Annotated in this window: 47 protein-coding genes and 1 pseudogene (1 of these 48 only partly in view); 7 read left to right on the top strand and 41 right to left on the bottom strand. The window is 43.1% G+C overall.

Annotated elements, in window-relative coordinates; translation table 11 throughout:
• The 5 genes from AC58QD_RS21130 to AC58QD_RS21110 all read right to left on the bottom strand — a co-directional run.
• Positions 1–787, bottom strand: the 5' end (the start) of a protein-coding gene (locus tag AC58QD_RS21130) for an NACHT domain-containing protein (RefSeq protein WP_497336943.1). Its footprint begins 3,386 nt before the window's first position; 787 of the gene's 4,173 nt are visible here — the first part of the coding sequence; its start codon is at positions 785–787; the stop codon falls past the left edge of the window.
• 43 nt (positions 788–830) lie between these two features.
• Positions 831–2,462, bottom strand: coding sequence for a hypothetical protein (locus tag AC58QD_RS21125; protein WP_497336941.1), 1,632 nt, complete (start codon positions 2,460–2,462; stop codon positions 831–833).
• Positions 2,463–2,969: 507 nt separating this feature from the next.
• Entirely contained in the window at positions 2,970–4,907 is a 1,938-nt protein-coding gene (locus AC58QD_RS21120; RefSeq protein ID WP_497336939.1) for a hypothetical protein, read from the bottom strand.
• 75 nt (positions 4,908–4,982) lie between these two features.
• Positions 4,983–5,732: a riboflavin biosynthesis intermediates N-glycosidase gene (gene ybiA, locus AC58QD_RS21115; protein WP_497336937.1), complete on the bottom strand. Its 750-nt coding sequence runs from the start codon at positions 5,730–5,732 to the stop codon at positions 4,983–4,985.
• Positions 5,733–5,770: 38 nt separating this feature from the next.
• Complete coding sequence (locus AC58QD_RS21110; RefSeq protein ID WP_497336935.1) at positions 5,771–6,022, bottom strand: CDI toxin immunity protein; 252 nt, start codon at positions 6,020–6,022, stop codon at positions 5,771–5,773.
• Between the two features lie 555 nt (positions 6,023–6,577).
• Between AC58QD_RS21110 and AC58QD_RS21105 the strand changes: the two genes are divergently transcribed.
• The 3 genes and pseudogenes from AC58QD_RS21105 (at position 6,578) to AC58QD_RS21095 (ending at position 7,969) form a co-directional block, all read left to right on the top strand.
• Entirely contained in the window at positions 6,578–6,700 is a 123-nt protein-coding gene (locus AC58QD_RS21105; protein ID WP_497337059.1) for a recombinase family protein, read from the top strand.
• Between the two features lie 283 nt (positions 6,701–6,983).
• Positions 6,984–7,358 (top strand): annotated as a pseudogene (locus AC58QD_RS21100) (recombinase family protein).
• A gap of 29 nt (positions 7,359–7,387) precedes the next feature.
• On the top strand, positions 7,388–7,969 hold the full coding sequence (locus AC58QD_RS21095; RefSeq protein WP_497336933.1) for a hypothetical protein: 582 nt from the start codon (positions 7,388–7,390) through the stop codon (positions 7,967–7,969).
• 86 nt (positions 7,970–8,055) lie between these two features.
• On the opposite strand, the gene AC58QD_RS21090 is transcribed toward AC58QD_RS21095, so the two are convergent.
• From AC58QD_RS21090 to AC58QD_RS21030, 13 genes are all read right to left on the bottom strand, one after another.
• Positions 8,056–8,358, bottom strand: coding sequence for a type II toxin-antitoxin system RelE/ParE family toxin (locus AC58QD_RS21090; RefSeq protein ID WP_497336931.1), 303 nt, complete (start codon positions 8,356–8,358; stop codon positions 8,056–8,058).
• Entirely contained in the window at positions 8,345–8,617 is a 273-nt protein-coding gene (locus tag AC58QD_RS21085) for a type II toxin-antitoxin system Phd/YefM family antitoxin (protein WP_497336929.1), read from the bottom strand. Before AC58QD_RS21085 ends, AC58QD_RS21090 begins: the two co-directional genes overlap by 14 nt.
• A 132-nt stretch (positions 8,618–8,749) precedes the next feature.
• Positions 8,750–9,445 (bottom strand): ATP-binding cassette domain-containing protein, encoded by a 696-nt coding sequence (locus tag AC58QD_RS21080; protein WP_497336927.1) that lies wholly within the window; start codon positions 9,443–9,445, stop codon positions 8,750–8,752.
• Positions 9,446–9,468: 23 nt separating this feature from the next.
• Positions 9,469–10,272: a hypothetical protein gene (locus tag AC58QD_RS21075; RefSeq protein WP_497336925.1), complete on the bottom strand. Its 804-nt coding sequence runs from the start codon at positions 10,270–10,272 to the stop codon at positions 9,469–9,471.
• Positions 10,265–10,816 carry an RNA polymerase sigma factor gene (locus tag AC58QD_RS21070; RefSeq protein ID WP_497336923.1) on the bottom strand — a complete coding sequence of 184 codons (552 nt, stop codon included), beginning with the start codon at positions 10,814–10,816 and terminating at the stop codon, positions 10,265–10,267. Before AC58QD_RS21070 ends, AC58QD_RS21075 begins: the two co-directional genes overlap by 8 nt.
• A 19-nt stretch (positions 10,817–10,835) precedes the next feature.
• Complete coding sequence (locus tag AC58QD_RS21065; RefSeq protein WP_497336921.1) at positions 10,836–11,519, bottom strand: hypothetical protein; 684 nt, start codon at positions 11,517–11,519, stop codon at positions 10,836–10,838.
• On the bottom strand, positions 11,516–13,648 hold the full coding sequence (locus AC58QD_RS21060; protein ID WP_497336919.1) for an ABC transporter permease: 2,133 nt from the start codon (positions 13,646–13,648) through the stop codon (positions 11,516–11,518). Before AC58QD_RS21060 ends, AC58QD_RS21065 begins: the two co-directional genes overlap by 4 nt.
• Positions 13,645–14,520: an ABC transporter ATP-binding protein gene (locus AC58QD_RS21055; RefSeq protein ID WP_497336917.1), complete on the bottom strand. Its 876-nt coding sequence runs from the start codon at positions 14,518–14,520 to the stop codon at positions 13,645–13,647. The genes AC58QD_RS21060 and AC58QD_RS21055 overlap by 4 nt, the downstream gene beginning before the upstream one ends.
• 352 nt (positions 14,521–14,872) lie before the next feature.
• On the bottom strand, positions 14,873–15,151 hold the full coding sequence (locus tag AC58QD_RS21050; RefSeq protein ID WP_497336915.1) for a hypothetical protein: 279 nt from the start codon (positions 15,149–15,151) through the stop codon (positions 14,873–14,875).
• 286 nt (positions 15,152–15,437) lie between these two features.
• Positions 15,438–15,851 carry an SDR family NAD(P)-dependent oxidoreductase gene (locus AC58QD_RS21045; RefSeq protein ID WP_497336913.1) on the bottom strand — a complete coding sequence of 138 codons (414 nt, stop codon included), beginning with the start codon at positions 15,849–15,851 and terminating at the stop codon, positions 15,438–15,440.
• Positions 15,848–17,023 (bottom strand): SMP-30/gluconolactonase/LRE family protein, encoded by a 1,176-nt coding sequence (locus tag AC58QD_RS21040; protein WP_497336911.1) that lies wholly within the window; start codon positions 17,021–17,023, stop codon positions 15,848–15,850. The genes AC58QD_RS21045 and AC58QD_RS21040 overlap by 4 nt, the downstream gene beginning before the upstream one ends.
• Before the next feature lie 31 nt (positions 17,024–17,054).
• On the bottom strand, positions 17,055–18,068 hold the full coding sequence (locus AC58QD_RS21035; RefSeq protein WP_497336909.1) for a zinc-dependent alcohol dehydrogenase family protein: 1,014 nt from the start codon (positions 18,066–18,068) through the stop codon (positions 17,055–17,057).
• The gene (locus AC58QD_RS21030; protein WP_497336907.1) at positions 18,065–18,907 is read right to left on the bottom strand and encodes an SDR family NAD(P)-dependent oxidoreductase; all 843 of its coding nucleotides are present in this window, start codon (positions 18,905–18,907) and stop codon (positions 18,065–18,067) included. Before AC58QD_RS21030 ends, AC58QD_RS21035 begins: the two co-directional genes overlap by 4 nt.
• A gap of 281 nt (positions 18,908–19,188) precedes the next feature.
• Between AC58QD_RS21030 and AC58QD_RS21025 the strand changes: the two genes are divergently transcribed.
• The gene (locus tag AC58QD_RS21025; RefSeq protein ID WP_497336905.1) at positions 19,189–19,848 is read left to right on the top strand and encodes a TetR/AcrR family transcriptional regulator; all 660 of its coding nucleotides are present in this window, start codon (positions 19,189–19,191) and stop codon (positions 19,846–19,848) included.
• 93 nt (positions 19,849–19,941) lie between these two features.
• Here AC58QD_RS21025 and AC58QD_RS21020 read toward each other — a convergent pair whose 3' ends face one another.
• From AC58QD_RS21020 to AC58QD_RS20960, 13 genes are all read right to left on the bottom strand, one after another.
• Positions 19,942–20,823, bottom strand: a complete 882-nt coding sequence (locus AC58QD_RS21020; RefSeq protein WP_497336904.1) for a hypothetical protein — start codon at positions 20,821–20,823, stop codon at positions 19,942–19,944.
• 276 nt (positions 20,824–21,099) lie between these two features.
• Positions 21,100–21,750, bottom strand: coding sequence for a formylglycine-generating enzyme family protein (locus AC58QD_RS21015; protein WP_497337058.1), 651 nt, complete (start codon positions 21,748–21,750; stop codon positions 21,100–21,102).
• Positions 21,751–21,809: 59 nt separating this feature from the next.
• Positions 21,810–22,181 (bottom strand): DUF4180 domain-containing protein, encoded by a 372-nt coding sequence (locus AC58QD_RS21010; protein WP_497336902.1) that lies wholly within the window; start codon positions 22,179–22,181, stop codon positions 21,810–21,812.
• Between the two features lie 2 nt (positions 22,182–22,183).
• The gene (locus AC58QD_RS21005; RefSeq protein WP_497336900.1) at positions 22,184–22,843 is read right to left on the bottom strand and encodes a TetR/AcrR family transcriptional regulator; all 660 of its coding nucleotides are present in this window, start codon (positions 22,841–22,843) and stop codon (positions 22,184–22,186) included.
• A gap of 161 nt (positions 22,844–23,004) precedes the next feature.
• Positions 23,005–26,073, bottom strand: a complete 3,069-nt coding sequence (locus AC58QD_RS21000; protein WP_497336898.1) for a peptidase domain-containing ABC transporter — start codon at positions 26,071–26,073, stop codon at positions 23,005–23,007.
• A 26-nt stretch (positions 26,074–26,099) separates the two neighbouring features.
• Positions 26,100–26,879, bottom strand: coding sequence for a peptidylprolyl isomerase (locus AC58QD_RS20995; RefSeq protein ID WP_497336896.1), 780 nt, complete (start codon positions 26,877–26,879; stop codon positions 26,100–26,102).
• A 121-nt stretch (positions 26,880–27,000) separates the two neighbouring features.
• Positions 27,001–27,327 (bottom strand): hypothetical protein, encoded by a 327-nt coding sequence (locus AC58QD_RS20990; protein ID WP_497336894.1) that lies wholly within the window; start codon positions 27,325–27,327, stop codon positions 27,001–27,003.
• A gap of 131 nt (positions 27,328–27,458) precedes the next feature.
• A complete protein-coding gene (locus AC58QD_RS20985) occupies positions 27,459–28,010 on the bottom strand; it encodes a cob(I)yrinic acid a,c-diamide adenosyltransferase (RefSeq protein ID WP_497336892.1) in 552 nt (183 codons plus the stop codon).
• Positions 28,011–28,044: 34 nt separating this feature from the next.
• Entirely contained in the window at positions 28,045–31,323 is a 3,279-nt protein-coding gene (icmF, locus tag AC58QD_RS20980) for a fused isobutyryl-CoA mutase/GTPase IcmF (protein ID WP_497337057.1), read from the bottom strand.
• 41 nt (positions 31,324–31,364) lie between these two features.
• A complete protein-coding gene (locus AC58QD_RS20975) occupies positions 31,365–32,633 on the bottom strand; it encodes a dihydrolipoamide acetyltransferase family protein (RefSeq protein ID WP_497336890.1) in 1,269 nt (422 codons plus the stop codon).
• A gap of 21 nt (positions 32,634–32,654) precedes the next feature.
• Positions 32,655–33,641: an alpha-ketoacid dehydrogenase subunit beta gene (locus tag AC58QD_RS20970; protein WP_497336888.1), complete on the bottom strand. Its 987-nt coding sequence runs from the start codon at positions 33,639–33,641 to the stop codon at positions 32,655–32,657.
• Between the two features lie 12 nt (positions 33,642–33,653).
• Positions 33,654–34,655, bottom strand: coding sequence for a thiamine pyrophosphate-dependent dehydrogenase E1 component subunit alpha (locus tag AC58QD_RS20965; protein ID WP_497336886.1), 1,002 nt, complete (start codon positions 34,653–34,655; stop codon positions 33,654–33,656).
• Between the two features lie 1,175 nt (positions 34,656–35,830).
• Positions 35,831–36,538, bottom strand: a complete 708-nt coding sequence (locus AC58QD_RS20960; protein WP_497336884.1) for a DNA alkylation repair protein — start codon at positions 36,536–36,538, stop codon at positions 35,831–35,833.
• A 263-nt stretch (positions 36,539–36,801) separates the two neighbouring features.
• Here AC58QD_RS20960 and AC58QD_RS20955 point away from each other — a divergent pair, with 263 nt between their 5' ends.
• Entirely contained in the window at positions 36,802–38,943 is a 2,142-nt protein-coding gene (locus tag AC58QD_RS20955) for an ATP-binding cassette domain-containing protein (RefSeq protein ID WP_497336882.1), read from the top strand.
• Here the strand turns inward: AC58QD_RS20955 and AC58QD_RS20950 are convergent.
• Positions 38,907–39,515 carry an SET domain-containing protein gene (locus AC58QD_RS20950; protein ID WP_497336880.1) on the bottom strand — a complete coding sequence of 203 codons (609 nt, stop codon included), beginning with the start codon at positions 39,513–39,515 and terminating at the stop codon, positions 38,907–38,909. The two genes, AC58QD_RS20955 and AC58QD_RS20950, sit on opposite strands and share 37 nt — an antisense overlap.
• A 196-nt stretch (positions 39,516–39,711) precedes the next feature.
• Between AC58QD_RS20950 and AC58QD_RS20945 the strand changes: the two genes are divergently transcribed.
• Complete coding sequence (locus AC58QD_RS20945) at positions 39,712–40,845, top strand: SEC-C metal-binding domain-containing protein (RefSeq protein ID WP_497336878.1); 1,134 nt, start codon at positions 39,712–39,714, stop codon at positions 40,843–40,845.
• A gap of 225 nt (positions 40,846–41,070) precedes the next feature.
• On the opposite strand, the gene AC58QD_RS20940 is transcribed toward AC58QD_RS20945, so the two are convergent.
• The 9 genes from AC58QD_RS20940 to AC58QD_RS20900 form a co-directional block, all read right to left on the bottom strand.
• Positions 41,071–41,808 (bottom strand): glycosyltransferase family 2 protein, encoded by a 738-nt coding sequence (locus AC58QD_RS20940; RefSeq protein WP_497336876.1) that lies wholly within the window; start codon positions 41,806–41,808, stop codon positions 41,071–41,073.
• A 20-nt stretch (positions 41,809–41,828) separates the two neighbouring features.
• Positions 41,829–43,124, bottom strand: coding sequence for a GMC oxidoreductase (locus tag AC58QD_RS20935; protein WP_497336874.1), 1,296 nt, complete (start codon positions 43,122–43,124; stop codon positions 41,829–41,831).
• Between the two features lie 280 nt (positions 43,125–43,404).
• Positions 43,405–49,125: an FIMAH domain-containing protein gene (locus AC58QD_RS20930; RefSeq protein WP_497336872.1), complete on the bottom strand. Its 5,721-nt coding sequence runs from the start codon at positions 49,123–49,125 to the stop codon at positions 43,405–43,407.
• A 1,261-nt stretch (positions 49,126–50,386) separates the two neighbouring features.
• Positions 50,387–51,769 carry a P-loop ATPase, Sll1717 family gene (locus AC58QD_RS20925; RefSeq protein ID WP_497336870.1) on the bottom strand — a complete coding sequence of 461 codons (1,383 nt, stop codon included), beginning with the start codon at positions 51,767–51,769 and terminating at the stop codon, positions 50,387–50,389.
• A gap of 138 nt (positions 51,770–51,907) precedes the next feature.
• Entirely contained in the window at positions 51,908–52,606 is a 699-nt protein-coding gene (locus AC58QD_RS20920) for a hypothetical protein (RefSeq protein WP_497336868.1), read from the bottom strand.
• Positions 52,607–53,691: 1,085 nt separating this feature from the next.
• Positions 53,692–53,982, bottom strand: coding sequence for a hypothetical protein (locus AC58QD_RS20915; RefSeq protein ID WP_497336866.1), 291 nt, complete (start codon positions 53,980–53,982; stop codon positions 53,692–53,694).
• A gap of 32 nt (positions 53,983–54,014) precedes the next feature.
• On the bottom strand, positions 54,015–54,530 hold the full coding sequence (locus tag AC58QD_RS20910; RefSeq protein WP_497336864.1) for a hypothetical protein: 516 nt from the start codon (positions 54,528–54,530) through the stop codon (positions 54,015–54,017).
• A gap of 477 nt (positions 54,531–55,007) precedes the next feature.
• Positions 55,008–55,199, bottom strand: a complete 192-nt coding sequence (locus AC58QD_RS20905; protein WP_497336862.1) for a hypothetical protein — start codon at positions 55,197–55,199, stop codon at positions 55,008–55,010.
• A gap of 178 nt (positions 55,200–55,377) precedes the next feature.
• The gene (locus AC58QD_RS20900; protein ID WP_497336860.1) at positions 55,378–56,580 is read right to left on the bottom strand and encodes a helix-hairpin-helix domain-containing protein; all 1,203 of its coding nucleotides are present in this window, start codon (positions 56,578–56,580) and stop codon (positions 55,378–55,380) included.
• A gap of 456 nt (positions 56,581–57,036) precedes the next feature.
• Between AC58QD_RS20900 and AC58QD_RS20895 the strand changes: the two genes are divergently transcribed.
• Positions 57,037–57,411, top strand: a complete 375-nt coding sequence (locus AC58QD_RS20895; protein WP_497337056.1) for a VOC family protein — start codon at positions 57,037–57,039, stop codon at positions 57,409–57,411.
• Positions 57,412–57,671 lie beyond the last annotated feature (260 nt).

Here is a 57,671-nt window from a genome sequence, read left to right as displayed (position 1 = left end):
ATGCAACTCTGCTCTCATTTGTTTCTTCACAGAGAAGCTCACAGCCCTGCAAATACAGTTCTTTTTGTGTAGATGGAAAGTTACCATATCTTATATAAAGATTAAAAAGAAACTTTAACGTGATCGGCTTAATTGCAAGTGGAATTACTTCTTTCTCCCATATTTCATTCATGAACCTATCAGCATCTATACCTAATTCAACTGCTGCATTATAAACATCCACTCTTCGTAATGGTGCCAACTCCATGATCTGGATGTTATCATTTCCCCATAAATCCGCTAACTCTCGCTCAAGTAGACTCGGCCAGTCGGCTGTTCGACAGGCGATTCTTAGAAAGAGATTCTTTAGGTTTGGGTTGGTTTTATATTTTTCAAACTCTTCTGCCAACAAAACCGCTACATAGTCTATCCGCAGTAAGCATTCATCCAAACTATCCAAAAAAAGATGTAGATGATGCTCTCCTTTCAGGCATGCTTCAAACAAAGGGTTTTCAAAGATATTTCGGACTAAGCGGTCTTCCGTTCCATACGAACGAAGATCAATCTTGAGAGTATGATTTTCTTCCGAATTCTCAATACTTCGTAATGCCTCTGTTTTACCAATCCCCGGTTCCCCTAATAAAATTAAACATGGAACCTCTGATATTTTATCGAAAGGAACAACATGCTCATTATATATATGCCCATACTCAGATTCAGGATTGTAGAGGTAACCGCCATCAGATAAATTGATTGTACCTGTTCGAGGACACCAGAATCTTTTCCAAGAAAAGGTTTTATTGTTCAAGAGAACACCTCCGTTATTCAATACCAGTCCATACTCTACAAAATTAAATACCTAAATAATCACGAAAAACCATGTAGTTATCTAAATCTAGATAGTCGTTGGCAAAACTCCGATATCCAGGTCCTAAATGTGTAGTTACTCCTCCTATTCGCTGGTTAAACAATTCACGATATCTAATGTAATTTCCAAAATGACTGAGTTCATCACCTGATACTGAAAAAACTGAACCAAATAACTCCAGTCGATTTTCAAGAAACCCAATAAAAAATTCAATATTAAAATTGTGCTTGCATTTAAACAGTATTTGCTCCAAAGAAAATATATCAATTGACCAAGGTTCCTTTATTACATCTTCTTTTTTTAGCATTAAATGAATATCCGTACCTAGATTTAGATAAGGAGTAAGAGTGACAGCTATGCTTCTAACGGCAGTAATATTTATTGTTGCTAAATCTAATATTAGTTTTCTTTTTTCCTTATTTTTTGAATTGTAGAATTTCGCCGTACCTTTTTTCATATGTATAGCAATTCTTTCAGACTGTGAATAAGCTTTTTGTAATGAAGGCTTAAAGTTTCTCTGTAATCTTGTTTTCGATTTTTCATTATTGATTAAAATTTCTTTTAATTTAGTTGCTTTGCATTCAATGGATAGAAGATAACCATTATATAAAACAATTATATCTTGGTCATCTCCATTCTCATCGTATAAATTTTTATATACATTCTCTTTTCCAAAAAAATTGCAAATAATCTCATAAGCTCTATTTTCTAGGTAATCTCCTTTTCTTTTATCAATATATAACTCACTATCCTCAATAATATTAAACAAGCGATCCAAAATATAATGATTTCTTGGTAGCAAGATAGATTCATTATGTTTTATTCCAATATAGCTTCTATACCTCTTGTAAATACTGGTAGGGTACTCAAAGGAAATTACATCTTGTTGCTGCACTTTAAAAAACATAGCATCAATAAATGTGTCTGCCGGAATATTGAATTTATTTAGTAACATACGAATGCAATCTGTAGAAAAATGTGTTCGGACCTTTTGGTTAATTTCAGAATCAAATTCTACAGCAACAAAACAATTACTGTCTCTTATTTCTAGCCACTTTTTTTGCATTCTCAGCATTATAGTTTTTTTACATGCCCGTTCGTAATTTAGCACTAATAGGAGACCCCTGATTATCTGATCCCCAGATAACTCAACCATTCTAAAATGGTGTTCTAATATATCAACGTGCTTATAGAAAAAATCCAAGTACTGTCTTATCGAAATATCTGGGAAGTTAAAATGAAAATTCATATACATATTTGAAGCTACGTCTTCATGCAAATAATTAGCATCTGCTCCTTCAGTTGCGTCATTGTAATGACAGTAATAAAGGTCTTCTAGCAAATCTACTATATGATTAAAAGAAGAGTCATACTCACTAATCCTTTTTACTCCGTTGTATGCATTTTCAGCATACAAGAAAGGTAAGTTAACCATCAATTTGGGTGAAATCTTATATCCACTAGAAGTAGCTGCTTCATGGTTTAAACGTATATAGGAATAACCAATTAGTCGAAATACATCATCTATTTTAAACTGCCTGAGATAGTGCAGTAGGTCAACACTGCATTTTTCGATAGTATAATTTTCTGGATGCATTAATGGTTCCACCGACAAGATAATCCCCCCCTTAATCTGAAAAATGTAATTCAATCCTGAACTTCTTTACGCTCGTCGAAGCTGATCTATACCTTCATCCACGATCATCACTTCAAGATCCGTGTTGCAAAGATTTGTACTGAGTTTGAACGTTTCCAAGCCCCATCCCCAAAAGCAACAAAACAATAATTAATAACTAATTTCGTTCGGATACGACAAAGCCCTGTTTTTTTACACGAAAAATAAGCATCAATTGGGTGCTTATTTTAGAATAAATCTATAGTATATTCTTCCCAATGCTACTTTACTTTCAACACTATAACGAACCTGCCAAATCTCATTTCCGAACCATCCATATTACGCACTCCACATGTGTTGAGTATTCAGTGAGAACAACCTAACGAAGTGCTCTCGCCAATAATTAGTTGTTCAAGCAAGAAGATCGCCTAGATTTACTGGACTTTTCAATGGAAAACCCGTTTTAGCGAGCATCACCCATTCAGGTAACCTATTTTAACCACAGACTTACATCTTTCTCATTTCTAAAAATGTACAAAAGTCATCGTTTATCTTGATTACTGAAAGAATAAATAATCGCAAAAATATCATGTAATTCTGGTTGTGAATCTTTTCGTCATCGCCACTTTTGGGTTGTGAATGACTGTATTTGTTTCTTAAGTCTAGTCCATTGTTAAATTGAGACTTATTCAGAGTATAGTTGATATAGTCTTGTTCGGGTCTTGAAAATAAGGTGCTTTCAAGTTCAATTACGTTCTTCTTCTCAAGATCATCTAATATCTTTCTTTCCGACTCCGAGTATTTCCAGTAACTGATTACTTCATTAAAATATAAATCATAAAGGATCATAATAAGAAACACATTGTCAAATATAAGATTCTCTTCTGCATCTATAGATAAATATTTGTTGTCTATAAGCCAATTAATTCTCGGGATATGGTATTCAGGATAGTCTTTTAGTTTTAATTTCTCATTGCGTATCAACTCAAAAAAGTTATCATATGATTTTTCTACATATTCGTTATAACCCAAACTGCTTTGATCTGAAAAAAGAATGAAAGTTGCAGTCTTAAACTCTTCTCCTATACCATAGGCATATTTTCTTATTACTAGTGAAGGAATGTTTCTATATATAAGATGTTCAGAGCGTATCTCAAGCAATTCAAAATCAATATGTCCTTCTTCAACATATAATGAGAATTGTTTAAGAACTGACTCCAATGCAGGCATAATATTTGTGCATTTTTCAAGAAAAGTAGAGTGGGCTGAAGGCATAGTTACTTGGAAGTTACGAGTATCAAATTCGACCGCGAGATAATCTTGAAAAAACCATTCAATTACTTCTTCTAATCGAATACCTAAACTAAATAGTTGATTAGAATAACCTACCATTTGAAGTAATGAGAGGGCATTCTTGTGGTCGAAAGCTACTCCTTTTGTGTAAGCATGTTGAGAGGTTGTAAAAATAAAACGCTCAAACACCCCCATTTCATTATTTTTGTTGACCAATGTACATCTCATTTGAAGGTCAACAAATTCAAATAAATGTATAAAATTATTCAAAAGTGTTGGGTATTCCTGATTCTCTTCAATCCATTTTGCATTATAAGTGGCGGTTATTGAAAGATCGTCTCTAATTAAAGTAACTTCTTCACTCTGAGATTTGGAGAAGATAACTGCTGTTTCCATACTCATCCCAGAATTCTCTGTGAAGAATTTGCTTTCTTGATCTTCAGCCTTTCTTTTTGCTTTCAATAAGGTTCTCGGAGTAATTTCAATTTTATCTTTACTACTTTGTATATTGGCAATAAGTCGTAAATAATTTAAGTTAGGATCTTCACTATCTATGTAATTATTAATAATAATTTCTTTATCAGAGCTACTTAATTCTTTTGGGAAATATATCAGATCTTTTTCGCGAATATGCTTTAGTTCAAATTTATCCAAAAGCAGCTGGGCTGATGAGTTATTATTAAGCATATACTCCCTAATAATCCTACCAAAATGTTCAGTTATATTCTTGAACTTCAGCAAATCGTGTAACGATACTTTTGATGTATTCAACATCTCCCTGAATTTTTCTTCAGTTATTACTTCATATACTTTGAATTTATCGATTAATTCCCAAAAATCACTCTTATAATAAAAAACATCAACATCAAAATAGAGTGCAATAATGTTATCGTCAGTAATTGATTTAAAAAATCTAGCTACAATCCCCAAAAACGTATTCACTTTATTCTGGTAATGGCTTATATCATCAGCAGTCCATTCCATTAGAAAAACTTTATTATCGAAATACTTTTTTACATTATATAGTTCAATTATGTCGTTAATATCCTGTACTTCTTTTCCTGCTTCATTTTCTTTAATGAGTTTTTCGCATTTCTTTAAATTTTGGCCATTTATCATATCGTTTAGTGAATAAAACTTTACTCTATCCATTTTTTCATCTCCAGTGTTGAAAGCCTTACTTTTGTCAGATAACCGCTCATTACCTAATACACGACCAGTAGTATCTTATGTGTTATTTCCATCTTGAAATCTGTTCTTTAGTGCCTCTTTAACTGTGCTAGCCTCAACCCACTCTTCTGGCGGGGGAAAGTTTTCATCATATTCTTTTAAAGCTTCTGGAGACTGTTTTTTTCTCCATTCCCATAAGTACATTAAATAATCTTCACCTGCCCCCATTCTCCAGCCAATGCTGAACGGATGAATATCGGGAAAAGCAATCCATTGGGGCAAGAAAAATTCTGGTGCATATCCTTCTAAGCTGTTTCTTATTTCCATTAGCAATTGCCCTAGCATGTTTTGACCTTGACCGTTGCCACCGTCTCCCCAGTAGGCATCATTGGTCGTATGTTCCACAATCGTACAATCCCCTGTAGACAGAAGGATGGATTTTATACTAGGATATTGTTCAACTTTAGCAACCAGTGCTTCCTGCATGATTTGAACCTTGCAATCTTCCCAATCTTTGCGAAGAGGTTTATTTCTATCCCGCCCTAATCTTGCGGCTTCCATAGGTGAGCTAGCGAGTCGAACTTCTTCCTCATATTCAGTTCCTACAAATTTTTGGGCTTGAAAATAATGCTCTGTAGTTACCCACTCTTTGTCATTTAACATTATCGGATACTTTGCAAAGTTCGAAAAACAACCATATGGTTTATTAGTCTCATAAAACCTAATAAACCGTTCCTCGGGTTTCAGTTCTTTCATTTTCTTTTTATTTTCTTCAATTATTTTTTGTATGTTATCTGGGATATTCAAAATAATCCGACCTCTCTATACCTAACGTAATTTCACCCTCATATTGATAACCGCAGTTTATGTTTATTAACTGTATTATTCCAATCAATTCTTCCCCAAGGTGTGAAAGGATACACAGTAGTTAATTCATTCCTTATTTTTTTCCAGTTTCTTCCGGTATAATGACAAAACCTTCCACCCAATGCCTTAATACACTCTTCAAATAAAAGGCCATATGAAAAGTTCCGTTTAGATTTTTGCCGCCGTAAAAGTTGTTCCAATCTCCATTTTCTAGAACCCTCTTGTTCCATCTTACACCCCACCCAACGAAGCTAATTGTACCATATGTTGGGATTTTCTGTTGCCGTTATCGTAGTGGTGTTTATTGTATATCCGTAGCTTATCTGTGCTGTAATCGGTGTTTTGCTGCATGTTGGTGGGTCAGGAAAACTACATACTAGCCACGCAACACCGAACCATTATTTGAGATTACACGGAGAACGAAGCTTAGTGATTTAAAGATATTGGGACACTTGTTGCATAAGGCTGCGGCAAAAATCAACTAAATCAACTCTGTCAAAAGTTTTTGATTGCTCTAATGTCTGTTGCCCTTAAACCCAATATAATAAGGATATGTGGCGGGGATAAGAGCTATGGACATTCATTCGTGAGGTTATCAGATGTGGAGTTACTATGGGCTTCAAAGTCAATTAAGCCCGCCCGAACAAGTTCAATGATTATTTGTTCTATTGATTCTTGAATCGAGCACTCTCCTACAAACTCATGATTAGTGTTCATTGTTTCGTCCCCCTTCCCACTCAACCTATACGATCAGGTTTGTAAGGAATTAAGAAGGAGGAACATACATTGATGATGGCATTAGCGGTACGACTTTCTTAAAGCGGGAAGCGATTCAAAGATTAATATACGATGCTAAGAAAAAGAAGTTTGATGCTGTTATTGCTAAGTCTGTTTCCCGCTTCGGCTGAAACTCAGTTGAGAGTATGAGGGTTGCCCAAGAACTAGAGGGAAATAATATTCGCCTCATCTTTCCTGAGGACAACTATGACACAGCTACAAGTACTACTAAGTTGATGTTCAGGCTTTAAAGCATTGCTTGCAGAAGAAGAAAGCAGAAAGCTGTCAGAACGCATAAAAATTGGCAGACAGACAGGAGCACGTCTAGGCAAATATCAGACTTCACTAATTGCATTCGGGTATAAGCGTGAGGATGATGGGAAGCTCGCCTTAGATGAGCAATATAGCCCTTTAGTGAGGGAAATATTTGACCAATACCTGTACAAAGGCTGGGGATGGTATAAAATCGCTCGCCATCTAAATAGAGGGAGAGTTCCAACACCTAGAAAAGTATCAGGCGGTAAAAATCAGGGAGTGATGTGGCATGAGAGCAGTATCAGGGTAATCCTATAAAATGTAGTTTACACTGGTACACTTGTTCAGCATCGAGAAGAAACTATTGATTTTATCTCGAAAAGGCGGAAAACTATAGCTCCTGATAAACAGATCGTCGTTAGTAATGCTCACCCCGCCATCATAACTTTAGAAGAACACACTGCCGCCCTAGAGAAAATGAGAACAAAGGGCAAGTATATGAGCAATGGTCAAGAGAGACGTTTGCACATGTAGCTCGTTGTGCTGACTGTGGCAAAGGTACGATGTTTCGGAAAGACCTTCTGAGAAAAGAAGGCGGTGCATATGTTTGCGGGGGATACGTTAAACATACAACATCGTTCTGTTCTTCACACATCGTTGCCAATAGTCAGTTAGTAGATACCGCAGTGGCTGATTTACGAGAACTGATTACGAACAATGTCAGGATGGAGCAACTCTACAGAGTAGTGGGCGGGGAACTTGAATTGCATCAAAGCTCATATTCTAAAGAATTGCAAAGTGTAAACAAACAACTTACTAAGCTTGAGGGCGAGCTCCGTTCCTTTCTTGCCTTATTCCAACAAAAAGCGGTTGGCTTAGAACAGTTTAAGTCGGCTAATGAGAGCATTCAAGCTGAACAAAGTCGATTGACCGCCCGCAAGGTGGAACTTGGAACACTGATTGAATCAAAGAAATATACAGAGCGCTACTTGCAGGACTTCCAACGTCAGGTAAACAAGATAGCAATACTTGACATTGATATTGAGCAAGTTCTACGACACATCATCCATAAGATTGAAGTTTTTTCGGATGGTAGCATTAAGATTCACTATAATATCGCTCGCCCCGTTTCATCTGGGGTATAAAACAAGCGAGGGACTTTAATCCCCCCGCCCATTAAAGTAACACTGACCGACTCCACATGTGTCGAATCTGCCGTTTCGTGCCTGGCTCACAATAACAGATCATAATGTCTTTTTCCGTGCAAAATACGTCTGATCTGCACTACCTCACTCTTGACCACGTAAAATACCAGATATCTATGCACTGCCAAAACGCGATAACCCCTCAACCGAAGTACTGGATTCTTGATCAAAGGATATCGGAACGGCAATTCTGCAAGTGATACAATCTGATCCGAAATATCATCATACAGTCTGAAATCATCAGAGGATGATTGTTCATTAATATAATCGATGATCTCCTGTAGATCCCTCTTCGCGGCAGGAAAAATCAGCACCTTATATTTTCCCACGAATGTTTGACCTCAACTTCCGGGAAACTTCCAAGAAGTCCTCTCCGACAGCGCCGTTCTCAATTTCCGCCTCGGCTTCAGACAGCTTACTGTATAGTTCGAGCAAGGCTTGCTGACGTTCATACTCCTCGATACTCATGACCACCATATCACCTGTACCATTCTTGGTTATGAATACAGGCTCACGTTCTCTATGACAAAATTCAGAAATCTCATTCGCGTTATTACGCAGATCTGAAATGGGTCGAATGGTCGGCATAAACGTTCACTCCTTCGGCTTAATATCTCTTTAGTATTATTTTAGCATAAAAATGAGTAAATTACGCACCATATTATGCGTATTTTTCACAGCAGTGTCGCTGCCATCGATGGCTCTCCATGTAGGATACCATTAAATCTCCTCAAATAATTCCAATATTTTATCAACTTCATCCACTCCGCCATACAAACACAATTTCCCGTTTTCTATATACAAGAGGCTATCCTTTTCCGATTGCTCTATTTCATCAAGTAAATGTGTGCTAATTATGATAATGCTATGAAAAGAAAGCCTATGGATGGTTCGTTTAAAAAATGACTTTTCTTGATTGTCTAATCCTTCGAATGGTTCATCCAGAATACAAATCCGAGGCTGATTTAGGAGAGCTTGAATCAAGCCTACCTTTTGCAATTGCCCCCCTGAGAGAGTCCGCAGCTTTCTCCTTTTGAGTTCATACAAACTGCTCTCCTTCAGCCACTTCTCTATTATAGATTTTACAAGGCTGTGAGGAATTCCTTTGTGAAACGCCATGTAGGTCAAGTACCGTTCGATTGTCATATCCGAATGACCGGTAAAGTGCTGGGGCATGAATCCGATCATGGTTCTAACTTCTTCGACACTTAACTGCTTACGATACATTCCTGCTCTATCTTCACTTATTAATTTTGTATAAGTAACGTTTCCTTTATCCGGGTTAACTGCAGTAGCAACGAGTTTTAAGAGTGAGCTTTTTCCCGCGCCATTTCTTCCGACCACATACGTAATTCCTGTAGTAAACGTACAACTAATATCGTTTATGAGTTTGGCGGCATCTTTCGTATATTCCACGTGGTTCAAAGTAATCCTCAAGCTCATTGTTTGTCCCTCGCTACATAATTCCTTAATAAGAGGCTGCTGAGCAATAAGCTGGAAAGTCCCAGAATGACAACGTTCATTAATAAGAAATGTTCATTCCAAGGTAACTGAAACATAGAGGCTGATCGGAGCTGCTGATCGAATAATACTTGGCCAAACCAGACGAATAGGGTGAGGATCACACCTGCCTTATGTCCCAACCACATTGTACTTATAAACCCGACCACTCCAAAGAAGAAAATAGGCGTAAAGGAACCCGATAAATACAAGAGGGAATATGATTTCCCAAGAATTATAAAGCTTAGTGGCAACATCATCGCTACTTGCAAACCCATTACGATGATAAACCGAGTAAACATTTGGTGAACCAAGGAATAATAGCTTAACTTTTCGAGGATGTCATTCCCTTCATTCCTCGAGCGGAATGCGTAACACATTACAGCAATCATTACGAGTGTAATCCACTTCATCCACGCCATGAAGCCAGTCATTTCATTGTCCGTACTCACGCTGATCATAATGGTCAATAAGAGCATCACGATGCCTGTTAGCAACCAACTGCTAGTACCATAAAAATTCCATTGGGACAGGACCAAATTCACCATTTTTGAAGACGTAGATTGCGCAGCTTGATTGGCTTCGAGCTCAGCCCGTAAATCTACTGGTTTTATATCATGAACCCCTTTAATTTTTTCAATCAAATGGATTGTTTGCTCTCTAGTTGGCTCTGGGGTTGTGAAGCGGTTTAAACGGTTTTTCCACTCGTTTTCCAAACGTGATAGCTCCTGGTCTTCACTCATTTACCCCCACCCCTTTTCTATCATCTTCTTCTATTATTCCTTCCAGATATTTCAATCCGCGCGATATTCGAACTTTTACAGTATTGATTGGAAGATCTAATGTCAAAGCAATCTCGGCATACTTCAAATCCTGATAAAATCGCAAGTAAAGAACAGAGCGATATTCAAATGATAGTTGGTTCAAGGATTCTATCATCCATTTCCGTTCAAGTTGGCGGTCGATGATGTGATGGATTTGCCCTTTTTCTTCTATTTCTTTATCCGTGAAATACTCCCGTTGTGTAGAGGCTTTCTTCCAGTAATCTTTGCAACTATTTGTAGCTATTTTGTACATCCATGGTTTGAACTGATCGGGGACGTAGCCTTTTTTTCCTTGTTGATAAATTTTAAGAAAGGTCTCCTGAACAATGTCTTCTGCTAATTTTTCATCCTGTAGTAACCGGTATACATATCCATACAAGGGTTTATGATACCGGAAAACAAGTGCATCCAGAGCCGAGTCATTGCCGAATGACAGCTGGCTCATATATTCTTCGTCTTGCATTCCTGTACCCTCCCTGTTGTCATACTGATTTTCGATTGAATTGTATAATAGTTAACACAGCTAATAACACTCCGAGGCCGATATACGACAATCTATTATATAAAATCCAGTGATTATCGATTAACAATAAGTGGCTTTTACCGCTCACATATTCAACAACATGGGGGAATTCTAGTAAAACCGGATTTACATACAGCGATAACGCACCACCATTTAATGATATCATCCAAAAAACCAATCCCGCAAAAAGCCCGCCAAGAGAATGATTTCCAATTACCGTAGCCAAGACTACAATCCCACCCAGCCCAATATAAACGGGGATAGAGAACAGAAGGCCTTTCCAAATAAAACTGCCAGCAAAAGGCGTCAACAACATCGTGACGAAGCACAATAAACCGATAAAGATGAGGGATGATACTAGCAATCTTTCAACAATTAGCTTCCATCTTGGAATAGGGTAAGTAATCAATTGGCCATAAAATTTAGAATCGAAATCAATAGAGAAGCACCATTGTAAAATAATCACAAAGATAAGCGTCGCTGTTTGTTCATAGATCATACTTGTTAAGGAACCGATTCTAGCCGATAAAGAACTATAAATGAAATACACGGCAAGCGGAAAGAGCAGCATCACGACAATGGCATGCACGGACGTAAACCAAAGCTTCAACCAAAGTCTTAATCTAATCGACAAGCCGCTCATTGGCTTCTTTCTCCTGTATACATTTTTAGTACAGCTTCCAGGTCATATTCAGCTTTATCTTCTAGTTGATCGTATTGTGTAAAAAGGTATTTAACAACTTGCTGGAATTGTGCTTCACCTTGTTCCTCATAACGATTCAGGATGTCTACTAGAGTAGCTAATTCTATAGGCAATTCAGATTGGGATTGAAGGGATTCTTGAATATACCAGTCCTCAAATCGATCCAATCCAGTCTCAACCTCAAAATGACTGAGTAATATCCATGTCATCGCCCTTTGCAGCAAATGCACATCCTCACCCAATGATGGATGTTCATTGATAAGATCATTAACTAAACGATAGGCCATAACCGTATCATCCACATACCCCTTGTTGTCATAGACGCTCCAAGCTTTAAACTCCCGACTCGGCGTATACTGGGTAAGATACTTATGATCATGATTCAACATATAGATCACTTCTGGCGCTGCTGGAACTTCAAGCCACTCTTCTATATAATTCCACCACTTCAGATACGTCTCAGTCGTAATTCGGGCCCCATTCAGAACATCGGGATGAGCAACTATTCTAGTCTGATCGACCATTATTTCCTTGATATTCCCTCCGATCAGGGACAATCCGTATTGAGAGATTCCTTTAAATAAGCCATCTTGTACTCGAGGTATCGTCAAAGCAATGGGAACTTGATCTTGTCTGTTCAAGATTTCCACGCTGAATTCAGTAGGATGCTCCTCAACAAGTCCTCCATTCCTCAGCTCAAATTGCACATAAGGATTACCGGGTATAAGGTCTGTACTTTTCGCCAAATATCGTTTGCCAATTAACGGATACCAACCAGCCTCTTTGGGAAGGTACATCCGATCGGACTCGATAAAAGAATGCTGCAGCAGGCCATCGAGACGATATTGCTTCATATTCCCATTATAATTCAGGTTTAGGTCGAACTGTTCATGGGGTTCAATCCCGTCTTGAAAGTGAACAACTAGCCAGTCCTTTTCCCGTGAACAAGTAATCTCCCCATCGCTCGAGCAATCCGTTATGTTCAATTGGTGATGTAAGGTGAGATAGACCTCGTTAACCGGTGCATTCCCGTTATACTTAATCGATAAATGGCTATTGACTTCAATCTGATTGTCGAATGGAAACTGGACGTTCAGATTCGTACGATCCATTGAAAAATCATATTGTTTGTAATCGGATTGTGGACCGTAAAGTAGAAACCTGTCCTCCCCTGACAATAAATACTGCTGTCCAGTATGAACGAACTGTTCAAGTGCGCTATTATAGGATGCATACCGAATTCCGCTCAACACGACAGTAGGTATCACTAGAATGATGATCAGAGTAAGCGCAATGCTTTTTTCCACCTTCAACCTGCGATTGGGATGAAACAGCAGGAACGCTGCAAGGATCACAATAATACCTAGCATGATTACGGCCATTTGGTGCAGGATCGCGCCTTCGAACGCAGCATGGATTCCCCATATTCCCTCAAATGGAGAACCGATAAACATAGAATCATAAAGGGATAATAAGCCTACCCTTGGATTGACATAGGCGAACCCGTAATTATTGGATTGAAGCAAGATCATTACGCCCAATAAAGCTGGCATGCACATATAAGCAAGCATATTGGGGATCCAAATCCCGAACACAAATCCGAAGGAAATGAGTAAAAAGAATGCCCCTTCCACTTGAAAAAAGAGGTATACCAGGTGTTGGATCCATTGTTCCAACCCCATACTTCCACTTAAAAACCATCCCCCTTGAATTAGCAACGTAATGATTGTGATAAAAAGTCCATAGGTTTGGGTAACCAACCATTTACCAACTACCCAGTCCATATTACTCACCTTATAGGTCACAACTAGAAGTTCGAATTCACTTTCATGATCTTTTCGAGCCATATAGACGGCAAATAATCCCACCATTAACAGCGTTAACATTAATATCCACACAAAGTTATTATAGAAAACACCCGCAAGCTCTTGATAATGAATAGGTTGAATTTCGTACGAGTAAATAACATAACCCCAACAAATCATTATGATAAGAAGTGGGAGAGCTAAATATTTATTGCGATATAATAGACGCATTTCATTGTGATAAATGAGTTTGATCATGCTCATGTAATCACCCCATTAATCACTGCCATATAGCCATCTTCAATTGTCGGTTGGACGGCCTCGGCATGAACATGCGGAGGTTCTTTCGCAATCACTCGGAAGACTGCAAGGTTCCTTTCCCTTCTACTGGAAATAATCAAGTGTTCCCTTTCAACATGGTCATATTCAGCGTATGGCACTTGAAACTCCCAGATATAATTTACTGCTTTTTGCGCCAAGCCATCGGTCGTTCCTTGATATAGAACTTTGCCGTTATTTAATACCGCCAGCTTTTCACAGCTAGATTCGATATCACTAATAATGTGGGTGGATAGCAGGATGGAATAATCTTTACTCAGCTTCTCGATCACATTACGGAATCGAATTCGTTCGGATGGATCAAGTCCTGCAGTCGGCTCATCCAGAATGATTAACTTGGGCTTTCCGAGTAACGCTTGTGCAATTCCTAGCCGTCTCTTCATTCCTCCAGAGAAGCTTTTTATTTTTTTATCAGCTTGTGGCTGAAGATTGACTTCCTCCAACACACGTTCCACTTGGTTGAGTCTTTCCTGATGATCCGTCAACCCTTTCATCGACCCCACATAATGTAAAAACTCTCTGCCTGTAAATTGTGTTGGAGCATGGAAATGTTGCGGCAAATAACCAAGTAACCCCCGAACCTTATCTCCTTCCTCCGCTAAATCACAATCATATATCGTAACTTTCCCATCTTTATAAGGAAGGATCGTACTAAGGATTTTCATCAAAGTCGTCTTGCCTGCACCATTGGGTCCAAGAAGACCGAATAGGCCTGTTCCAATATGCAGATGAATATCCTCTAACGCTTGAAAGCCTCGATAGGATTTGTTTAATCCTTCTATTTGAATATTGTACATAAGCTTCTCTCTCCCAATAATCATATTTCTAACCTTAACACGAATAGGGGAAAGAAATTGTTTCGTACAGGTTGCGTTATTTTGGTCGTTAGAGGGGTTGTTTGAAAAAAGGCATGAAAAAAGACCGCTCTGTGAAAGAACGGTCTACATAATTTTGCTAGGAATCATTTTATTTCTGTTTCCAGTAAACATTTTCTCGTTTATGCTTAATTCCATCTATCCAGACAATGGCTTCCTCTTCGTTAACCTCAAACACAAGGCGAACGAATCTTGAAAAATCCTTTCCTTCACTTCGGGCGGATAGGCGAGGATACCTGCCAATTCCTCCAAAGCCGACGGTGACCAGTGTACCCTATAAGTTTTGTCCACGCTCAAACTCCTCGACCTTCAAACGCAAATAATCCAATCCTGTTTGTTGGTCGTAAACGCGCCCAACCTTACGGTCTTCACGGCTTTTTTGCACCTGACGAATGAGGTTCTGATCCTCCGAAAGTGCCTTCAGGTCTATTCCTTGTGCGTCTTCGCGCTCCCGCTTCAAGTTCAATTTACCTAAAAAATCAAACACTTCCGCTACATCCTGCTCGGGTATATAGTCAATCATACGTTTCAATTCTTCACGGTTCACGCCCACGAATAACACCGCCTTTCGATTACTGTTACCATTATACCATAAAGGCAATAAAACCTAACGGCTGACTATCGCCTACCGCTATACATCATTTCAAACCTCGTCGTCAATCGGCTTGTTCCAACAAGGCCTTCCGTACTTGTTTGCCCAAAAATTCCTTCAAAGAAAAAGAAAAAACCCATAACGCAAGAAATTGTACACCGCGTTTTCGATCTTCTTCCCATAGAGCCTGTGTAAATGATAATACGAAAGCATTAGTCGCACCATATACGGCCATATTAGGAAGAGGTTAAAATCCTGCTGTTGAAGCTACGTTGATGACAACTCCGCTTTTCCTTTTCAACATTTCTGGTAAAATTAAATGGGTAACTACAACCGCCAATACATTGAGCATTACTTCTTCATGCTGCCTTTGGCCAGACAGTTGTTCAAAAAGCCTATGAGTAGCGAATCCTGCATTATTAATAAGAATATCAACGCTCAGATCACGCTCCACACATTGCTGAAAGAGCCTGTTTGGGGAACCTTCTTGAGATAAGTCAGAAGCAATCACCTGCGTTTGAATACCGTGTTCTATTTGTAGCTTCTCTGCTAAAGCACTCAGTTTGGCTTCCGAGCGAGCGACTAAAATCAAGTGGCTCCCTCTTGCTGCAAATTCATGCGCAAATGCTTCACCTATGCCCGAAGAAGCACCAGTAATCAACGTCCATTTGTTTTCTGTGTTAGAAGCACGCGATGAACGCCCTGGCTGCCTCCAGGTGCCGTTCCTATATATAAATATCCGTTATGGCTTGCAGCCGTAGTTACGCCATATAGTGAGCCTTCCGGATCGTGCCAGCTTTCGACAAGCTCTCCTTGCGGGCTGAACTTCGCAACAAGCCCATGCTTCGCAGGTGCGCTTGCCCCGCTAAGCAGCGACTCCGGCAGTTTGGCCATAATATCGGCCAACCAAGGGCTGCGATGCATTTGATCTACAAAAGAAATGCGAGTCGTGAAGATGCCGACCCAGAATTGACCTTGCTCATCACGCGTAATGTTGTCAGGAAAGCCTGCGAGATTGTCCGCGAAAATATCAGCTGTACCTTTCTTTGGACCCTTGAGCCAGTATCTGGTCAACTGATAATGATACGATTCCGCTACAAGCACAAAATCTTCATCCTCCGACAAGGCAACCCCGTTCGCAAAATAGAGACCTTCTAACAGGACGGTCGTCTGCTTGGTTGTTGGATCATACCTCAGCAACCGTCCATGCGGCTTGTTCTCGGCAATTTCTTTGAAAGTTACGCGGCCGTAGTTCGATGTGTCGGAGAAATAAATCGAGCCATCCCGGGCAATATCATGTTCGTTAGCTAGATAGATCGGCTTGCCGTCCACTTGGTCGGTCAATACCTCTATGTTCCCGGATGGAGTCACAGACAGCAGTCCCCTCTTGATATCAGTTACGATCAAATTGCCATTGGCATCGAATTTAAGCCCATTAGGCGTTCCTTTGGTGTCTGCAAACACTTGGGCCTCTTGCGGGTTGCCCTTTGCATCGAATGGAACCTTGTAAATTTTCCCGTCTGAATCTCCTGTATATAGCTGGCCTTCCTTATCGAATGTTATGAATTCCGGGAATCGAGGGGCATCAGTAACTAGCTGAGCCGAGCTGAGTTTGTTGTTCTGTATCCATGGACCCGATTCCTGAAAAGAGGGGGCTGCCGGCGCGATCCATTTTGTCGGTTCGATAGGTGAAGGTACAAGCAAGAAAACGATTATTCCAAGTAAGAGCACCGCAAGCAGCGATAGCCCCACTCTGCGCACTTTATGCGGTGAACGTTTTGAACGATTCACACCTTCAGTAGATTTGACGGAGCGAATTGATGTATTGGCCATTTGAGTGCCTCCTTGTCATTTAAGCGTGATTTTAGATTTGGATTACGATTTTACCGAAATATTGCTTCCCTTCAGCCAAGAGCGCGAATGCTTCTCCTATTCGATCCAGAGGGAATACACGGTCGATGATGGGATGCAAACAATGATGGGCAATCGCTCGATTCATCTTTTCAAAGTGATCTCGGTTGCCGACTTGACTGCCTCGCACAGTTGCAGCTTTCTGCAAGATGCTGGTGACATCGTATTCCGGAATGGTCAAGCCCGATAAAAACCCGACCATACTCAAGGTCCCTCCAGTGCGAAGCGCATTCATGGATTTCCCCATCGTTGCCGCTCCGCCAACGTCCAGAACATGATCCACACCGCAACCAGTCAACTCTAACGCTGCCTTATCCCAATCAGGCACTTCCGAATAGTTGATCGTTTGCCATGCTCCGAGAGCTTTGGCTCGTTCCAGCTTGGCATTGCTGCTCGAAGTAATGATGGCCCGTGCTCCGGCCATAAGAGAGAACTGAAGCCCAAAAATAGAGACACCCCCTGTTCCTTGCAGCAGTACAGTATCACCCGCTTGCAAACCACCGTATTCAATTAGCATGCTCCAAGCGGTTAATGCTGCGATCGGCAAGGTCGAAGCCTCCTCCCAAGTGAGGTGATCAGGAATAGGGACAATTCCGTCTTCATGCAGGACGACATACTCGGCCGCCACTCCGTTCAACGGACCTCCCAGACTGTCTCTTAACACCTCTGCTCTTGGGCTGCCGGCAATGAATCGCTGTTGCAGATTACACGCTACTCGGTGTCCGACCTGAAACCTTGTTACTCCTTGGCCAACGGCTACAATTTCTCCCGCTCCATCTGATAACGGAATGAAGGGAAATTTGATTTCGATTGGCATTAATCCGCTTAGAATCACTAGATCCCTGTAATTGAGAGAAGCTGCCCTCATGCGGATCAGCACCTCATGAGGACCCGGCGTTGGTATTTCGAGTTCCGCCAAGGCCAGTTGCTCAAAGCCGAAGCCGTTAGTCAGTTGTATCACTTTCATCGAATTGTCCTCCCTGCAAGATCAGATTGATTACCCAGATTCTTATTATTGCCGGATCCTGTACGCGGACGAAGCATGCTTCCAACAAGCCGAAGACCTTGCTTACGTGTAATGAATCGCGATAACTGCGCCCCGAGATAATTCTGCACACCGGGAACGACATACAGTTTCCCATCCTTCAACGCGCGAAGCGCGACTTCTACGACTCTTTCTGGAGTGTCTTTCTTTCCGACGGATGCTTCTTCCGCTCCTACGACATTAAAGAAACTGGTGTCCGTCGAACCGGGACAAAGTGCGAAGAATTTGACACCGCGGTTGCGGTTTTCCCACCATAACGCTTGAGTAAACGACAAGACAAAAGCTTTCGTCGCCCCATATACAGCCATATAGGGAAGCGGTTGAAATCCGGCAGTTGAAGCAACATTGATAACTGCACCTGAGCTTTTGCGCAGCATGTCCGGCAAGAACAAGTGGGTCATATCTACAACAGCGGCGACATTGAGCATAACTTCTTCATGTTGACGCTCACCTGACACTTCCTCAAACAAGCCATGTGTAGCAAATCCTGCATTGTTGACCAACAGTTCAATATCCACTTTCAAAAGTCGACATTGCTGATATAATTCGCTAGGTGCACCCTCCTTCGCAAGATCCATAGAGATAACCTCTGCTTGGATGCCATACATCTTAATAAGCTCTGATGCCAGGCTCTCAAGCTTGCTCTTTGATCGGGCCACGAGTACCAAATGGCTGCCTTGTTTGGCCAGTTGTCTCGCGAATTGCTCTCCAATACCGGAAGATGCTCCCGTGACAAGCGCCCATTTCCCTTGAATTGTCATAGCGCTACTCTCCTTTCAGATACTATGTTATAATTTAGTAACATTGTTACCAAAACATTAAGTAATTACCGATTACCAAGAAAATTTAAAATTACCGTTTTATTTGGTAACACTGTTTCCGATAGGATTCATTGTATTCACTCTTTTTTAGAAAGTCAAATATTATATTTTGAACCTCCAACGTCTCATTGACAACCGTCCAAGAACTATATAGAATTCCTGATAAGAGAGTAAGGAAACCTTGTTTCCTTATGAAAACACGAGAACTGAAGGTGATGATTATGAGTGACCAAGATATCTCCTCTAATGCAAACACACGAATGTTAAAAACGTACCAAGAAGCTCGGTTGCAAAATACTGAAAATCTCCGCAAGCTCGTTGTTGATGCTGCGGCAACGCTCTTGCAAGAAGAAGGCCCGGAAGCTGTTACGGTGCGTAAGGTAGCACAAAAAATGGATTGCTCGACAAAAATCATATATAGCTTGTTTGTCAATAAAGAGGGCTTGGCTCAGCAGCTGTATCTGGACGGCTGTAGACTTCTCGCTAACGAACTCGAGGGGACACCGCAGGCTGCCGATCCAACACAGCATTTGCTGAATATAGGCGAAACCTATTGGCAATTCGGGCAGCGTTACTCCAGCTATTATAAGCTGATGTTCGGAGGGGCCTTCGCCGATTTCAAACCGGACGAGGAAAGCATGCATGGCACGGTAACAGCCATGCGGCAATTATTGACCGTGATCAACAATGTGCAAGAGCAAGGACTTCTCCCCGGCCAGTATGACACGGAATCCGTTGTCCGTATATTCTGGGCCTCGCTGCACGGCGTTATTCATCTCTACATGGGTGGACACTTGGGAGATGTGCAATCAGCCCATGCGGTATACAGGCAAACGTTGTCACTGATTGTCAGCTCGTTGTTGCCAGATCAGAGCAGCTAACGGTAGATTCAGATGCGTGCTCCTCCGCAAACGTCAAATAGCCCCCAACTTTTGAAAGATGGGGGTTATTTGACGTTTGCTGTTCGAATCTACTTATAACGAACTAAGAAATTCATTGTACAAATCTAGCACGTTGGACAAGTTAACCTCACCCTTGCACAACACCTGACGAATCCTTGCACTTTTTTTGTCACCCGCTTGCAAGTTGTCCCCGAATAAATTTTGATAGGTCGCGTTATGTTGCATTATATTATCCTCTGTATCCTTACTTGCATAAGTCACATCGATCGCAAGACAATGATCAGGATCGGTCATCTGAACGACATATTCCTGTTTGCTGGCCATAATAGCAATCGGTCTTCCGTAGCAAGGTCCAATTACATGATGGGCGATCATTCGGCCAGTTCCTGGATCTGCCCACCTGCCGTCCGTTCGGATATGCGCTGCCTGCTGATCACGCGGCAAACAAAAGTAATGGCCTTTAATATATGGGTGATCTTCCATTTTAATTAATCTCATATCGGCATCGTCATTTTTCTCCGGCCAAGAAGAGATAACGGCATAGGGTTCCAATGAGAAATCAAAATAGGAGGATATCGAGACTTCATAACGTTCCAACGGCTTCAGCGCTTCCACGGACAAGGTGAAATCCACGACAAACTCATTGATTGCTTCATAGCTAGCGATCATATTGCAAGGATGAACATCCTGCGGTTCCCATTCCAGGACAAGCCGGTTACCTGCAGAGCTAGTCACCCGAAAGGGTTCGTACCGGGCTACGCCCATCAACTTCCCGGAACTCATCAAACGGTAAACATTAAGTCCGAAATAAGGTTCCCTGATCAATTCACCCGAGGTTTCTTGCGTTCGGAGGGATACGATACCATGACGCTGTTTGTCCGCCCCTAGAATAAGACGAGTTTCTGGAAATTGGAACGTGTACCGATTGTCGTTATTGTCCGGTGTATGCATCATAGACTACATCCCCCTTTTTGCTGGTCTGTTCCGAGCCATGTACCAACGAACCTGGTAACATTAGATTTCTCCTTCATATGCTCTTCCTCCCAAAATTCCATATAGCCTCTCGGCTTTAAACCCTACTATGGTGTATAGTAACTCAGAAAATGGGGGAAAGTCTTTGTCCGTTTGGCTTTACTTTTTGCACTTATGTTAGCTTACGCCGAAAAGACCAACCGTTGGAGGATTGGTCTTCTTTGTTATGTAAGCCTAGGGGGATCGAAGCCACCGTTGTCAGCGATGTGCGTTCCGAGCAAGACGAAAGCCGAGATCATCGATGCGAAAGGTAGGATGACTGCGGCGACGGCACGTCGCTCCACAGCCCCTAGCCTCTTCCGCCCAGCTTCCACCGCGGAAAACTCGGTAGGAGCCGTATACTTTCACATCATATAGATCCCAACACCACTCCCAAACATTGCCTAACATATCGTAGAGCCCCCACGCATTCGGCTCCTTTTTACCCACCTCACGGACCATGCCCTCAGAATTCCCCTGATACCAAGCTATCTCATCAAGCTCACCGTATTGATACCCCGTTGTTCCTGCTTTACACGCATACTGCCATTCCGCTTCCGTAGGAAGACGATAGCCATCCGCTCCCCAATTACAGACGACACTCTCACCATCATCACTTACCGAGTAACATTCCTTTAGACCGGAGTGCTGAGATAGCAAATTACAAAAGAGAATGGCATCCTTCCATGAGACCTCCACAACCGGAACCCGAGGATGGTCATTAGGTCCCACAGTCTTTTGCAATATTGAGAAATATAACTCATTCGTAACAGGAACCGGTGCAAGCCAAAAAGAATTCACCTCTACGGTCCATTTAGTCTTTTTTCGATCATCCCTTAAATCAATTTCACCTGCAGGAATGTTCACCATTGGATACTCAGCCTGACTACGCCGTGCTTCTGACACCTAGCTTCCTCCCGTTCCATCTTCTACTTCAACATGCTTAACTTTTCGATCGCTTGTTGTTCAGTCGGCAAGAAGAAGAAATCGTTGCCGCTATTACATTCATAGATGAAATCTTGAAAGCTTTTACTTCTATACACAGAGAAATCTCCAATAAAAGCAACCTTCGTGCGATAATTAATGAACTTCTGAAGGATTTCGCCTGCAAGGCGTGTTTTCAAATCGAAAAAGCTTTCGCTTAATAGGGATTTGTTTATAACAATACGATCGCAGCCTGCTTCATATTGTACGGTTGCCATGAAATCCAATGCTGTCTGAACATCCACAATTAATATCTCGCTGCTGCTCACGACGGCAATATCTCCCCCACCTACTACTTCTACCTTCGTTATATTCATAATCACCCTCCTAATTTGTTGAACCTTCTGACATAATCCTCACCAATGTATCGGTTATCTTCGCCATTCATTGGCGGAATGTTCGCTACTCTAAAGAAGCTTAGACCTACTACCATCGCTAGCAGCCCATAGGCAGCGCTTTGCGAATCCTTTACAGACATATGTCCCGTCATGTTACCGTAATCGAATATCTTTGCTATGCCATGGAGATCAGCCAGATAACTCTTGGATACTACTTCCTGCAAATTGCGATCCAACACAGCTTTCGAAAAAAACTGTACAAAGAGCTTTGCTTGATCTTCATACGGGATAAACATATTTTCAATTCCATCAAGCTGTGAAACATTAATCTTCTTCTCCGTGTCATCCTGGTATGGCGGTAATATGTGTTTCAAAGTAACGTCAATCATTTCCCCGGGTGTCATTGTGTTTATAATCTCTGATTGTATCTTTAGACCATAGTAGGCCATGAACGACTTGAAGGATTCGATCGTCAGATTATCCTTATTCTTAAAATAATAAGTGACCACTCCCTTTGAGCAGTCCGCATATTCAGCAACCTTATCCAGAGTCATGCCATCAATCCCGTAAACGCTAATACACATTAACGTGGCGTTTATGACATCTGCTCGGCGCTTTGGTTCCATTCCCAGTTTGGGCATTATTTCACCTTGTTCTATTTATTTATACTGAACGGTCAGAATAAATAAAGTGTACCTAATTTTTACCATTTTGTCAAACCCGCCCGGGTTCACTCAACAAGAATCTGCCATACAAATAAACGCAGCCAAATTGGCTGCGTTACTTATTATGGATGGTCGAGCTATTCCAACGGTTGACTAACCAGCATGTGATAAAGCCCTTTAGAGGCCAATAACTGTTCATGAGTACCCGACTCTGCAATAACCCCTTGATCCAGCACGAGAATCCGGTCCGCATGTCGGATGGTACTCAGTCGATGCGCGATGATGAGGGTCGTTCGATCCTTTAGTATCGTGCTCATATTCCGCTGAATCGTCTTCTCGGAATCATTATCGAGCGCGCTCGTCGCTTCATCGAATATAAGAATGCGCGGATTGCCGATCAGCGCCCGCGCAATGGCGATCCGCTGGCGCTGCCCGCCGGACAGGCTTGCGCCCCGCTCCCCTACCTGCGTAGCGTAGCCGTTCGGAAATGTCATAATGAACTCGTGCGCTCCCGCAAGCATGGAAGCGGCCATCACCTCATCCATCGAAGCATCGGGAATTTGATAAGCAATATTGTCACGAATCGTTCCGCTGAATAGTCCCGCTTCCTGCTGGACGACTCCGACTTGCTTACGGAGAGTAGCGGCCTTCACCCGCTTCAAGTCGTGCCCGTCGATGCGAACCGACCCGCTGCTTGGGGCATAGAGCTTGAGCAGCAAATTGGCCAAGGTCGATTTCCCTGAACCGCTTCGACCGACGATCGCAATCGTCTGGCCCGGAGCCACGTCGAAGGAAATGTTCTGCAACACATTCTTCCCTTCGGAATCGTAGCGAAACGAGACGTGATCGAATTCAATCGTTCCCCGCAGCTTCGGCAGCGCTATTAGCCGGTCCGCATCGACTTCCTCTTCCTCTGTCTCGAAAACATCGTCAAGCCTCTCCAAGGCAATCCGCACGCCTTGAAATTCGTCCCACATCCCGATCAAGCCCAGCGCCGCATTCGTAACGAGAGCATAGACCGCGCTAAACGCCATCAATTCCCCTACGGACAGCTTCTCCCCGATAATAAATTCAGCCCCTGCATACAGCACGGTTACGCTGCTTAAGGTTTGCAACACCGTGGCGACGGAACCAGAGAAGATGCCGATTCTCCAACCTTTCAGTTGCACGAAAGTCGATTGACGGAACTTGCCCTCTACTTCCTTCCTTACCTCATCTTCGGCCGCGAGAGCTTTCACGGTACGCATGGAGCCAATGGTTTCGACTAGCGCGTTCTGCAAGTCGACATCGGCTTGGAATTGCTTCCTGCTGTTGTGCTTCATAAGCGGAGTTACGATCAGAGTTAGTGCAATGAAGCAGGGAATGAACGCCAGCGCAATCCAGGCCAGCGTAGCGCTATACATAAACATAATGCCTATGTAGACGACAATCGTCATCACATTCAGCACGGCGTTCATGCTGTTCGTGACGAGAAAATGACGAATGACTTGATTTTCCCCGGCGCGCGTCAAGATGTCGCCCACTCTCCGCGTGGCGAAGTAACGCATAGGCAAGCGGAACACATGCCGATAAAAGCTCATGATCATGTCGATGTCGATTTTAATAAACGTACCCGCAATGACCCATTCCCGGATCGATTGAACGAGCAGGGTAAGCAAAGAGACGCCTAACATGACGATCACCATGAAGTTCAGGTCCTCATAATTCCGCCCAATCAGCACCCGGTCGATCACCCTTTGTGTGAACAGCGGGAGCGCCAGGTTAATGACCTGCAGCAGCAAGGTCAGCCATATGAGATGGAACAGCGCCTGCTTGCGGGTAGCAAAAAACGCCCAGTAGCGCCGAAATGAAGGTTTCGATTCCTCTTGCACGAAGAAAGCTTCGGAAGGTTTCAAGAACACTGCGTTCAGTGTCCATCCCTTCAGAAAATCCTCATGCGAATAAGTCAATAACCCGATACTCGGGTCGGCCACAGTCACATTCCGTTCGTCTACTTTGACGACTACCACATAATGATTGCCTTTCCAATGGGCAATCGCCGGCAGCGTCTGCTCCGCCAGCCCCTTCATGCTGCTGCGGACCGCTTCCGCTTGAAAGCCGATTGATTCCGCGGTTTTGACGAGATGGAATAACGTGCTTCCCTCCAAGCCTACTTGAGCCAGCTCTCTTAGCCGATGAATGCTCAGACGTTTGCCGTAGTGCTGGGCGATCATAGAAAGGCAGGTTGGGCCGCAGTCCAACTCACTTTGCTGAATGTGCACCGGGAACCGGCTCCATAGGCGCCAAGTTCTTCGTCCGCCGGATCGCTGCCGCTTCTCCTGCTCAGCCTCTTCCGCATCGCCTGTGGAAGCATAATCTGCGTTAACTTCCACGGTCACGTTCGTTTCCGTATGCCGAGAGGCATCCGCATTTTGCAAATATGCGGATGCAATCCCGATAATCGTCTCCCTGACTTTCGGATATTTCATTATTAACTTGTCAAAATCGTCCTTGGCCAGACAGAACACGGAAACGGCTTCATCCGCCACAACACTGGCCTTGCGAGGATCTCCGGTCAACAGCGCGAGCTCCCCGAAGAACTCTCCTGCCTTAACCGTATTCAGCTTCCGACCTCCCTCGCTTTCCTTCAGAACGGAAGCCGTGCCTGAACGAAGGATATAGAAAGCGTCCCCCACCTCCCCTTCGCTGACGATAGCTTGGCCAGGGGTATACTCCTTCATGACCATATGATCCAGCAGCGAGCGCAGCTCCTGATGATTCAGCGGGGCTAACAACGTCGTCCTTTTCAAAAAGATACGCATCGCATCATCGGCTAATTGCTCAAGCAAATACACCCTCAATTCAGGATGCGAGTCGATAATAGGTATAAACGCAGTTCTGGACAACCTCAGCAGTTCCAACTTCGTTGACGCCCTCAGCGTATGAGCTTGGACTTCCTCCTTCAGCAGCGCCTCCAGACCGAAATGCGTGCCGGCTTCCATTAAGCCGAAGTTGAACTCCTTGCCATCTTGATCCTTGCCGACCATCCGTACTTTGCCCGTTAAGATCAGATAGAACGAATCGCCTCGTTCCCCGGACTGGATGATCGTATCTCCCATTTGGTAAGAAATCGGCTGAAAGGAAGCGAAGACCTCCTCTTTCTCCTGCGGGGACAGCACCTGAAAAATAGGGATCGTATCCAAAATGATATGATGCAAATCTAGCATTCCCGTGCCCCTCCCAAACGATCAGCCTATTGCTGCTCTGCCAGATAGCGCCACAGCTTAACATCGACTTCCGAATTCTGTATGGCTTCGTTCAGCCATTCTTCGAATAGCCAATCGGCAAGCTTGAGCCGAATTTCCTCGGTTAATGAAGCCGGCATCACGTCCCAAACATGCAGCAGCCGATAGGCAGTACCGAACGGAAATGGCCCCACCGTCTGTCCGGCTTCCGCACCAAAAACGGATGCTTCCTCTTCCCCGCTCAACTGGGCTCGGCTAATCAACCCGACATAACCGCCGTCATACTTGCTGCTGCTGTTCAAGCAATAGGTCTGCGCCAGCTTATAGAACGGCTCGCCCTCCTCCAGCTGAAAGAGCAGCTCTTGCGCCTGCTCTCTACTTCCGATGACCAATTGAGAAACGTTAGCTGTATCAAAGGAAAGCCGATTTTCCAGAAAACAGGCATCTATCCGATCTTCCGTCACGAGTCGCTTCACCTTCTCCGTCAGCAGATGGGCTTTGGCCGTCTCGAACAGATCGGCCGTCGTCAAACCTCGCCGACTAAGCCACTCCAAGGTTTCCGCCACGCTGTATAGTCCCCGTTGCTGCCTCAACTCGTTAGCTTTCGCTTTCCATTCCTGCTCATCGACCGGGATCTTGTGCTCTTCGGCAAATGCTAGCGTTACGGCCCTTCGAATGCTGTCTTCGAACGCGGAAAAACCGCCCTCCATGCTGGCAAGCTTCAGTACATCGCGCAGGTGCGATTCCGTCCCGTTCACGCTGAACGTTACAAGTTCCATAGCATTCATAACCTTAGCCCCTCTTCGCGTTGAAATTGAAAAAACCTAACGACAGTTAGGTTTCTTCGTATCGACTACCTGATTGAACATGAATGAATTCATCGCTGCATGCTGATTGTGTCTTTGCGCTTTAGTTCGGACCCACGGGTTTCTTACCTGGGGTTGAGCTTTGTTGAAATTGGGGTGGTGGGGTGAATTTGATGCCTGGGTTGGATGGAACAATTACAGGCGGTTTGCTCATAGCGGGCATATAGCCAAACTGGCCTGCACTGAAATTGCTTGAACCGCCTGGATTGCTTACCTTGATGAGGCCATCTATAACTTGTACGTGAAGTCCGGGGGCGAGCACCGGCGGAGTCGCTGCCGCTCCTCCAGTGGCTTCTTTCATTTCCTGCTCCGTCAACGGCTTTTCCAGTTCGTCTAGCTGAAAGTCTTTTGCCTCTTTGTCTTTGGACATCGCTAATCACTCCCATTTATTAGACTTTTCCAGCTCGATTGGCGGACAAACGTTCCACGCTCTCAAGATGCAATATATTCCATTTTACCATACAAGGTTACAAATTGTCACAACTTTCATGGGCGGCATGTTTATGGTTGATGCAAGGTTTGTTCCGAGGAACCAAGCCGATGATTCAAGTATCTCGCCGCCACGAATAGGAAATCGGAAAGTCGATTTACATATTTCACTACAACCGGATTAATCGCCTCCTCCGTTCGAACCTGAACAATCCTTCTCTCTGCACGGCGTACAATTGTCCTTGCCACGTGCAGCGCGGCCCCGGTTCCATGTCCGCCCGGGAGTATAAAAGTGGATAGAGGGGATAATTGAGCCTCCATCTTGTCAATCTGTTCTTCCAGGTACACAATATCCTCTTCCACAATGGGCCATTGGACTTTTTTGCCGTTAGGTGTCGCCAGTTCGGCCCCCACATGAAAGAGTTTGGTTTGGATGACTTGAAAGATTGGTAGAATATCGGTTACCTGTTCGCCCGGAGGCAGTAAGGCAAGTGCCAAACCAATCAGGGAGTTGGCTTCATCGCAAGTTCCATAAGCTTCGACCCGCGGCGAATGCTTTGACACCCGCTGCCCGTAAACAAGGCTGGTTTCCCCTTGGTCTCCTGTTTTTGTGTAAATTTTCATTTCATTCGCACTCCTCTATAGGAAACAATAAACCCTACATATTCCGACGGTATTGACCACCGACTTCAAATAATGCGGCTGTAATCTGTCCAAGTGAATTTACTTTTACAGCTTCCATCAGCTCTTCGAAAATATTGCCGCCTTGAAGGGCTACTTGTTTCAGGCGTTCTAGTGCGATAGGTCCTTCATCTTCGTGCTTCGACCAAAAAGCTTGAAGATTCGCGATTTGGGTTCGTTTTTCTTCGTCCGTCGAACGTGCCAGTTCAATATCATCCGAGGTCTCATTTGCACTGTTCGGATTAATGAACGTGTTCACCCCAATAATAGGCAGCTCTCCTGAATGCTTCCTATGTTCATAGAGAAGGGATTCTTCTTGAATTTTGCCTCTTTGATATTGGGTCTCCATCGCTCCAAGCACTCCCCCTCGATCATGAATACGCTGGAATTCAGCCAAAACGGCTTCTTCTACGAGGTCGGTCAGTTCGACTACGATATAGGAACCTTGCAGCGGATTCTCGTTCTTCGCGAGACCCAATTCTTTATTGATGATCATTTGAATGGCCATAGCCCGGCGCACGGAGTTCTCGGTCGGGGTCGTGACGGCTTCATCATAGGCGTTCGTATGCAAGGAGTTGCAATTGTCATAGATCGCCATCAACGCTTGCAATGTCGTGCGGATATCATTGAAGTCCATCTCTTGAGCGTGCAAGGAGCGGCCGGATGTTTGGATATGGTACTTCAGCTTTTGGCTTCGTTCATTTCCGCCGTACTTATTCTTGATGACGGTAGCCCAAATTCGTCTCGCCACCCGCCCCATAACGGTATATTCCGGATCTAAGCCGTTGCTGAAGAAAAAAGACAAGTTGGAGGCAAAATCATCAATATGCATGCCGCGGCTTAAATAGTATTCGACATAGGTAAATCCGTTCGCCAGCGTAAAGGCTAGTTGAGAAATAGGATTGGCCCCGGCTTCGGCAATATGATAGCCGCTGATGCTGACGGAATAGTAATTGCGCACCTTATGATCTATGAAATATTGCTGGATATCCCCCATCATTTGTAGCGCGAATTCGGTAGAGAAAATGCATGTGTTCTGCCCTTGGTCCTCCTTGAGGATATCCGCTTGAACTGTACCACGAACCGTTTGGAGCGAATAAGCTTTGATGCTCTCGTATTCTTCGGGGTCCGGTTGTCTCCCATTGGCTTCGGCGAACTTTTCAACTTGCTGATGAATGGCGGTATTCATGAACATGGCCAGAATCATAGGTGCAGGGCCATTAATGGTCATCGATACGCTAGTCGAAACATGGCACAGGTCAAACCCGGCGAACAACTTCTTCATGTCGTCCAGTGTACAAATACTCACGCCGCTATTTCCGATTTTTCCATAAATGTCGGGACGGTAATCCGGATCTTGGCCGTACAAGGTGACGCTGTCAAATGCAGTGGACAATCGTTTGGCTTCTTCATTCTGGACGAGGTAATGGAAGCGGCGGTTCGTGCGTTCCGGCGTTCCTTCCCCGGCGAATTGGCGTTTCGGATCTTCATTCGTGCGCTTGAACGGGAATACGCCTGCCGTATAGGGAAAATAACCGGGCAAATTTTCCTTGAACAGCCAACGCAGCATTTCACCGCTGTCCTCATATCGGGGTATACTGACTCGCGGAATCTTGCTGCCGGAGAGCGATTCTGTATACAATTCAGTTACAATTTCGTTATCGCGGACTTTGGTCACCAGTTGATCCTGTTGATACACTTCGCGGATACGCTGCCACTCTTCCAGCATCAGCTTGCTTGACGAATCCAGCCTGGTTTCATAATAGGCGAGCAGCTCGTCAAGCTTCGTTACCAAGTGTTGAGCTTCCCTATCCGACATCAACGGTCCATGGTCCGTCTGAACCAGCTTCCGGGTTCCCCTCAATTGGAACAAATGCCGGGCAACCGCTACTTGTTCTTCCATAAACTTCTTGTAATGCCGAACGGTCTGCACGATCTCTCCCAAGTATCCGGACCGCTCCGGCGTAATAATCAAGTTTTTCTTCGTCACTTTCTGAACCTTGTCATCATAACAAGTCGGCCAGCTGGTGTTCGTTTTCTTCTCCACGATCTTCATCAGATTGGCGAACAATACATTCGTTCCCTGATCGTTAAATTGACTCGCTATCGTCCCGAATACCGGCAGCTCCTCGTCGGGAATCTGAAACAACTGTCGGCTTCGCTTGTACTGCTTGCGCACGTCTCGAAAAGCATCTTCGGATCCCCTGCGTTCAAACTTGTTAATTACGATGATATCTGCAAAATCAATCATATCGATTTTTTCCAGCTGGGTCGCCGCTCCAAATTCACTTGTCATTACATACATCGATACGTCGCAAAGATCGACAATGCCTGAAGCCCCTTGTCCGATGCCGCTTGTCTCGACAATTACAAAATCATAACCGGCTGCTTTTACAACCTCGATGGCTTCCTTCGTGGCGTTACTTACTTCAGATTTAGATCCCCGTGTGGCCATACTCCGCATGTACACGCCCGGATGGTGAATCGCATTCATCCGAATTCGATCCCCTAACAGCGCTCCCCCTGTCTTCATTTTGGAAGGGTCGATGGAAATAATGGCAATGGTACGACTCGGGAACTGCTCGAGGTAACGCCGCACCAATTCGTCGGTCAATGAGCTTTTCCCAGCTCCGCCTGTTCCTGTGATGCCTAATACGGGGACGATTGGCTTATCCGCTTGCATTTGTTTCAGAGCTGCGAGAATGGATTTATTTGTGCTTTCCTGTTCCGATTGTTCTTCCGCAAGTGTAATCCATCTCGCGATGACTCCCCAGTTTCGCTCCTGCAGTCCAGCCGGCTCTTGCCCCACCTGCTTCGGTGTCGGGAAGTCGCATTTCCGGATCATATGGTTGATCATGCCTTGCAAACCCAGCTTACGTCCATCGTCTGGAGAAAAAATGTTGGCGATGCCGTATTCACACAATTCCTCGATCTCGGTAGAGATAATCACTCCTCCTCCACCGGCGAAAATCTGGATGTGACCGGCTCCTTCTTCTTGAAGCAAATCATACATGTACTTCAAATACTCCATATGGCCGCCCTGATACGAACTGATGGCGATCCCATGCACATCCTCTTGAATCGCCGCATTCACGACCTCATGAACGGATCGGTTATGTCCGAGATGGATGACTTCTACACCGGATGCCTGAAGAAGGCGTCTCATGATGTTAATGGAAGCATCATGACCATCGTACAAGGCTGCGGCCGTAACAAAACGTACGTTATGAGTCGGACGATACACCTGCGTTTCCACCATTCATCCCACCTTTAGAGGATGTCTTTACGCCAACGAAATCAGAACAGATTGCTATCCGGACCATAGCTTTCGATCTTGTGCTTTATACATTGCAGAAACCGGCCGCATATCAGACCGTCTAACACCCGATGATCCAAGGAAAGGCAAATATTCATCCTATCTCGAATCGCAATCATCTGATTATCGATCACAACGGGCTGTTTGATGATCGCTTCTACGCTTAGAATAGCGGCTTGCGGATGATTGATGATAGGAGCAGAGAGCACTGAACCAAAGGAACCGTTGTTCGTAATGGTAAAGGTTCCGCCGGACATCTCATCCACCGAAAGCTTGCCTTCCCTGCTCTTCCTGGCCAATTCATCTACCGATTTCGCTAGTCCGAGAATGCTTTTCTGGTCGGCATCCTTTATGACTGGAACATAGAGTGTGTCCCCAGCAGCCACGGCAATCGAGATGTGAATCGCTTTTTTGATGATGATGTTGTCGCCTGCCCACTGCGAGTTGACCATTGGAAATTCTTTTAGCGCCTCAACTACAGCCTTAATGAAGAATGGCAAATAGGTAAGCGGTATTCCTTCTTTTTTCTTAAAATCTGTTTTGACCTGGCTGCGGAGATGGACCAGATTGGTAACATCGCATTGGACCATGATCCACGCGTGAGGTGCGTCATGCTTGCTTTGTACAAACCGACGGGCGATGGTCTTGCGGATAGCAGTCACGGGAATAATCCGGTCTTCTTGACCGACTGGACTATTAATCGACATGGAGGGACCTTTAGTTAGATTAACAACTTCCGGGACGATATCTTTCGGAGTGACTGCCGGGAGAACAGAGGCGACTGCCTTCCGGACGGTCGTTGCCTCTAGCTGACTCTTGCTTTCTACGAATTCCATGATATCGATTCGAGTAATCCGGCCACCTGCTCCCGTTCCTTGTACCTTGGACAGATCCACATTGTGCTCTTGGGCCAGCTTCAGAACGGCAGGTGAAAGTGGTGGATCGGCACTTTCCGGGATGGCAACGGCTGCGGTCAATGGGGCATGGAGATCAGGTGCTTTAGCTGCTGCGCCTTCCAAAGCCAGACAGCAAATCAATGTTCCAACGGGAACGGTCTCACCTTCCTGAACCACAATCTCCGAAATGGTTCCCTCGAACATGGACGGTACCTCGGCCACGACTTTATCTGTTATTACCTCACAAAGAGGGTCATACTTCTTTACCCGATCCCCTACCTTCACCATCCATTTGGAAATGGTACCTTCCGTTACACTTTCTCCAAGCTGGGGCATGATCACGTTTTCAGCCATGGTTATCTCCTTGTTGTATAATTAACTTTTGGCTAGTACCTTCATCGCTTCGTACACTTTGTCGGGATTCAGCATAAAAAACTTTTCCATGATGCCGTTATATGGAACAGCAGGGACGTCGGGCCCGCAAAGACGCTTGATTGGCGCATCCAGCTCATACAAACATTGCTCTGCGATAATGGCTGACACTTCACCACCAATGCCCCCCTCTTTGTTGTCCTCATGAACGATGAGCACTTTCCCTGTCTTCCGAGCAGCCTCAACAATCGCTTCCTTATCTAACGGATAAAGCGTGCGCAAATCCAATATATGGGTGCAATATCCGTTTTCTTGCTCTAACTTTTCGGCGGCTTGCAGGGCAAAATGCAAAGTCAATCCATACGTGATCACCGTAATATGTTTTCCGACTCTTTTGACATCCGCCTTTCCAATGGGTACGACGTAATCTCGGTCAGGCACTTCTCCTTTAATCAGACGGTAACAGCGCTTGTGTTCGAAGAACAGAACCGGATCTTCATCGCGAATGGCTGATTTGAGCAACCCTTTTACATCATACGGAGTCGAGGGAGCCACGACTTTTAACCCCGGAATATTGCAAAACATCGCTTCCACGCACTGTGAATGGTAGAGGCCTCCGTGAATGCCGCCCCCATAGGGAGCCCGAATCACCAACGGACAGTTCCAATCTCCATTCGAACGGTACCTCATTTTCGCTGCTTCGCTCACAATTTGGTTGACAGCCGGCATAATAAAATCGGCAAATTGCATCTCCGCCACGGGCCGTAATCCATATGCGGCAGCCCCGATGGCCACACCGGCTATGGCCGATTCCGCAAGGGGAGTATCGATCACACGCTTATCTCCGAATCGTTCATATAGGCCTTGAGTAGCCTTGAAAACGCCTCCCTTGAAACCGACGTCTTCGCCTAATACAAACACTTTGGGGTCCCGGTCCATCTCCTCACGGAGTGCCGAATTAACCGCTTCAATATACGAAATGAGAGCCATCGTTGTTCCCCCTTATTCCGCGTATACATGTTTCAGAGTATCTTCGGGTGCGGGAGCCGGAGCCGCCTCGGCATATTCCGTAGCTTCATTCACTTCCCTCGCGACCCAATCATGGATCTCCTTCTCCATCTCATCCGTCATGACCCCGTTTTCTTGTAGATACTGGTAAAAAAGAGGGATCGGATCTTTCTTCTTATCTGCCTCTACCTCTCCCTTCGGGCGATACTGACGATCATCGTCATCGGAGGAATGAGGGGTAAACCGGAAGCAGCGGGCTTCGATTAATGTAGGACCCTCTCCTCTTCTCGCTCGATCTACAGCCTCTTTCATAACCCTATATACTTCCAACGGATCGCTGCCGTCGACGCTGAACCCCGGGAACCCATATCCAATGGCCCTGTCCGCGATACTGCGGCAAGCGACTTGCTTGGAATAGGGGATGGAAATGGCGTATTTATTATTCTCGCAGAAGAAGATGACAGGTAGTTTGAACACGCTGGCAAAATTAGCACCTTCATGAAATTCGCCCTGATTGCTTGAGCCTTCGCCAAAGGAAGTATACACAACCAGATCCTTGCCCTCCATTCTCCCTGCCAGAGCTAAACCGACGGCGTGGGGAACTTGTGTGGCAACCGGACTGGAACCGGATAAAATCCGATATTTCTTCCCACCAAAATGTCCCGGCATTTGCCGCCCGCCGCTATTCGGATCCTCGGCCTTGGCGAATGAATTGAGCATCAGATCTTTGGCCGTCATGCCAAAGGGGATCACCACCCCGATATCCCGGTAATAAGGACAAAGATAATCTTTCCGATTATCCAGCGCATAGGCTGCCCCGACTTGAGCGGCTTCCTGGCCTTGACAGGAGAGTACAAGCGGAATCTTGCCTGCGCGGTTAAGGAGCCACATCCGCTCGTCTACTTTACGGGCCAACAGCATATCCCGATACATGCCGAGAACTTGTTCATCGGATAAACCTAAGGTTCGGTGACGAAAGGTTCCTGAATTCACCATCGCATGCCCCTCCTAGAAGTTACTTATAACGGATGATGTTCACACGGATCCCAGTCGGGCGCATTGTGCCCGCTTTTTATTACCTAACCTATGCCCTCACTGTAAGTTGCATTCTTAAGATAAAAAAAAGCGCTAGAGAAGATCACTCTAGCGGTCCTTGGCGACCCGAGTTCAGTTGTGCGCGCGGGAGGGCAGGAAGGTGGGCTACGATTGCTGTTGTGTTAGGGTTCCCTTGATTATGATGTTTAGAGGTAGGAACCCTACCACAAAGGCAACCACTTCGTTTCTCCGCTCCACCTCCCTGCCCTTCTGTTCTACTTTAGATGAGAAGCTTCTTGGATCAGATTAATGCAGGGTAGATGTAGACAAATTCGACATCTAACCCGGAAAACAGGCCGTTTACGGATCTAGTTGTCGAAGATTTATACATCTAAACCCTCAAACTCTTCAAATTGCACCCCTTTTAAACTCAAAACCCGTCGAAATGGGCCTTAGATGTCGAAATTTTGTACATCTAGACGCGAAAAATCACCGAAACAGCCTATCTGTGTATAAATCATCGACATCTACTTTAGCCCGCTAAAGAAAATCTAATATATACTAGCCCCTATCACTATAAAAAAAAGGGCAACACCTCGAATTATATATTTTCTGATGTATTATGAAAAAATTAGGGACCTGAGTTCCCTTATCCTTCGCAGTGCCTACTTATCTGCAGGAATAAGGGAACTCAGGTCACCTAAATCAAAATAAAGCCTTTTATTCACAGCTTTCTCGATGATTAGGGATCTCAGGTCCCCTATTCCAGTCTATTCCTAGCGTCTCGTAGAGATAAGGGACATTTTGTTCCCTATCTCTGGAAGCGGACTGGATTTGAACTCTTAGCTAGAGATTCTTTGACCAGCAAACTCCTTTGCTAAGCCCACTGAACAAGAAAGATATACTAAAAAAGGGAGATACCCGGATGCTTCAGTACGGTAAAGAACTTAAACTTTCTTATCAGTTAAAATAATGGGGCTGTCCCAAAAAAGTAGATAAATCTACTTTTGGGACAGCCCCATTATTAATACAAATTCTAATGGATCGTTGTCCAACAACCTTCATGTTTTATCGAGCGAGGGCTGATCTGTGAATTGCTTGACTGCCCGAATCGTTTCTTGTAGCGAAGCAATAGTTTAGCACCTTACATGTTTGCGTTTGAAACCAATTTGCCCTTTATCTACTGCCTTTTGGATATTATCGGAAGCGAGTAGGAACTTGCTTTTTGTTTTGTCCTTTTTGACTTCTACGGGCCCTACTGCCTTTGCGGTCTCGACCGCCTTCTCATGGAGCGGCCGATAGGATACCCCCACTGTGTAAATAAAATTATTCATAGCGTATTTAGTTCGTTCGGGAGAATCGTGAATCGTATTTTCCACAGTTTCAAGCATTTTGGCTATTTTGCTTTCGGCAAATTCACCGTCCGGGCGATTACCCAAAAGCCAGCAGTAACAACTCCAGCCGGCTGACATTCTCAGCTCTTCGCCGCTTGCGATCCATTTATCAGCAACTTCTTGTGCAATATCTGCTTCTGCCAAGGTTACTGCAACCACATAATCGGACAGCATATAAAAATAAGCCGCATCCATCCAACGCTCAAAATCCGCTTCAGTCATTGCTTTTGGGTCTGCAATTATGCCGGCAAAGTACATGGCGTCGTAGTTCCCTGTGTTGTAAAGCTGCTCAGCCAAAGGTTGATTTATTTTAATTTTCTTGACGATGGGCTTCATCTCGCCTGTAGCCACGCCAAAAAGCGGTTCGTGCGCGCCATTGGATCCGTAAATTTTCTTGGTTCGTTCCTTGCCCAGAGCTTCAAGCTCCTGCATAACCATTTCTAAATTCATTGTTTAACACTTCCTTCTTTTTGGAGATTTTGCCCTTTTCTAGCCCAGACTCGATATTTCCTACATCTGTTAGCATAAGTACTTACTATTAAGACTATATCAGATTTAAGTAAGTATTTGTAATTGTACTTCCATCTTACTTCTCACAATAAAGCTCGCACCTCGCGTTGTGGAGTTTAGCATCAAATATATCCCAAATCGAAGCACAATGGTAAAATAGAGTAATACAAAAACAACCTTATTTCCACTGGAGGAACAACTTCATGTTTTCCTTTTTACGCTTAATTATTGTTTCCTTTGCAAAACACAAGAAGCAAACCACCCTTCTGCTTCTAGCAATTTTAGTGGAACTAGCCTACGAAACCTTTATGCCCTTGAGCTTCAAATTCATCGTTGATTTAGCAATTATCCCGCATCATTATTCTCTGCTAGTCTTCATCCTCTGTCTTATGGTTTTTTTAGCATTGGCTTCAGTAGCCATAGGTATTTACCGGGATCGCATGTTTGCAGGTCTCGGCACCAAGATCGTGACAAATTTCTATAAGAGGATGTATGACAAGCTCCAGCATCTTTCCACAGATTTTTATCACCGTGTAAATGGCGGGGATATCGTATCACGCTTTAACAATGATCTCATCTCGATCGATACCTTTATAATGCTTGTTCCTTACGCAATTTTATCGATATTCGGATTAATCCTAAATATAGGCGTGCTTTTTGTATTGCAATGGCAGCTGGCTCTTCTCGCCATAGTGGGTCTACCCTTATGTTTAATCGGCCCAAAGCTCTTCGGCCAAAAAGCCTACGATGCCAGCTATAAGCTTAAGGATGAGCAGGCGAATCTCGCAACAGCTGTACAGGAAAATGTAAGTGCACAGCCAGTCGTCAAAGCATTTGGGCTGCAAAACTTACTCATTGGACGGTTTAACGATCGGATGTCAAACTATTCGCGCATTTCCACGCAATCCAATTTCTCCAACTTCTTAATTGACCGAACAACGAATATGGGAACGATGATTCTGAACTTGATGACCATTTGCACGGGATCCATGCTTGCCTTCTTCGGCCTTCTCTCGATTGGATCATTGCTTGCCTTTAGTGCAATTCTTCTTAATCTGAGCTATTTGGTAGCGGCGATCACCTGGCTCGCACCACAGTTTCTTCAAGCCTCTGCGGGAATGCAACGAGTGCGTGAGCTTTTGGAGGAACAACCCTCAGTTGCAGATGAGGAACCTGCAGGAATATTATCGCATTTCCAGCATGAAATCGAATTTCGGAATGTAACCTTCGCCTACACACCTGAACAACGCAGTCTTAATGGCGTTAGCCTAACTATTCCTAAAGGGACATATGCAGCGTTTGTTGGCGCCAGCGGCTCTGGTAAAAGCACGGTAATTAACCTGCTGATGCGATTCTACGACCCACAAGAAGGGATGGTATTATATGATGGAATGAACATTCGTCAAGTAACCCAACATTCACTTCGCTCACAAATTGGCATTGTTTTTCAAGAGAGCTTCTTATTTCATTCCACCATTCGCGAGAATATTCACTTTGGCAAACCCGAAGCCAGTGATGAGGAAGTCATTGCCGCGGCAAGAGCAGCGGAAATTCACGATTTCATTATGAGCCTGCCCGACGGGTATGATACCGATGTGGGGGAACGTGGCGGACGCTTATCTGGCGGGCAACGCCAGCGTGTGGCAATAGCACGGGCCATTATACGCGACCCTGCAATTCTCATTCTGGACGAAGCGACCTCGGCTCTGGATCCAGCAACAGAAGCAGCTATTAATATTACTCTGAAACGGATCACGGCGATGCGGACTGTCATATCTGTGACTCATCGTCTTGCTTCAGCAGAACATGCGGATTGCATCTATGTTCTTCATAAAGGTGAGATTGCAGAGCAAGGCACGCATCAACAGCTAATGAATATTCAAGATGGACATTATAAGCAATCCTTGCAAAAGCAAACAGGCTTTCAAATTAGCGGAGATGGCTATCGTACTGAGGTGCGTGCAGAGCGTCTGAAAATGTTCCCGATCTTCTCTGAGATGGATGCTGATTTTTTGGAAGGAATTTCGCATTTTTTCGCAACAGAGGCTTATGCAAAGGATCGGACGATTATACATGAAGGAGATCCTGGGGATAAGTTCTACGTTATTGTGAGAGGCAAGGTTGAGGTTTTAAAAGTGGATACCAATGGAATCAATCACAGGGTTGCTGTTCTGAGCGATGGTGACTTTTTCGGGGAAGTTGCTTTGCTTCACAAAATTCCCCGTACGGCCACTATTCATACATTGACTCCTGTTGTATTCATTACCTTGCAGCGAGACTTTTTCCAATCTCTGATTGAACAAGCGCCTCATATGGCTGCATTCATGGCTGCCCGATCCAAATAAATTAAACGAACGGAGTCAATCAGGATGTGCTGATCCGCAGCAATAGCCACTTTGTCCTTAAATTCAGGACGAATCAAATGGGCTAACGGTTGCTCTACATGATTGTAATGCCGGAATGCATCAAGCGCCTGTGCATCCCACAAATCCGCATAAAGCAATAAATCTCCTGGCATCACCATCGTTCGATCTGTGCCTTTTTCAGCAAAACACTCAAAGGGCTCATCTACATTGAGTGAACCATAATCATCCGTTAGCTGCTCCCCTGGATAGATGTCACGAACGGCAATTTCAACCTCATAAGCCGTTCCAATACAATTGGCATGGAAGCTGTGGTTAACAAACCGCCCATTATCCCAGCAAAGGATAAACTTCCCGTTCTGATTGCGGTAGGAATACTTCAAAACCAACGCCTTACGGTCATTATCCAGAGCAGCAACGAGTGATGGTTCAAGAATTTGATCCAAATCGTCAAGCGCCCAGGTTAAGGTTCCCTTAGGAATGAATTTAGTCGCAAATACGCCAAACCCAATCTGATCGTCAATATAACGTAACTCTGTGTGGGGGTGCATCATCGGTGAACACTCCTTGTCAAATGTTGGCTATTTAAGCTTTCTTAAATAATTATCGATGGACTTGTTAATTCCTGCTTCTTCCAAAATAATTATTATGTTTTTCCCTCACCCCTCTGCTTCTTGGTGAAAGTTAGTCATACACCCGATGATCTGATAAAATAAATTCAATTATGTACGATTAAGGGAGGCTGCTGCGATGGGTTCAGTTGGTCGAAACGATCCGTGTCCTTGCGGAAGCGGTAAAAAATACAAGAAATGCTGCCTTGAGGCGGATACAGCTAAAGAATTAGAGTCCTATAAAAAACAGCAGGTCGAACAACAAATGATGCAAGATCATTACGGCATTCTTTCCCATGAGGATCTAGTAGACAGTATCTGTGAACAAATGGAATGGTCTCGACAGGAATATGAACAGGTCGCTTTGCTAATTGCTCATTCCATGCATAAAGAGTACGAGCCTCACAAAGTATATGAAGCAGTCGCTTTCTGGAACCGCTATGCAAATGATGCATTACCTGCGATAAAGAAGACAGAGGTCTTCTCTGCTGCAATAGAATATACCATTATAGAAGCTTACGGTTTAGAGGGTACTCAAGCAGAGCTCGCTGAAAAGTACAAGGTTTCGGTTAGTTCGATATCCAGAAGGTTCCAAGAGATTATGGCATATACCTCGGAAGATGGAGAAGGAATGGATTGGAACGAGGAAGAGAATGAGGATGACGATTACTTCCCCAATCCCGAGAAGTATTTATCGGATTCTTTGCCTGCATTACGCAAGGCCATGGATCAAGAACGCAAAAAATTAGACAAGCAATATTTCAAGGAAGATACAGGCCACTTCTGGCTTATATATGAAACCCGTCCCTTCATGAGAGCGAAATATTCCTATGCGGAAATGCTCTGGCTAAGTGGAAATACTCAAGAGGCGATCACTGAACTAGAGGAAATCCTCGTACTGAACCAAATGGATAACCTTGGAGCCAGATACTTGTTGCTCTCCGCATATCTGGAGGCCAAGAAATTGCAAGAAGCCAGGCAATTACTGCAACACTATGAGGATGATGCTTCCGCAGTATTTGTTTATAACCGCATTATTCTCGAGTACTTGTCCAAAGGGTTGACTTCCGCACTGAAAATGCAGTACCGTATCGCTTTTAAGCAAAACCCATTTGTCCCCGACTACCTTTTGGGTAAAAAGGCGATCCCTGCTGAGCTTCCGGAATTTATCGGTATGGGAGACGAGAATGAAGCGATCGACTATGTGGCTTATCATGCACGACTATGGGCCAAGCAGTTGGAATTATGCCGTTGGATGGCAACCCAATCGTAACTCTTGGACTTCGAGCGACCCTACCCAGGGAATCGGTGTACTAGTAAAAAGCCACTGGAACGAAACTGTTCCAGTGGCTTTCCTTATGTTGTTTAATGGATGAACTTCCAAGAATCTACGTCTGCTTGCCGCCGATGTCGATTGTTTACCCGGCTGCTTGTGCGGACCAGGCAATCATTCATTCTCCGATTTGCCAGGATCCCAGCAGGTCCGCAACGCTTTGGCTCAAGACTTCGACGTAGTTTTCGGATCTATACAAAAGCTCGTATAATCATCCGTTAACGTAATGAATTTACAACTTTTCATGAGTGCTTTGGATGCGTTCCAAGTATGATAGAGTGGGTTCGCCCTTCTCACGTAAACGAAGTTATAGCGGTCTGTTGAATAAATTTTGAATCCCTGGTTCCGGCTATCCTTGCAAAACTGAACGTCTTCCCCAATTGAGATAGGATGAAACCTTACTTGGTCGTAAACCTTTCTTTTCACAATTTTTTTGCCGCCGCATACCCAATTCACATATTTGTTCTCCTGATTAGGGAATCGCAGGTAAAGAGCGCGATCTTTTTCGAAATAAGTAAAGTGCGTTTTTTTTCCGATAATATCGGCGCCCGTTTTCTCAAATCCTGACATCATCTGAGAAATATATTGAGGTCCATAATAGTCATCGTCGTCAAAGGTTGCAATGTAATCATATTTTGTTTTATCAACTGCAAAATTCAGACAATCGCCCAAGGATAATTGTTCTGGAAGCTGATAAATGAAAATGTTGGGAGCACCCTTCTGTTTGCTTTGCCACTTTTTCAGTTCCAAGTTATCTTGATTTAATATGATGATCAACTCTTTAATGGACCAAGCTTGATTCTGATAGTTTTTAAAAATATTATTCATAAAAATCGGCTTGTTCGTACAAGTGATAACCGATACTCCTTTAGAAATTGAATTGGTAATCAGGGAAGTTGGCATCTCATTCCTTCCTTTCTCTACTAATAGGTCTTGTAGATGTGATCCCCTACCCTAATCGCCAATGCAATAGTTGTAAGCGTAGGATTTACCGCACCTGCTGAGGGGAGGATGCTGTTGTCGGCAGCGTAAAGGCCGGAATTACCATAAATCTGGCCATATCGGTTCGCAGCCGATTGTGAGGGATCAATACCAATGCGGCATGTTCCAGTTTCGTGGTAATCCTTGCCGGGTTCCATCAATTTTTCATAGACTGACTTTGCTCCGAGAGTCTTGAGAACATGTTTTACAGCCACTCTCATTTGGCGGATAACTTCCAGATCACGGTCGGAATATGAAAAATCAATTTTTATCTTCGGGACACCAAATTCATCTTTTTTGTTCGGATCTAAAGTCAGTTTATTATCAAAATGGGACTCTACTTTGCCGAAGCAAACCATACTGATTGATCGTTTACTTATATATAATTGCAATTGATAAGGGGTTTTGTCCGTTTGTGGTATTAAGATCCGTATTTCCTTCGCAATGGTCCCCAATCGTTCACCACTAAATTCTCCTTTTGCTTTAATAAAAGAATGAGTGGTCAAATAGTGTCCGAAAGCTTTCCCATGTAATCCGGAATGAAGTAAGATTCGTGGGGTTTCCAGCGCCCCCGCGGCCAAAACGATTTTGTTGGCATATAATTTATAACTTTTTTTGTTTGAATCAGCTACCGTTAATTCTATGAGTTTGCTTTCTAGCATTCTTAGTTGTAAAAGACGAGACTTGATCGCCAAATCAAACGGTTGCTGCTCCCAAGCTTTTCTCAAGAAACAGATCGAGCTAAAGGTTTGTCCGTCCGAAGCTGCCTGTGGTATTGTTCTCGCTCCTTCAAAGCCGTTTAATTGAAGCAATTGCAGGATTTCCCGGGTTTGAGGTGATATTCCTGATGGAAGAATCCCCATGGTTCTTTCGGCAATATCGTAATAGTGATCCATTTCTTTCTTGGATATCGGCCAGTCGGATAAATCCGATGCATGCATTCTGGGAGTGACTGCCCCCCAGAATAATGTCCTGCCGCCTAGCGCTAAAATCTGCTCCGCTCCTGAAAAGCGAGGGAGCCGCTTTCCTATAGGGATGGAAACTTTAGAGAATATGTTTTTCCGATTCCCTTTTAATTTGGGGAAATTATGGACATGTGCCGGTAACACGAAGTCACCTGCTTCTATCATCCCAATTTTTTTCCTAGCTTTTAGCCACTTTTCGGATAACCTCCACAGAACCGCACCACCGCCAGCTCCTGAACCGACAATGATTACATCATATTTTTTTTCGCTCATTAGTTCGAGGGACCTGAAGGGTATATCGAATGTATTTTTCCGTCTATCCACTATCAACACCTTTCCTTTCCGCTTTTAGGATAACCAGTTACTTCGAGTGCTTCTATTATTGTTATGTTTCTTTGAATATTAGGAAATGGATACTTACATTAGTAGAAATGCACATTTCTTAGATTAAATATGTCAACTCTGCTAGAAAACTAACGAACTACTAGTAAAAGGCCACTGGAACGAAATGTTCCAGTGGCCTGCTTTAGGCAATCATTCATTCTTCCATTTGTCAGTATTCCAGCAAGTCCGCAACGCTTTGGCTCAAGACAGACTTAGCTTCGGCTGAAATATGATCCTGCATGGATGGATTGTTCAAATGCTTCAAGAAATCGTCCAGATGCTTGGCCGCCTTGGCCGGCGAGCTTTTGTCATATTGGTGCTGCGCCTGCGCCAGACTGTTGCTGAGCTGTGCGGACAACGGACCGGCCAACTCCCCGGAATTGATGTACCCTTGCACGAGCTCGCTGAGATCAGACAACGTGGGCGGTTCCGTTTTGAAGGTCGAACCGACCGGCACCGTGTTCACGAACGAATACGGTATGGATGTCGGATTGGGTCTGACATGTCTTAACACGTTTGGTTGAACTTCAACATAGTAGTCGGTATTCCGTTCAAGTCCGTTCAGGAAGCTGACAAACAGCTTTTTATCCTTATAGGTATAGCCTATTCCGTTCTTGAACTTGACCACAAAGTCAGTACCCTCAACAAGCTCCGTACCGCTATTGTCTGTTCCTTTGTAAACCTTCACTATACCTGCGAAATTAGGTCCTTCCAAAACCTGCGGCGTGCTTGTCGGGTCAATCTTGTTGATGTCGCCAATTCCATCCCTGTTCAGGTACTCGACATTAAAGCCTATCTCAACTTCTGCTTGTACCGATACTCCGATCGTGTCGTTAGAGGGGGTTATGAACACATCAGGAGTCTCGTCATATTCCCAAACATCAGACCATCTTGCCGGGTCTAGCTCTCTTGTTGTCAATACGGCAAACGAATTTCCCTTGATACCCGTAACCTTGTAGACACCTCCGGCGGCATTGGACGATTGCGCCGACGCTGTGTCGGACGAGGCAACTACTCCTTTCGCGGTTATTTTGCCGTCCCCGTTTTCGTTCCACATATACACGTAGTACGTCTTGGAAGTGTCAAGTCCTTCAACACTAATATTAGTTGCCGCAGTTACAGACTGATTCAGCAGGAAGAGACTTTGCTCTGAACCGTCCGGGCTCTCGAGGGCCGCGACAATATTATTATTCGAACCGCCGTCGCCATCGCCGCCGCGGACTTTTACGCTGTTCCAACCCGTTTCCGACGTCATGGTAGTAAGCAAGTACGCCCAATACTCGGGGCGAAGCTCATACCCGGTCCTTGCGTCCCTGATCATGCTGTGGTCCTGGATGTCTCCGTCATACTTGGCATGGAAGATGTCCCACTTGCTTGTTCCGTCAAAGCCCAGCGCAGCCGACATAATGTTAAAGCCTGCGGTCTCGTAACCGTATTTGATTAGATTGGCCTGGCTGCCGCTGTAGCTTGCGTTCATATAGCCCTTGTTTGGACCAAACTCAGTGATTTGGACCGGCTTACGCTGGCTTTCGGGCAAAGCGTCTATAATCGCCTGCACGGTGAGCAGCATATTGTATCTCGTCGAGCCGTCGAACCAATATCTGTGGATTGAGTAAATATCCACAACGTCGTTAAGATTTTCACCCATAAGCTTGAACCAAGCCATCTGGCTTCCGGTCAGCAGGTCGCCGCCTACAATCTTGACGCGGTCTCTTATGCCCTCGTTCTTAAGGGCTGTGTCAAGCGCCCTGTACACTTGCACATACTTATCCATGTCCATAGATGAAGTGCCGTTCGGCTCATTATAAACCGTAAGGGCTTTAATGTTGGTATAGCCCTTATCCACAATAAGTGTCTTGAGATGTTGGGCCCAGCGCGCCATACCTGTGCTGATATCCCAATCCATACTACCGCTTGCCACAACCTGGCCATTCACCTCAACGGCCGGATGCCAATAGGTGAGATTGACCGTCGAGCCGGTGTCCTTAGCAAGCTGAAGCGTTTGTTCGAGCGACTCGTAATTCAGGTCGGCGTAGAACGCCGTATATCCCGAATTGCCGCCCGCTGCGGTATTGATGTACGGAACTGCCCGCTGCGGGTCCGGGTCATAGAAAATGCGGGTATACTTCGGATTAAGATTGATGAGTTTATCTTTGAGATTGTTAAGATTGGCGTCGGTGGCGTCGTAAACCGTCCTGTTGAGGTCGGAGAAAAGCTGATGGTTATACTGGCCGCCCCAGCCGATAAAGTTCGGAACCAATATGTTGTTGTTTATGTCTTGCGATACTGCTGGCTTGTAAACAAAGTTTGCGTTCGTCCCTTCAAGAGCAGAATCGGGCGCAGCCGGCGGATCGCCGTCAGGAGCGACAGCCTGCAGGCCGGGTATATTCGCAAGATAAGGCTTTGTAATCGGCAATGGCGACAAGCTGTAGTCCGCTATGTTGGTGCCGTTCGCCAAGGAGTTATAAAGGTTAGAACCCCATGTGTAAAGCACGTCGCCTTTCCACGCGATGGCGGTATCGTTGAGTCCGAAGAAGCCTTCTACGCCCTCAAGTGCGGAGTTCTCCGTAGCAAACGGAACAGAAGAACTGTTGCTAATGTCTGTGATACCGAGGCCAAGCTTGGCACTTTGGTTGCTGCCCCATACATAGACCTTGCCCTCGGAAGTCTTGACCATATAGGTGACACTGGTACCTCCACCAAATGCCAGAATGTCATCAAAAATAAGGTTTTCCGCGTCCGGTATGCCGTTCGCAGCGTCGTAAATGGCTGCAGTCTTCTGTGGAGCAAGGTTTGTTTTATTATTTGAGAATGTACCGGCGAACATGGAGTAGACCTGACCTATATCATCAAGCATGATTGCCGTACCGTTGACAGACGCGCTGATCTCGACAAATTTGCGCCCCGATACAGGGTGAGTTACCTTCGCAAAGCGATTTGCCGAATTGGATGAGAACTGATTGGAACCCGTACCTCCAAAAGCATACACGTTTCCGTAATTGGTCAATATGAAGGCCGAGGTCGTACCGGCGCCGGCTACCTCTATTGCTAGTTCATTCGGGTCAGAAGTAAATAATACTTTTTCGGGTTTTACCGAATACCATGCTTTACCAGCATCCAAGTATTGGATCCCATTAGAGGCCTGCGCTTCCCAGACCGGCCTTAATATGCCTGCAGATACAGGTATACCAAGAAGGTCACGACCCAGCCGATAGTCATTATTCCAGCCATTCGACTCATTGCCACCGTTGGCGGCCGATGCTTGACCCCATGACCATACCGCACCGTCCTTGTCTATGACATAGGTGCTGCCGACACTTGAGGTAAGAGAACGATGTCCTCCATGGAAATTAATGGGGGTGCCATGGAAGGTTGAATGGGTAGCCCACTGAACGGATGCAGCGGAGTTCAGAACTCCTGAACGCTCAAAGCCGTTTTTGCCCCAAGCATACAATTTATTGCTGTCCTCATCCCAAGCAAATAGCAGGTTGCCCTGAGATGTGTAAATTCGATCAATACCGCCGAGCTCGACGCCCGCGCTTGTATAAGCCGGTCTGAATATGCCGGTTAACCCGCCGCTTGGCATGGAAGGTGAACCGCTTGCATATATTCCGTTCACGTTATTTCCGTTGACATACACCTTACCGTCGGTTGTGAGAAGGGCAGTCGCGCTTCCGTCCGCGTCTGAGCCGCTAAAGGTCACAGCCTGCTTGATTACAGTTGACGAGAATTCGGGCGGGACGGTTGTTGTAAACTTGATAACCATGTCTGCGGTTGGATACTTGACATGATCCTGGTCTTCAAAAGCGTTAGCCTTAAGGACTATATAATAGTCGGTATTATAGGAAAGCTCGGATCCTGGCGTAATTCTCACAACGGTGTTTTGAGCTTCAAACGCAGCCGTTGATTGGACAAGCGTGCCGGTAGGAGTACCCTGATGAAGCTCGACCGACATGTTTAGGTTCCCAAGGGTAGTTACAGCTTTTGAGAAAGTAATGGCAGACTTTATTTTGATTGAAACACCTGTTGCATTGTTGGTCGGCTGAGATGTAGTTGATATATTTCCGACTGTTTTGAAGGTTGCACCCTGTGTTTCAATAGCTGCCCCTTTGAAATCCTTGAGTGTACCCCCTTGAATTTCTATGTAGTAATGTGATTCTTCTTCAAGCGCGTTTGCAAATGTAACCGTGAGTACTTTATCGGCATTCGTTACCGCATAAGTACCGGGGGCAAGTAAAGTTCCAGTATTATTCGTGCCTTGGTATACCTTTACCGTATTAGCAATCGAACTGCCGTCGGCAAGATAAAGGATCTTGTTAAAGGTTATACTCGGAGCAACATCAAGAGCAACTCCGGTGGAACTATTGGAAGGCAAATAGGTTACGGCAAGCGGTGATTCGTCGTTAACATGCGCAGCGAGTGCTGGAATATTAACAAGCGCCGCTTCGTTAATAGGTTTCGGTGTGCCTTGTGAAGCGGTCTGGCCAAGACCGGAGCCGTTTCCAAGCTGATCGACGCCCGCGTTGTACCCCCACGTATAAATGACATTGCCCTTTACCGCGGCTCCCGTTGTCCGGAACATACTCATAGATTCAACGTCTTTTAAATAATCATTTTTAACCGCAGTTGAGACGGTTTTGGTCGCTGCTGTCCCGTCACCGAAACGTACCCCATGGACAGCTCCGCCGCTTGACGAACCCCACTCATATACGTTGCCGTCGCTTGCTATGGCGAACATGATATGGTTGGTCGTTGGACCAAGAGCGTAAACATTACTAAATGTTATACCTGAAGCCGCATTCCCGTTTATACCGCCTGTCGTTCCGTCGCCATAAACAGCCGAAGGACGGGATGCGGTTCTAGCAGCAGCCGAGTACACATTGTTGGCGGCGCCTGTGTTAAATACCGTATATATGTAGCCTTGGTCGTCCAGCAGTATAGCGATCCCACTGGAGGATACGTTCATTTTGACAAATTTTCTGCCTGCAGCCTTGTCAGGATGCTCGATTTTCACAAAGGTCGTGCTTGTAGAGGTAGTAAGCCCTTTACCGAAGGCATACAGGTTGCCTGTCACAGAAAGGATATAATTGACGCCTGGCACCTCATCAGTACCCGCAACCGCTATCGCCCGTTCGCCTGGATTTCCAGGGTTGAAGATCACTTGAGCCGGCAATACACTGCTAAGTGTCCCGTTCATAGTATATACAGCTTCAGCAGCACTGATATCACGACCGAGACGATAGTCATATGTCGCAAGGTCACTACTGCCACTGGAACCCCAGGAATAAACCTTCCCATCGGTGGCTATTGCCAATATCGTGCTGGGCTTGGTGCCGTCAGCACCAGCTATGCCGCCTAAAGTCTGTTCGTGAGAGCCATCAAAGCTAATTCCGAGTCCAGAAAGCGTCTTATCGCCATAAAACTTTAATTCGGTTGCGTATGGAACATCTGTCGGAGTTGTACCCGTTCCACCGAGTATACCCAATTTACCTCCGAAAGCGCGCCCCCATCCAAAGAGTTTGCCTTCGGACTGACTCCATGCGTACATCGTGCCGCTATTTTGATAAATGCGCGTGATGCCAGTAAGCGGCGTGCCTGCACTGGTTAAGACTTTAGTAAAGACCGCGCTTGAGCCGCCTGTCGTACCGTTTCCAAGCTGACCGTTACCGTTTCCGCCCAGCATGTACACACTTCCATCAACCAAGAGCGCCGTACTGCCGAATGTAGCGGAGGCGTTTCCACTGTTCGCAACAACTTGTTGAATATGCTGTGTTATGCCATCTTCGCCCGAAATACCAGGATGCGCCGAGACCGGTATGACCATGGTCATAACAATGGCTATTGCAGTGATAATGCTTAGTACCTTACGAGTGAAACCTCTCCTCATCATTAACCCTCCTTGTATAATCGTAAAGTTCTTAAAGGATAAAGACTGGAACCGCTTTCAGAATTCGAAGGAATCCGCTGCTTACTTGAAGACGATCGAAGACTCTTCTTATCGGCTTGATAAAATGACAGCCGATCCGGTAAACACCTCTCTAGCTGCGACTCTCAGCGTGATCGAGCTCTTAGAGCGAGCTTGTCTTCAATGCTGCCTATACAAACCATTCAGCAAACCACCACGCCACAAATAAGCGCTTCTCTGTGATTTTCTCCCCTCCTCTAAGCAGACATTTCCACCCCTTATGATAAATCTCCCTCTTATTTTGAGGTATGGGTGAAATTGCAGAAGCATGTCATTATATGAATAAAATGATAGAGAAAAGGGACGACCCCTCGGCCATCCCTAGTTCATTGTGCATGCTTCATTTTACGGTACAAAAATTTGTTCATTGTACTACAAATTCTTTATTATCTTTCAGTGTAGTCATCCTAGTTGTTTCCTTAATCCCCTTCCCTTTATAGAGCTGCCGATTCTAATAACAGTAAAGGGGTTAAACCAATACCAATAATCGAAAGCAGTTCACCTTTAAATAACCTGCGCATAGATTTGCAAAAAGTTGGTCGCTAATTACTCTTCGGATATAGTTGAGAATATATTGCATGAAATGGGAGTGATATCGTCTAACACATTACTTATGCCGAATAATCCAACATACGATGAAGCCTGTTCTTACTATTTAACCAGTCCGCACTAAAGTACGTCCTCCAAAAAGACATGCATATCGGGACTTAACTAATTTAGTAATTCTGTAAAAAGTAATAAAGAGGGTAGTGCAATGGTTAGAGAAATAACCAACCCGCAATTTCTCCTGGAATACCTTGGTAACCACCATATTAATACCAAGTCAAAAAAGAGCGCCTTTCCTAGATATTAGAATTCCATAGGAAATATGCACAGTAAACGCACGCAAAAAGACACCCGTTAAGGTGTCTTCAGAATGGTATGGCGGACGCCGGCGGCCTTATCCAGCCTTTATGGAGTGACCATGTTATCGGATTTTGTTCCCATGCGAGTCATAAAAACCCAACACGACATGCTTGCCTTCGCGTATGCCGTCCACTGCCGCCACCTGATCGCGCGTACCCCTACTGGCCCGATTAATATAATTTTTAAGATCAAATTCTTCCACCAAACTTCTTATAACTGAGCTTCTTCATATATTCTCGTTCCAAATCTTGAAATATGATTTTCAAATAGAATAGTAAAATTAACCAAATAAAGCTTTTCGGTAAGCAGGGTGCACTTCGAATCGTTGCACCAGTCTTAAATTTAATCTTGGGTGAGAACTTGATGCCCTGAATTTCCAGCGATCCATTTCCCTAATCCTTGCCCTTAATAAACCACACTCATAAAGGAAGTTAAGTATCTCCATTACTGTAATGGGTCTCTTATCATCATCGAACGCTCTTGAAATCATTTTTTCTTCCAAAACATCCTTAATTAGTCCCTCTACTACTTCTTTATCCAGAAAAACATCTGTACCTGAAAAAGAGTTAAATAGATTTTCCAGTTGTGAATATCTTGAACTATATTCGCTGCATAGATCCTTAATTTTCCACTCAGAATATATTTCTTCCGCTTGTGTGACATCTCTTTGTTCGACTTTTTTCTTTTTGTATGTTTGGGCTATCCCCCAAGATTTGGCACAGAATTGTACCATTTCTCGTGGTCTTAATTGAGTGCGCTCAACCATATAATTAAATGAATTGTAGTTTGTAATAGTTTCCGGGAAAACATGGTACCAATAATCTTTTGGGTAACTAGCATCAAGTTCAAAATAACGTTGGATTCGCCTTGCAATCATATGTCTTAGGAGATTAGGATTCCAACTAATAGGTTCTATTAATTGCCTAATGTTATCTATTTCATGGAAACTCGTTTCTATAGATCTAAATATGTCTTCCCGAATAAATATTGTAACAAATATGTTTTTTTGTTGGATTAGCTCTCTAGCAAAAGAAATGAGACCAAAAATATAATTGGCACAGAAACTGCTAGATTCCCAGACATTATCCAGGTCATCGATAAGAATATGAATTTTGTTTGATTTTAGCGTTCGATTAATTAATTCAAAATTAATATTGTCTGATAATCCTTCCGGTATATTATGTTGATTTAAATTCTCTATTGGGGTAGAAATGAAACTTTCAAGAGAAGAAAGGTTGATATTATCCTTTACCCAATTTTCTAAAATATTTATAGACTCTTGAACAATGGGGGTTTCTACCTTCCTGTCATTACTAATTGAATTATTTAACTGTTTACTCATTTCTAGTAAAATTGAATATTTCCATGCGGAAGAAAAGCCAAGTCTACCATTAATAAATGATTCTTGATATGTCTTTGAAAATTGCCTGAATATATCCAATGAATGTTTATTAGGTCTAATCTTTATGTAGTACTTTCCGTATTCATCAAATAAAGAATGGAAAATTGCACTTTTTCCGCTTCCCTTTCTACCTACGATTATAAGCTTTTCTTCATTTTTAACATCGCGAAACATGCCTGTTTGCACAAAATAACTTTGAAGATTTTCATCATCTTCAGCAGAGTCTGTACCAAACAATAAATCATTCTTTTCTGTAATCATATTGTCTCTCCTGATAATAAGTTTTTATCAAACGTAGGTATGTGATTCTCTTTTTGCGTAAATTTGCTTAGAGGTAAATCGAGGTTGAAATCAAAGGTCTACCAATTTCAATTTCATTAATCTTGAAAACGCGATAAATCACATTAATTCTCTCAAAATTTGAATAACATGTTCTATTGCTCGTTGCCACGTCCCTCGGGTTTTAAGTAAATCTTCTCGGATTAGTTCACTTAACTTAGCTAATCTCTCCCTAAATTGTTCATTCACACGGTTTTTGTATACTTCCAGGAGCTGCATTTTCTTAGCAGATAATGCCTGGATACTACTTGTTGAAAAGTCCGTGGTATCTGAGACATAGAGAGGTGATCTTTCAATGTCGTCCAAAAAGTCTTGGATTTTCTTATTATCAATAAACAAGATTCTAATCTCACTTAATTTTTCAAAATAATTCTTAGTTTCTTTTGAGACAGCAAGAGATAGTTCATCATGTTTCCTAGAATAATAAATTGCTTGATCGCGTTGAAATGTTTCATTTGGATAAAATCTCCATAATGCTTCATGCACTCTTGCATTCACGCCTACTTCATAACATGTATATTGTATTTGTGAAAGAGTGATCATGAGACCACGAATTTCTAAATATACAGCACTTCTTCTTTCCCGTCGCTTATTCAATTCGACAGCGCGAACTCCTAAAAGATGTGATACTAAGTTTCCAATCAACACTCCAAATAGGGCTATGAGTGCTGGAAGTGCAATAATCCAAATTGATGTTATAGAGCCACTCTTTCCTGAGTCAATGTTTCCATAAACAGCAGATGTAACGGTTATTAGCAAATTCCCCAACCCCTAGAATACACTTTTTCACTTAGAATATATTGGTTATTACTACATAGATGTATTCTACATCCAAATGACAAATACCTCCAATAAAACAATTTGTAGTCCAAAGTGCAAGACTGGGACAGTTACATAAATAATATTGGTTATGAGGCCTTGCTTTTTAGCACCAATATAACACCAACTGAATTTTACGTGTAAAGTGAACGAATAATAACCAAGCAACATCAACTAATATTTTATGATAGGCAAACACACATTTGCACCGTTTCACGGAAACAGTTCTTCGTATTGAACCAAAGTACCAATTCTTAACTGAACATAACGGTTGTTACAGTGAAAATTAGTCAAATAAAAAAAGTCCGAAAGCTTTGGGGAGTTCGGACCTTGCAGAATCACAAAGTAGCATTTAAAAAGCGACCTTCATTACATGACTACTGAAATGCTTGCCACTTTGTCGATCGGGTTGAAGTGAGCGAAGGCAAAGCATTCAAATTATTTTACAAATTCGCACAGGTTGAAGTTCTTTAGCCCATTCAATCATTTTTTAAAACCATCTGCGAAACGCGCTCCACCTGTGTGGAGACGGTAATAAGGATATAACTTAATTTAACCACCGTATTAAAAATAAATATTCAGATCGGAGAGTATTTCTTTATTAGTTAATTGATTGTTTGAATTTCTTCTATTAAAAAGCGTCCATCTATAATTTATCTAAATATAATTCATCGAAACCTTCTCCATAATCTGATATTTCAATACTTTAATTGTACATTTAATACCCACTAAAGCTTTTGACTCTAGTTGAATATATGTCGGCTTAAATCTTTGTTTTATCAACGATTATCTTTATGTGATACTAGATTCATTTTATCATCAAATTACTTATCCTTTTCTATATTTTTATAATACAACCAGTTACGAAATTCGTTCATAATTAATTCATTTTTATTCTCGCCGCTACTTTTGGCTTCCTTCTTTGACCTTTCCCAATCATGTTTCAAGAGAACACCCACACAATATCGGAAATCTGATAACTTATCTTGTGATGGAAATTCTTCCTTCTCTATTTCTTTTAAAAGCTAACATATTTTGTTATCCAACTCGTTCTCATAGTTCGATGGATTAAGACTTAAAATAAATTCAGATATTACTTTCGTCTTATTATTATCGACGTAGTTGTTAGAATAGATGATTGCTGCATTTTCTTTAATAAATCCCCTCCACTTTGCTCTTTCTTCAGTAATATATTTAAGTGCCTGATTTTTACTATTGGAACGCAAGTTGAAGAGGTTGGAAAAGAAAGTCGTGATTATTGACGCACCAAATGCAAGAGCGACTAAACTGATTATTACTCCAGTATCTAAAGTCAAAAGATTACCTCCCATAAAGACTCGATTTATTATCATTCATAAAATACCGAGTTACTCTCTACATCATGATATAGAAATATTTGATTCATACCAGTTTCCTTTGAAAAATCTCTAACCTTTTCCACATCTAGCCTACCAAAAATATGACATATACTATAGACATATTCCCCTTTGGAATCCATATATTGTTTAAGTTTAGTAATATCTTTTCTTATATCCTTATCGGTATTTTTACTGTGTTTTACTTCAATAACTACAAGATTATTATTCATATGTCCAGCCTTATGTAGAATGAAGTCAGGAATTCCAGAGAGAAGTTTATGATCTCCTTTATCCATTTCCCCGTGCAAAACATAATCATTAAAATTAGAATCAGATGTCAGTCTGTTTCTTAGCTGGTGATAAAGTTCATAACAGTATATTCGTTCTTTAAGTTTAGGGTCGTTTGGTGCATCATACCTAATAACATCCCAATATCTCTTATCAACTTTTTTAATTGCTGTTTTATAATGATGCAGGAATGATAAAAAAACTTTTTCTGAAGTCATTTTCATTTTCACTCATTTCAAATAAGGAATGAATTGTTTCTTCTTCTATATTTTTTTCACTGACAGTTCATAATTTAAGGAATACTCATCATAAAACATCTATAAATCGGAATATTAAGTTTCTTAGAGATATTGATTAATTCATGAAAACGACTCAACTTTGCCACCGGTATCCCACTAATCCAAACTTCAATATTTCTTCGAAATATTATTGACCGTTGGAAATCGGTATTAAGTTTGCATGGTTTTCTTATCATTACGATCCTCCATAAAATTGTGAATCTTGAAATTACTCAAATGGCTTACCTGTCAACTTTTGAATTAATTTGCAGATCCTCTTCCACTCTCTTGGATAAGCATTACTACCTAACTTTTCGATACATAAATCATCAAATTCGACATCCAAACTCCAATGTGTTCCATCAAGGGTATTGGGGTCAATATATTCATTCTTCCAACTCAAAATACGACATTTACTCAATGCTTCTCTAAAATTTTAATATCCTCAGTGTCCATTTGTAGAATTAAACCAAGTTCAAAAAGGCCATCTTCTCTTGCGTTCCAAACAATCTCTCCGCTCACAAAGTCGATTTTAAATGTATAGCTTTTACCAAAATATCCACCAATTGAAGCTTCTATCCGTTTAATTTCTATGTAATCCTTACCCAACGAACATACCCTCCAAAATAATTCTCAAGTCATATATGTTTCTGCCGCTTTTTGATCATTTAATTATGTCCCCCAAAGGTGAATTATAAAATTAAGAACCGAAAGCGATAATAGCATCCAGTTCTATATTCTTACAATATTCAGTATATAGCAACAAGAATTACGATATCAAAAGTAATTAAACAGGCTCAAAAGAAAAATGTTCTTCTGCTCTAGAAATTGTTTTTTTTCCTATTCCTGTAACGGTCTTTAAAAGTTCTGGTGTTATTATTCCTTGTATAACTCGTAATTTAACAATTTCTTTCGCAATAGATCGATTAACCTCTAGCACGGCCTCTAGTTCATCTAAACTAGCAGAGTGAATGTTTAGTTTTCCCTTACCGATAACCTGAGTTTTATCTAAATACTGAAGAATGTCAGCAATCATTAAGTATGTATGAAAAACAGTCTTTACTGCTTCTAATCTTTCAAGTTTGGCATGAACACCTTTGTTTGTTAATTTATGTATTTTTTGTAAGTACGAACCCAATATACCTACATGAGATTTTGCAAGTTCCTTATTTGATTCACTCTCGATATTCTCGTCCATAAAGGCCCATAATCTGTTTATATATTGATTTTGGCCTAATAGTCTACCATTAATTAGTTTTTCTGACGGAGGATACAATTCATCAGCTAAATTCTCGATCAGCCTACGACATGATGTTAAGGCTTGAGACCACTCTTCAGGTGAATCAGTATTAACAGCTTTAAATGCAAGCATAAGCTTTTCTGCCAACTCAGCATTTAAATCTAGTAATGTGTTATCCACCTCTTTTTTTAGAATATCGAATGCTGATTGCGTACTTTCTGTGTATCTCAGTTTATTAATTAACTCAGAAGCGTATTTATGAGCAACTCTTCGAACATAACTAATATGACTTTGAAGATCGTTCATAAAATGAGTTCCATCATTTCCTTTCTTGTTTCTTATAAGGTCATTATATATTTCCTCGATAAACCCGATATTCTTATAACCGCCTGTTGAAGTCCTTGATTTTATACTAACTTCCTCATCAGACATATGAATTTCTCTAATTATTCCTAACCCTTTTACTTTTTCCATAAGTGCATTAAATATTTTCATGTCATCTTGAGTAAACTTGGTTTTTCCTGACTTATCCATTTTTTGGGCTTCAGAGATAATTTGTTTCAAGTATGATGTATAATAATCATTGTCTAATTGAATTTCACACCAAATAGAAATGTCGCTTGAGTCCACAATTTTAGAAGCTCTTAATAACTTTTGTACACCTGATTGAACATTACCTTTTACATTTTCAAGTTCTTTTAAAGATTCTATCAATAAATCTATTGCATCTTTTGTAATTTTCGGGGTCATCGTTAAGTCCTCCAGTAGTTTAGTAACATCTATTTTACTATCCAACTCCATTGTATGACAATAATCTCCAAATATTTGATAAATAGTAATAGGACTAAAAGTCTATTAACAATGCGAGGAAACCACTTATGTCTGGAAATGTTTTTGAGGGCGGAAATCTTTATTCGCGAGGGTGGCGTTCTATGCAGATTGGAACTTTTTATTCAGGCATTTCGAAGCGGAAACATCAAACAGATATACACTTCGTACAGAAACCTTCGCAATAGTGGTCTAGACGTTTCGAGAGTATGGATGCAAGAGGAGTACATATACTTTGAATTTCATGACCCCAACAGTCATTTAATGCGTATCTGTTCGAAAAAAATATTTTCAATTTTATCTTTTAGAATTCGTTATATAGTATGAGAATTATTTAGGAGGGTAAACTGGGCGGCAAAATCATTTCATCTTCAAGTTATCGAACTACCAGTTAAAAATGTCAAAGAGTCAGTTAAGTGGTATACGGAAATGTTCGGTCTAGGCTTTTGCATTCCTTATAACAAAGGCGATGATGAGGCATGGTTAAACTTAAATGGTATGGGACTTGGCTTGATTCGCTCGAATGAACTACCGAAATTGGATTTTGTCACAGCAAAAGGTGATAGGAAGCCATTTTTTACTTTTCAAGTTGATAACATTAAGGAACTTCATGAAGAAATGATTCAGAAGGGTGCAGAAGTTCAAGATATGGTTTATAAACATGGAGGCGGTTACAGCTTCCAGTTTCTCGACCCGGATGGTAATCACTTGGGAATATGGGGCGGTTGGCCGAAAGAGGAAAAAGGTCAGTAATAAATAAAGAGGGGCACACTGCCCCTCTTTACTATTTCTGCCAATACATCTCAACTATTAGTCTTTCCTGACTAACAGTGAACAGCACTCAACATGTGTTGAGTATTCAGTGAGAACAGCCTAACGTAGTGGATCTCGCCTAGTTTAAGCTTTCTTAGCGTTTGAATTAATAAAGTTTATCTTCATCAGATAATAATGGATTCACATTCAGAAGAACGCGATTCCTACTCCTACCTAAATTTTTTAAATTATGTTGAACG

It is taken from the genome of Paenibacillus sp. J2R1T-4, assembly GCF_059692235.1.
Note: the sequence above shows the minus strand (reverse complement) of the source record. Positions and strands in the feature narration are given on the sequence as shown.

What these genes read in the sequence shown, in the direction of transcription:
- AC58QD_RS21120 (WP_497336939.1), bottom strand. Translation starts at nt 4,907, where the DNA reads ATGGATAGAGTAAAGTTTTATTCACTAAACGATATGATAAATGGCCAA.
- AC58QD_RS21110 (WP_497336935.1), bottom strand. Translation starts at nt 6,022, where the DNA reads ATGGAACAAGAGGGTTCTAGAAAATGGAGATTGGAACAACTTTTACGG.
- AC58QD_RS21095 (WP_497336933.1), top strand. Translation starts at nt 7,388, where the DNA reads ATGTTTCGGAAAGACCTTCTGAGAAAAGAAGGCGGTGCATATGTTTGC.
- AC58QD_RS21085 (WP_497336929.1), bottom strand. Translation starts at nt 8,617, where the DNA reads ATGCCGACCATTCGACCCATTTCAGATCTGCGTAATAACGCGAATGAG.
- AC58QD_RS21075 (WP_497336925.1), bottom strand. Translation starts at nt 10,272, where the DNA reads ATGAGTGAAGACCAGGAGCTATCACGTTTGGAAAACGAGTGGAAAAAC.
- AC58QD_RS21070 (WP_497336923.1), bottom strand. Translation starts at nt 10,816, where the DNA reads ATGCAAGACGAAGAATATATGAGCCAGCTGTCATTCGGCAATGACTCG.
- AC58QD_RS21065 (WP_497336921.1), bottom strand. Translation starts at nt 11,519, where the DNA reads ATGAGCGGCTTGTCGATTAGATTAAGACTTTGGTTGAAGCTTTGGTTT.
- AC58QD_RS21060 (WP_497336919.1), bottom strand. Translation starts at nt 13,648, where the DNA reads ATGAGCATGATCAAACTCATTTATCACAATGAAATGCGTCTATTATAT.
- AC58QD_RS21055 (WP_497336917.1), bottom strand. Translation starts at nt 14,520, where the DNA reads ATGTACAATATTCAAATAGAAGGATTAAACAAATCCTATCGAGGCTTT.
- AC58QD_RS21040 (WP_497336911.1), bottom strand. Translation starts at nt 17,023, where the DNA reads ATGGCCAATACATCAATTCGCTCCGTCAAATCTACTGAAGGTGTGAAT.
- AC58QD_RS21035 (WP_497336909.1), bottom strand. Translation starts at nt 18,068, where the DNA reads ATGAAAGTGATACAACTGACTAACGGCTTCGGCTTTGAGCAACTGGCC.
- AC58QD_RS21030 (WP_497336907.1), bottom strand. Translation starts at nt 18,907, where the DNA reads ATGACAATTCAAGGGAAATGGGCGCTTGTCACGGGAGCATCTTCCGGT.
- AC58QD_RS21025 (WP_497336905.1), top strand. Translation starts at nt 19,189, where the DNA reads ATGAGTGACCAAGATATCTCCTCTAATGCAAACACACGAATGTTAAAA.
- AC58QD_RS21020 (WP_497336904.1), bottom strand. Translation starts at nt 20,823, where the DNA reads ATGATGCATACACCGGACAATAACGACAATCGGTACACGTTCCAATTT.
- AC58QD_RS21015 (WP_497337058.1), bottom strand. Translation starts at nt 21,750, where the DNA reads ATGGTGAACATTCCTGCAGGTGAAATTGATTTAAGGGATGATCGAAAA.
- AC58QD_RS21010 (WP_497336902.1), bottom strand. Translation starts at nt 22,181, where the DNA reads ATGAATATAACGAAGGTAGAAGTAGTAGGTGGGGGAGATATTGCCGTC.
- AC58QD_RS21005 (WP_497336900.1), bottom strand. Translation starts at nt 22,843, where the DNA reads ATGCCCAAACTGGGAATGGAACCAAAGCGCCGAGCAGATGTCATAAAC.
- AC58QD_RS21000 (WP_497336898.1), bottom strand. Translation starts at nt 26,073, where the DNA reads ATGCTAGATTTGCATCATATCATTTTGGATACGATCCCTATTTTTCAG.
- AC58QD_RS20995 (WP_497336896.1), bottom strand. Translation starts at nt 26,879, where the DNA reads ATGAATGCTATGGAACTTGTAACGTTCAGCGTGAACGGGACGGAATCG.
- AC58QD_RS20990 (WP_497336894.1), bottom strand. Translation starts at nt 27,327, where the DNA reads ATGTCCAAAGACAAAGAGGCAAAAGACTTTCAGCTAGACGAACTGGAA.
- AC58QD_RS20985 (WP_497336892.1), bottom strand. Translation starts at nt 28,010, where the DNA reads ATGAAAATTTACACAAAAACAGGAGACCAAGGGGAAACCAGCCTTGTT.
- AC58QD_RS20975 (WP_497336890.1), bottom strand. Translation starts at nt 32,633, where the DNA reads ATGGCTGAAAACGTGATCATGCCCCAGCTTGGAGAAAGTGTAACGGAA.
- AC58QD_RS20970 (WP_497336888.1), bottom strand. Translation starts at nt 33,641, where the DNA reads ATGGCTCTCATTTCGTATATTGAAGCGGTTAATTCGGCACTCCGTGAG.
- AC58QD_RS20965 (WP_497336886.1), bottom strand. Translation starts at nt 34,655, where the DNA reads ATGGTGAATTCAGGAACCTTTCGTCACCGAACCTTAGGTTTATCCGAT.
- AC58QD_RS20960 (WP_497336884.1), bottom strand. Translation starts at nt 36,538, where the DNA reads ATGAATTTAGAAATGGTTATGCAGGAGCTTGAAGCTCTGGGCAAGGAA.
- AC58QD_RS20955 (WP_497336882.1), top strand. Translation starts at nt 36,802, where the DNA reads ATGTTTTCCTTTTTACGCTTAATTATTGTTTCCTTTGCAAAACACAAG.
- AC58QD_RS20950 (WP_497336880.1), bottom strand. Translation starts at nt 39,515, where the DNA reads ATGATGCACCCCCACACAGAGTTACGTTATATTGACGATCAGATTGGG.
- AC58QD_RS20945 (WP_497336878.1), top strand. Translation starts at nt 39,712, where the DNA reads ATGGGTTCAGTTGGTCGAAACGATCCGTGTCCTTGCGGAAGCGGTAAA.
- AC58QD_RS20940 (WP_497336876.1), bottom strand. Translation starts at nt 41,808, where the DNA reads ATGCCAACTTCCCTGATTACCAATTCAATTTCTAAAGGAGTATCGGTT.
- AC58QD_RS20935 (WP_497336874.1), bottom strand. Translation starts at nt 43,124, where the DNA reads ATGAGCGAAAAAAAATATGATGTAATCATTGTCGGTTCAGGAGCTGGC.
- AC58QD_RS20930 (WP_497336872.1), bottom strand. Translation starts at nt 49,125, where the DNA reads ATGATGAGGAGAGGTTTCACTCGTAAGGTACTAAGCATTATCACTGCA.
- AC58QD_RS20925 (WP_497336870.1), bottom strand. Translation starts at nt 51,769, where the DNA reads ATGATTACAGAAAAGAATGATTTATTGTTTGGTACAGACTCTGCTGAA.
- AC58QD_RS20910 (WP_497336864.1), bottom strand. Translation starts at nt 54,530, where the DNA reads ATGACTTCAGAAAAAGTTTTTTTATCATTCCTGCATCATTATAAAACA.
- AC58QD_RS20900 (WP_497336860.1), bottom strand. Translation starts at nt 56,580, where the DNA reads ATGACCCCGAAAATTACAAAAGATGCAATAGATTTATTGATAGAATCT.